We start from the raw sequence: 45,263 nt of genomic DNA, 5'->3' as shown, positions 1-45,263 counted from the left end.
ACCGGCGCGACTGGTGCAACTGGCGACACCGGGGCAACTGGAGCCACGGGTGATACCGGTGCCACAGGTGCGACTGGCGATACCGGGGCAACTGGAGCCACGGGTGATACCGGGGCCACCGGAGCAACTGGTGATACCGGTGCGACGGGTGCGACTGGTGATACCGGAGCAACGGGCGCTACTGGCGATACCGGAGCCACGGGTGCGACCGGCGATACCGGCGCGACTGGTGCGACAGGCGATACCGGAGCGACCGGAGCGACGGGCGATACCGGAGCGACCGGAGCCACGGGCGATACCGGAGCGACCGGAGCGACGGGCGATACCGGAGCGACGGGCGATACCGGAGCGACCGGAGCCACGGGCGATACCGGAGCGACCGGAGCCACGGGCGATACCGGAGCGACAGGCTCTACCGGAGCGACAGGTTCGACCGGCGCTACTGGTTCGACAGGTGCCACCGGCGCCACGGGCTCGGCTGGTGCTACAGGTGCGACCGGAGCGACCGGCCCGGGCGGTGAGACTGGTGATCACCACCATGGCAATAACGGCTTTGGCAATGGAGATCAGGATGCACCTGGTAATTCCGGGAACAATAACAATGCCGAAAACGGCCCTGGTCACAACCACGCCAAGGTCACATCCGACTCGCTCGGGCTGAAGGACTCTACGCAATTCCTGCAGTCCGGCTCGACTGACGGCAACGGCGGTTCCGGCGGCAATACCTCGTTCGGCCACCTGATCAGCCTGGCGGCGACTTCGGTGACGACGGACCTGCTGAATGTCCTCAAGACGATCAGCGGATTCGGCAACAACCAGAACAAGCCGTCCGGGGCGAGCACGGATCTCACCTCGGATCAGACCAAGCCTGGCGCCGGCTACGCCAGCAACGACCACACGGTCAAGACGTCCCTGAAGGATCTCTTGAAGCCGCATGAGTGAGTAGGCAATGGAGCTGGACAGGGACTGGTCCAGATTGAGAACAGGCGCGCGGGCTTCGCTGGAAAGCGGGGCCCGCGCGCTGATTATTCTAAAAAGCATCATCCCGCAGCGCTTGGCTTACCAACCATGGTCAGCCACCATGACCAGAGACCATCGATGAAACGTACGCGCGGACTTCGCGGGAGAGCGGAATTCTCACGTTCACTACCTCCAGACACGGATCGGCATGAGAGTCGCGCGGCGGATCGGTTCGGAGTACAGTGCTGCGTTACCGGAAACCTCGGCGGAAACGCCTCGGCCCGGGCGTTTTCGAATCCTCGCCCTGCGTACCGGATGAGAAGTCCATGGTAAACGTGCCCGTAAACGCCGAAAACCAGCCGGTCTCGATCCGTGCAAGCTCCGAAATCGACGATGCAGCGCGCCAGGCCGGCGTGCACAACGCTGCTCAGCGGCCTCCCGGCGGTCCCGCCGAGCGCAACCAGATCGCGCCACGCCTCAAGGCAGTACTGCAGGCCGCCCGTTATCATGGCATCGAACTAGACCCCAACGAATTCAGGACAGCGAATTCGGTTCCGGCCGCTACCGATCTCTCCGAATGGGCGCAGAACGCCGGCATGTGGGCGCGTGCCCTGCGCATCCGGTGGTCGCACCTCTTGCGCTTCCAGGACACCGGACCAGTCGTGCTCTTGTTCAGCGATGGCGGCGCGGCCCTCCTGACCGGAGCGAGTGCGGAGCGCAATGTCGTCTTCCTCAAAAGTGCCGACGCGCCAGACGACGGTGAGGCCACCGCCATCGATGAGCTTCGGTTGTCGCGGGTGTGGACGGGCGAGGCGGTGCTGCTGCGCGCGACACGGTCGCACGTGGCGGCGGATGCGCCTTTCACCCTTCACTGGCTCACCCAACTGGTGCGGCTAGAAAGCCAGCCCCTGCGCGACATAGCCATTGCCTCGTTCACGCTGAGCATCCTGACCATCCTGCCGCCACTCATCGTGATGACGTTGGTCAACAAGGTGCTGCAGTTCAACAGCATCTCGACTTTGCTGCTCTTGTCTGCGGTGATCGCCGTGGTGTTCGCCTATGAGACACTTCTCGGCCATGCGCGGCGACTGATCATCAACGTCGTCGGCGCCCGCCTGGACACCAAGCTGCAGTTGCACGTCTTTAGCCGGCTCTTGCGCCTGCCGCTCGATTATTTCGAGCGGCATCCGGCCGGCGAGACGATGTATCATCTGGCCCAGGTCTATCGTATTCGAGAGTTCCTGACCGGAAAACTCCTCAGCACGTTCCTGGATCTAATCACACTGTGCGTGCTGGTACCGGTCATGTTCTACATCAACACCACGCTCGCCTGGGTCGTAATGGCTTGCGCGGCCGTGATCATGCTGATCATCCTTGCCTTTCTCAAACCGCTGCGCCGCAGATACCAGCGAGTGGTCGAAGCCGAGACCTGGAAGTCGGCAGCGCTTGGCGAGACTGTCGTCGGCATCAAGACAGTGAAGGCGCTCGGCCTCGAGCCGCAGCGCAAGGCGCTCTGGGACGAGCGGGTGGCGGAAGCCGGAAAGGCTCGCCTCGCCTTCGGGCAGCTCGCAAGCTGGCCGCAGACGTTGGTCACGCCGATCGAACGCGTCATGGTGCTCGGCACCATGCTGGTCGGCGCCTATCTCGCGTTGAACGACCGTTCGGGCTACCTGGTTGGCAGCCTGTTCGCCTTCATGATGATCTCCCAGCGCGTAGCGCAGCCGCTGGTCGGCCTGGCACGACTGGTTGAAGACTACGAGGAGGTCGGTGCAGCTATCGGCGAGGCGGCCTCGGTTCTCAACCGGCCGCTGGAGAGCAGTTCGAATTCTACCGGCCTGAGACCCAGGCTCGTGGGCGAGGTCACTTTCAGCGACCTGACCTTCAGCTACATCGCTACGAAGACACCGGCGCTTGACCGGGTCAGCTTCCACATTCCCGCCGGCAGCATGTTTGGCATTGTGGGGCGCAGCGGGTCGGGAAAATCAACGATCGCGCGCCTCCTGCAGGGAATCAACCGCGACTACAGCGGTTTCCTCAAGCTCGATGGCGTAGACCTCAAGGAGATCAACCTACGCCATCTCCGCCAAGGGCTCGGCGTGGTCCTGCAGGACAACTTTCTCTTTCGCGGGTCAATCCGCGATAACATCATCGCCGGGCGGCCAGGCCTGACGCTTTCCGATGCCATGCGTGCCGCACACCTTGCCGGCGCCCAGGAATTCATCGAGCGTATGCCCAATGGCTATGACACCTATATCGAGGAAGGTTCGCCCAATTTGTCAGGTGGTCAAAAGCAGCGGCTGGCGATCGCACGCGCTCTCATCCACGATCCGACCATTCTCATCCTCGACGAAGCGACCAGCGCGCTCGACCCGGAGAGCGAGGCAGTGGTAAGCGCCAATCTCATGCGCATCGCCAGCGGGCGCACGATGATCATCGTTTCGCACCGGCTGTCCTCACTGACAGAATGCGACAACATCCTGGTTATGGATCAGGGTAAGGTCCTTGACGTCGCGCCGCATGCGACACTGCTCGAGCGATGCGCGCTTTATCGCCAGCTGTGGTCGCAGCAAAACCGGCACCTCGACGGCCGTCATGGCCGCCCGGTCGCCATCCCACCGCGGTTGGTTTGACGATGCCACAATTCATACGCCGCTTCAGGTCCGGTAACCCATGAGTAGCACCTCTCTCATCGCCCTCCCGGCTCGGCGGCATCGGATGGAAACGAGGGATCCGACAACGCCGGCCATGCTCGAGTTCCAGTGGCCGTCGACGGCTGTCGCCAATGCTCCTATCCCGCGGGCGGCGCGCGGCATCGTCTGGATCATCGCGAGCCTGGTCATCGCGCTGATCGCTGTGGCCGGACTGATACCGGTCGATCAGGTTGTAACGGCCAGAGGGCTCGTGGTGTCAAAATCGCCCAACATGGTCGTGCAGCCGCTGGAGACGGCGATCGTGCGCTCGATCGACGTGCGTGAAGGACAGCACGTGCAGGCCGGTCAAGTGCTTGCTCGCCTCGATGCGACCTTTGCTTCTGCCGATCTGGCGACGCTCGCCATGCAGGTTTCGACGCTTGAAGCTGAAGTCGCGCGGTTGAAGGCGGAAGCGGATGGCCGGGCCTTCGATTATGACGGTCTCGACCCAAGCTGGACCCTGCAGGCATCGATTTTTGAGCGCCGCAAGGCAGTCTATGATGCCAAGGTTGAGAATTTCGACCGCCAGCGCGACGAACTCAGTTCCGTAATCTCGCGTTCGCTATCGGATGCAGATGGCTACCGCCAGCGGCTCGCGGTCGCCGGCTCGATTGAACAGATGCGCAAGCAACTCGAAGCAAGGCAGGTAGGCAGCCGCCTCAATACGCTGCTTGCCGAGGACAATCGCGCTGAAATGTCCCGGGCGCTCGGCAATGCCGAGCAGACCGCGCAAGCCGCAAAGCTCCAGCAGGCAGCGGTGGCCGCCGAGCGCGACGGCTATATTCAGGGTTGGCGAGCGGATGTTTCACAGAGCCTGTCCGAGGCCAGTTCGCGCATGTCCGACGCGCGCGAACTTCTCAACAAGGCAAAGCTGCGTAAGCAATTGGTCGAGCTGAAGAGCGAAGCAGACGCCATCGTTCAGTCGGTGGCCAAGGTCTCGGTCGGTTCGGTCCTGCAGTCCGGCGAGCGATTGATTACGCTGGTGCCGGCCAACGCGCCGCTTGAGATCGAGACAAACATCGTCGGACGGAGCAGCGGCTTTGTGCATGTCGGCGACCCAGTGGTTATCAAGTTCGACACCTTCCCTTATTCGCAATACGGCCTTGCTCATGGCACCGTGCGGGCGCTTAGCCCCGATTCCTTCTCTGCGCAGGAGCAAGCACGCGATCCGAACAGCTCCCTGGCTATGCTGCCGCCCGACGCCGAGCCGTTCTATCGCACGCGCATTTCCATCGACCAGGTCGCCCTCCACGGCGTGCCTGCCGGTTTCACCGTGAGCCCCGGCATGCCGGTGACCGCCGACGTAAAGGTCGGCCGTCGCACAGTGCTCAAATACATTCTCGGTGTGATGCTTCCGATCGGCCAGGAGGCAATGCGGGAGCCGTAGCGCACGGGGGTATCGGAGACTCGGATCGATGACAATCCTGGATCGGCTTACTGTTCTGGCCTCCCCGGCGGCAGCGTTGCGCCGGGCGATCCAGCTCGCTGACAGCGGCAAGCCCGCAGAGGCCTTTCCGCTGATGGCGAGCGCGGCGCGGGCGGGGATCGTCGACGCCGAGTACCGGGTCGCGCGTTGCTATCTCGAAGGTTCGGGCGTGCCGCCGAGCCGTATGGAAGGCGCGCGATGGCTGATGCGGGCAGCCAATCACGGGAGCGCCGATGCGCAAGCGCTCCTCGCCGCTCTCTATTTGACGGGGCTGGTGGCTAAGGAAGCTGACGGCAACGGCGCCGAATCCAATCAATTGTTTGAACCAGATACCTCGGGCAAACCAGACTTCACGGCCGCGTTCGACTTTGCCACCAGGGCGGCCGAGGCGGGTTCGGCCGTGGGACAGGCGATCCTCGGCTATATACTCACCAGCGGCCCCAAACCGATGCGCGATGCAGATGCAGCGCACCGATGGTACGAGAAGTCGGCTTCCGCCGGCTGCGCCGAGGGCTGTCTCGGCTTTGCCCTGTCGCTGGCCCGCAGCGGCAAACGTGAAAACAGGGTCAGGGTCGCAAAAGAGGTAAGACGCGCCGCCGACGCCGGTCTGCCGACCGCAATCTACCTTCTCGCGGTCCTTACCGAGCACGGGCTGGGCGTCGCACGCGACATGGCTGCAGCCGTTCGACTGTATCAGGCTGCTGCGGAGAAAGGCCTTCCCTCCGCCCAGTTCCGGTTGGGATTAGCAATGATTGATGGTGCATTTGTCGACCAGGATATTGCTGCTGGAGAGGCGTGGATGCGGCGTGCTGCGTTGGCAGGCAATATCGAGGCCGCCTATCTCCTCGGCGAGCGCTATGTGAAGACGCAGCGGCCGGATTTTGCAGAATCCGCAAACTGGTACCGGCGGGCGGCCGAAGCGGGCCATCAGGCCGCCGCCCGCGCGTTGGCCTCGCTCTATTTGACGGGGAACGGCGTGGCTCAGGATCTTGAAGAGGGGGCACGCTGGCTGCGCGCCGCTGCAAATGGCGGCAATCAGGAAGCACAGGTCGATCTCGCCAATCTTGTTCTCGAAGGAGCCGGCGAGCCCGATGATCATGCAAGCGTTGCCGGATGGTTCGAAGCGGCCGCATCATCGGGGGACCTGCTAGCGGCTTTCAATCTTGGGCTCTGCTTCGCCAACGGAGTCGGCGTCCGCCAGGACGAGGGGCAAGCGGCGCAATGGCTAAGGCGCGCGGCTGAAGGTGTCGCCGAGGCGCAATATATGTACGCCCGCCTCTTGCAAGATGGACGCGGCGTGGCGCCCGACCCATCGCAGGCCCGCCTCTGGTTTGCTCGGGCAGCCAATGCCGGCATGCTCGACGCGCAGGTGGCGCTTGCCGAGATGCTGCTCAACGGGCGCGGGGGCACACGTGAGCCAAAGGTTGCGGTGCAGCTGTTCGAGCGCGCCGCTCTCGACGGTCACGCCGGAGCGATGTTTGCACTTGGCGCGCTGTATGGTGCTGGCCAGGGCGTGCCGGTCAGCCAAACGGCAGCGCAGAAATGGTACGCAGCCGCTGCTGGACGTGGGCATGGCCAAGCCCAACTCATGCTGGGGCGTTATTTCTCAAGGGGTATCGCTGGGGAGCGCGACCCGGTAGCCGGTCGCCTGTGGCTCGAGCGCGCGGCAGCCTACGGTATCAGTGAAGCGGCCGACGAACTTGCCGAACTCGCCTCGGGTTGAGGCTCGCATAGTGCCAGCACGCCAAACGCATGTCTGCCACGAACGAGGATCCGAAGAATTCTAGGTTTGGTGCGGAAGCCACTGGCCGCCCTATGACTACATCGAAACCGCCAAGCTGCAGGCCGATACCGTCAGAGCGCTGATCCGACGCCCAATTTACGATGTGGCGCAGATAGTCAACAAGAACGCAGATAACCTCATGCTTTTCCACGCTAAAATAGCCGTTTCGTCGAATTTTGCAGGTCTTTGCCCTACTCCCACTCGATTGTTAACACAGCATAACGCCGTATGCTCTTCACGCCGATTTCATGCTCGACCGAAAATGGGCGTGACGACTTCCTTCACCATCGATCGTCTTCGTTCTCAATTAGCTTCGTAAGGGTGAGGTGCTGCGCATTCGGCCGCCAGCCCAAGTGTGATCCGCCTGCTGCGAAATGTGACCATCGTGTTTGCCGAATTCACGCGGATCCTGCCACATCGATGACGGCCTTGATCAGACCGGACTTCTGCCGCGCCCAGATCGCGATGTCGCGGGGGCTGTTGCGCAGGGTCGTGCGGTGGGTGACGAGTTGGTCAATTGGTATTTTGCCAGCGCGGATCGAGGCAATGACGTGCTGGAAATCACTGTGCGTCGCATTGCGGCTACCGATCAGCATCATTTCCCGCTTGTGGAACTCTGGATCGGAGAAGGTTATGTCGTCCGGCACGACGCTGACCATCACCATGACGCCGCCATGGGCGACATAGGTAAAGGCCGACTGCATCGAACGGCTGTTACCCGTGGCGTCGAAGACGACATCGAAGCCTGCTTTGACGGTTCGCTCCGCTATCGTCTCATTGATCGATCCCTTCGATCCGTCGATCACCAGGAAACCCAATTGCGCGGCAAAGGCCAACCGCCCGGCGTCGACGTCCATAATGGTCACGCTTTGTTGCGCGATGCGGGCAAAAAGAGCGGTGCCGAGTCCGATCGGCCCGGCGCCGATGACCAGGTTGCGATTGCCTGGCCCAGCCATCGATCTGCGCACCGCGTGCGCACCGATGGCCAGAAACTCGACCGTGGCCGCCTCGACCAATGACAGGCCGGTCGCTGGAATCAAGTTCTGTGCCGGCACGAGAAGCTGCTCGCTCATGGCCCCGTCACGATGCACGCCAAGCACCTCGATTGCCACGCAGCAGTTCGGCTTGCCCTGGCGGCAGGCCGCGCATTTCCCGCAGGCAAGATAGGGATTGATGAGAACTTGATCTCCGACGACGATGTCCCCTGGCGCGTTGATTGCCACGATCGTTCCCGAAACCTCATGGCCCATGACGCGTGGATAAGCGAGGTAGGGATGCTTGCCCTGGAAGATGTGGTAGTCGGTTCCACAGATGCCGACATGGGCTACGTTGACCAGCGCCCAGCCTTCCGGCGGACTGCCTGGCGCAGGCCGCTCCTCGAACACCAGTCTGCCGGGTTCGACGCATCGGACGATCTTGATGGCAGGGTCCATGACCGTAATTTCATCCCTTCGCTAGCGGCGCTCTTCATCCAAGTGTCGACAAAAGGAAGTGGTCCGGCGGAGCAATCCGCCGGACCATTGCTGGATCACTCGAAGTCTTTGACGTTCTGCAGCGTCACGAGGCCGGCGCCGGTATCCACATTGGCCTCGACGGCTTCCCCCCGGATCGCCTTGACGACGGTGTCGATGCCAAGCTCGCCCATTTTTGCCGGAAATTGTGCAACGCTGGCGTCTTCCGCGCCCGACTTGATCGCTTCGATCTCACCACAGCAGGCGTCGAACCCGACCAGTATGATCTTGTCGTTGGCAATGCCCGCATTGCTGATCGATTTGACAGCACCCGGGATTGGCGGGCCGCAGGCGGCGTAGATCGCCTTGAGATCGGGATTGGCGGTCAGGATGTCTTCGGTCACCGACGTGCCAAGTTCGAGCGTGCAATTGGTTGCACCTTTGCCGACGACCTCGACCTTGACGTCGCCGAGACCCTCCATCATGCCGGTGACCCGGTCGTCCAGCGCCGGCACCCCGGGCACCCCTTGCAGGATGCCGATCTTGTCGCCGCTCTTGAGCACGGTCTTCAGGTACTCTCCGGCGATCTTGCCGCCATTGAGATTGTTGGTCGAAACCAGTGCCGTCTGGCCTTTCCAGTCAGGTATGCTGTTGTCGACGAGAACCACCTTGATGCCGGCAGCGACCGCCTTGTCGAGCGCCGGCGCTACGGTCGGATCGACCGGAGTGATCGCCAGACCCTTGACGCCTTGCGTGATCATGGATTCGATCAGCGCGATCTGACCCTCGATGTCGGTGGCCGCCTGGCCTTGACCGGTGACCAGCTCGATCTCGGGATGAGCGGCCGCGTACTTCTTGGCGGCATCCTCCATGGTCGAGTAGAACGGCACCGGGAATTTCGTAATCAGGCCGACCTTGATCTTGTCGGCGGCCGAAGCCGGCATCGCAAACGCAATAGCGATCGCCAGCCCAGCGAACAGTTTTTGGTTCATTGGCATTCCATTCCTCCCTTGGAATTGAGGCGTCTTCCGGTGGAAGTCGCTTCAGGCATTTGCGGACCGGAACGGTCCCCAAATCTCGAACGGATCAGGCTCCAACGATCATGGAAACCAGCTCCTGTTTGTTGTCCTTGGTCGGCATGAGTTCACCAACCTTGCGGCCCTGGCGAAGCACCACGGCGCGATCGGCAAGCTCGACGACATGTTCCATATTGTGGGTGATCAGGATGACGGCGTTGCCCTGATCGCGCAGCGCAGCGACCAGGTTGAGCACCTGCCGTGATTCACGCAGGCCAAGTGCTGCGGTCGGCTCATCCAGGATCACGACCTTGCGGGCAAATACGGTCGACCGGGCCACCGCAATGGCTTGCCTTTGTCCACCCGACATCATGGCGACGACGGCGTCCAGCCGCGGCAGCGTAACCTTGAGGTTTGTCAATAAAACGCGGGTCTCGGCGTCCATTTTGCGCTGTTGAAGAAATCGCAGGCCGCGTGGAAGCCATTGCGGCCAGGCTAGTTCGCGACCGGCAAAGAAGTTCTGTCCCGGCGTCAGATTGTCGAACAGCGCCAGATCCTGGTAGACGGTCTCGATGCCTGCAAAGCGCGCATCCGCAGGGGAGCGTATCTGGGTTGGCGCACCGTCCAGAAGGATCGCGCCGGCATCGAGTTGGTGCACCCCACTGATGCATTTGGTCAGTGTCGATTTGCCCGCGCCATTGTCGCCGAGAAGCCCGAGGATCTCGCCGCGTCGGACCTCGATGCTGACATCGTCCAGCGCCACAACCGAGCCGAAACGCTTGGTCGCGCCGCGCACCGCCAGCACAGGATCATCCGTTGCGGCTGCATGATCGATGCTGGTCGCAACGGCGCTCATGGCTGCCTCCCGGCCTGCATGACACGCATGCGCCCTTCGAGATAGTTGCGCAGCACGTCGGACTCGACCGCTATGACGATGACCACGCCGATGACGATGAGCTGGAAGAAGACGTTGACGTTGAGCAGGTTGAGCGCGTTGCGGATGACGCCGATCATGATTGCGCCGATCAAGGCGTGGCCGAGATGGCCGCGGCCGCCGAGAAAACTGGCGCCGCCGATGATCACCGCCGCGATCGTATCCAGCTCCAGCAGATTGCCGAACAAGGGCGAACCGGCGTCGGTGCGGCCGGCAAGGATAACTGCACCGATGCCGGCGCACAGCCCTGAGATCACATAGACCGAAACCAGGACCCATGACACGGGAATGCCCATGCGCACGGCAGCATCGGGCCGACCGCCGACGGCATAGATCCAGCGCCCCCAGACCATCGTCTTGGCCACGACGAAAAGAACCGCGGCAACGCCCGCAACCACAAAAACCGACCCCGGCAGACCCCACACCGCCTCGCGGCCAAGCGCATCAATGGCCTCCGGCATCCCAGGGATGGCGCGCCCATCGGCCAATTGCAGCGCCAATCCCTTGGCGATGCTCAATGTCGCCAGCGTGATGATGAAAGGGTGTGGCAGTCGGCCGAAGACGTAGAAGAGCCCGTTGATGGCGCCGACCGCCGCGCCGCAGCCAACCATCACCGCAATCACCACGATGGCGGGAGCGCCAGCATGAAAGCTGAGCGCGCCGACGACGGAGGCCAGTGCGACGTTCGAGCCGACTGAGAGGTCGATCCCGCGTGTCAGAATGACCAGATGCTGGCCCATCGCCACAACCGAGATGACGGCGGTCTGGGCGAGGATGTTGCTGAGGTTGCGCCCTGTGAGGAAATAGGGTGACAGAAAGCTGAGAACGACGATCAGCAGCACCAGGATGACGACCGGACCGGCGCTCACCAGGGCCAGGCCAAGCGCAAGGCCGGGAACAGCTTCCTGCTTCCTGGAAGCTGGCAACGCGGCCTCGCCGGCAGTGGTGCCGGTGTTTCCCGTTTCAGGCAAAATTCCCCTCCCCGCCGAAGCTCGTGCGAGCCGCGTCGTCAAAAACTCAAATCGTGCTTAGGTCCTCTTCTTATCGATAAAAAACAACTGACTTGATTGGGTCAAGTTGTTTTTTATGGATAAAGTTCATGCTAAAAAGGACAAGGTATTGTTTGGAGGAAGGTGCGATGCGAACCGACACCGTCTACAAGAAGGCCTTCAATCGAACTGCAACTATGCTGCGCGATGGACAACTGGTCGGGGGGCTTCCCTCCGAAAATGAGCTGAGGCGGCTCATTGGCGTCAGTCGCACCACCGTCCGAAAGGTTCTGCAAGAACTTGTTCGCCGCGAACTTGTCACTGTACACAACGGCATCAGGACAGTGGGACGAGGGGTCGATGAGAATGACTGCTATCCCGACGCCGAAACAACGCCACGCGCCAAGCATGTCGAACAACAATTCATGGAGTGGATGCTGCGGGGTGACACCAGGCCCGGAACAAGTATCAACGAGCTGGAGCTCGCACGACAGTTCGGTGTGGCGACCAACGGAATTCGCGAGTTCCTGATACGCTTCAGCCGCTTTGGGCTGATCGAGAAAAGACCTAATACAGGCTGGCTTTTCAAGGGCTTTACGGAAGATTTCGCACTCGAGCTGTTCGAGATTCGGGTGATGTTTGAACTGCGTTCCGCGCAACTGTTTTCGCGGCAGCCAGACAGTTCTCCCCTTTGGTCAAAGCTCGCCGCGCTGAAGATGGCGCATGCCGATTTGTTGCAGCAGATTGAAAGCCGCTTTCACGACTTCTCCGGCCTCGACAACCGCTTCCACAGGCTCATAAACGAGGCGTCACCGAACCGCTTCATCGATGATTTCTACGACATCATCACCTTCATTTTTCACTACCACTATCAATGGAACAAGCAGGACGAAAAGCAGCGCAACCTTGCCGCGCTGCATGAACACATCGCCTATATCGATGCGCTTGAGAGCCGTGACTCCGCCCGGATCGAGGCGGCCTGCCGCGCGCATCTGGCTTCAGCCAGGGAAACGCTCATGCGTTCGCTGATTGGGTTCGATGAATGATGGATTAGAGGCGCCACTCCCATTGAAGAGAACCGACGCCCCTCGGGAATGCGTCGGCTCCAAGAGTTTACGCGTGGCGGATTTCCGTTCCCAGCACCTTCAAACATTCGCGGATGAACGCGGCAAGCGCCGTCCAACCCTTTGCCGAAACCATCGTCCCATCGACATAAGCATCGGTGGGAGAGAGGTCGATGTAGGTGCCGCCAGCAAGCGTCACCTCCGGCTCGCAAGCCGCGAGCGCCGCCACCTTCTTGCCACGGACGACGCCGTCGACCGCGATCAGAATCTGGACACCATGGCAGATCGTGAAGATCGGCTTTTTGGCTTCGTGAAAATGACGCACCATCGCCTGCACGCGCTTGTCGGTGCGGATGTATTCAGGGCCACGGCCACCGGCGCAATAGACAGCGTCATACTGGCTCAGCTGCTTCTCGGCGTCGGCAAAGGTCTTGTTGATCAGCGCGTTGTGACCGGGCTTTTCGGTGTAGGTCTGGTCGCCTTCGAAATCGTGCAGCGACGTCTTGATCGTGTCTCCGGCGCTTTTGTCGGGGCACACGACATGAACGGTGTGCCCCACCGCTTCCATCGCCTGCTGATAGACGAAGATTTCATATTCCTCGGTGAATTCGCCGGTCAACATCAGGATCTTCTTGCTTGGCATGGCTCTTCCTCTCGGCTTGTTTCAAGGCGAGGTGCACGTCGCCCCTCGCCAGTTGGGTATCGAATCGATCAGAACGGGGCGGCGGGGGAACATTCCTTGGCGTTAGCCTGGGTGGTCAGCGGTGCGCCGAGCTTGAAGGTCTGCCGGAGAGCCGACATCACAACTGCTACTCGAACGCAGGCAGGAGCCGGTCCCGCGAGTTCTCGATGTGCGTACGCATGGCGCTTTCGGCAGCGTCCGGATCGCCCGCGGAGAAGGCGGCGAGAATGGCCTCGTGCTCGTCGAGCGCCTCTTCGGTCACCCTGGAGTGATACATCAGGCGGAAGATATGGAAGTGGGTATGCTGGTGATTCAGCGTCTCGCGAATGAGCTCGTTCTGGGCGAACTCGACGATCTTGTCGTGGAAGATCGCATCCTGACGGGCGAAGTTCGAATAACGTAGGCGTTCATCTTTCCCCACCCGCCGGGCCATGACGCCAGCCGCCTCCCGCAGCACGGCAAGGCGCTCGCCGTCCAGCCTGGCGGTGGCCTTCGCCGCTGCAGCAGGCTCAAGCAGAAGGCGCAGTTCGTAAAGCTCGTCAAAGCGCCGGCGCGTGATCTGCGGGGCGGCGCGATAGCCGATCAGGTGGGTCTTCAACACCAGGCCCTCACCCTCCAACCGGCCAAGCGCTTCCCGAATGGGAGTATGCGAGACGCTGAACTCCTTGACGAGGTTGTCGACGGTGATGCGCGATCCCGGCGCAATTCTCAAAGACATGAGTTGCGCGAAGATTGCCTCGTAGACGTCGCCGGCAAGGCTGTTGGCGCGCTGGATGCGGCCGCTCGCGCGGGCTTCATTGTCAACCGTCAGGTCCGTGTTCTGCATCGTTTTGCCTCTTGACAGAAGCACCCACTAACATGATGCTCCGCTCAATTCAATCCTATATCCTATACGATCTTATAGAGGATACTGCATGAGCATGACCCGGAGCGTCAAGGCCGGTCTCCGGAACGAAGCCAATTCACTTGGCTCCCCATCCGCCTTCGAAGGATCCTGTGCATGACCTTGTTTGCAGCGGCGCGCCTGCCGCGCGAGATCCTGTTCGGCAAAGGCCAGCGCCATGTGCTGCCTGCCGTTGCCGCCAAATATGGGCGGCGCGCGTTCGTCTGTACCGACGAGCGTTTTGCCGCGACATCGCAGTTCGCCGAAATTCTTGCTGGCTTGCACAACGCGGCGATAGACACGCTGGTCTACGACCGAACGCTGCCGGATGTGCCCCGCGACAGCGTCGCCGCCTGCATTGCGGAAGCGAAGGATTTCGAGCCGGACATGGTGATCGGAATCGGCGGCGGCAGTTGCCTCGACATGGCCAAGTGCGCAGCACTTCTGCTCAGCCATGGCGGCAGGCTCGAGGATTACTATGGCGAGTTCAAGGTACCAGGTCCTACCCTTCCCGTGATCGCCGTGCCGACCACGGCCGGGACCGGCTCAGAGGTGACACCCGTCGCCGTGATCTCCGATCCGGATCGGACGCTGAAAGTAGGTATCTCGAGTCCCCACCTCATCGCCGCTGTGGCGCTTTGCGACCCGGACCTGACGGCGTCATGTCCACCCTCACTGACGGCGATCGCCGGCGCCGACGCGCTGACGCACGCAATCGAGGCTTTCACCGCCGCCAAACGCGGCGCTGATCCTCATTTGCCGCAGCAGCATGTCTTCGTCGGCAAGAGCGCTCTGACCGATCATTTCGCACTTCTGGCCATCAGGCTGCTTGGCCGCAGTCTCGAAAAGGCATATCGCGACGGATCGGACGAGGATGCGCGCGCCGATGTCATGATGGGAGCGCTGGCCGCCGGTTGCGCCTTCGGCACGGCGGGAACGGCAGCCGCCCATGCGGTGCAATATCCTGTCGGCGCGCTTACCCATACTGCGCATGGTCTGGGCGTCGCCACCATGCTGCCCTATGTGATGACCTACAACCTGGCCGCCGCGGCCGCAGAGATTGCCGAAGTCGGCGCTGCCCTCGGCCTTCCCCCTAAGAGCGGCGACGGTGCCGATGCATGGGCGCACGCCACCATCCGGGAGGTGAGCCGGCTGTTTGGCGCCATCGGCATCCCACCGACCCTGGCCGAACTTGGCCTTGCCGAGGACAAGATCGATTGGACGGCCGAGCAGGCGCTCGGCATAGGCCGGTTGATCAAGAACAATCCCCGTCCCTTCGACCTCGCCGCGATGCGACGGCTGGTCAGGGCTGCTTATGACGGCGACATGTCCGCCACCATGATGTGATCGACCAGGAGCTCATCTAATGAACATTGCCGCAGGCATATCCGACGAGGATCAAGACATGTTCGACTACGCCACGGTCTCGCACGGTCTCTACATTGGCGGACGCTGGCGGCCCTCATCGGAGGGCCGCGTGATCGAAGTGGTCGATCCATCGACCGAAGCCGTGATCGCGGCGGTTCCCGATGCCACGCCCACTGACGCCGCCTCTGCCGTCGATGCGGCCGCGAAGGCAGCGGCCGGCTGGCGCGAGACCTCGCCACGCAAGCGTTCGGAAATCCTGCGGCGCTGCTTCGAACTGATGATCGAACGCGCGGAGACGTTGTCTGCGCTGATCTCGCTGGAGAACGGCAAGGCGCTGCGCGATGCGCGCGGAGAAGTCGCCTACGCCGCGGAGTTTTTTCGTTGGAACGCCGAGGAGGCGGTCCGCATCAGCGGCGAGTTCGGGCTCGCGCCCTCAGGCGCGAACCGGATCATTGTCGACTACCAGCCCATCGGCATCTGCGTGCTCATCACGCCATGGAATTTCCCGGCCGCCATGGCGACACGCAAGATCGCTCCGGCGCTCGCGGCCGGCTGCACGGTGATCCTGAAGCCCGCCAGCGAGACGCCGCTGACGGCCTATGCGCTTGCTGCACTCTACGAGGAAGCCGGTGTGCCGCCCGGCGTCGTCAACGTCCTGACGACCTCGACCCCCGGGCCGGTGACGGCGGCCATGCTGGCCGATCCACGCGTGCGAAAACTGTCCTTCACCGGCTCGACAGGCGTCGGCCGCGTGCTCCTCGCCGAGGCCGCAAAGCACGTCGTCTCCTGTTCCATGGAGCTTGGCGGCAACGCACCGTTCATCGTCTTCGACGACGCCGACCTGGAAGCGGCGCTCGACGGGGCGATGGTTGCCAAGATGCGCAACGCCGGAGAAGCCTGCACCGCCGCCAACCGCCTTTACGTGCAGGCCGGGATCCACGATGCCTTCACCGATGGGTTGAGCAAACGCATGGCCGCGCTCACAATAGGCCCTGGCATAGATTCGGAAACCGAGTGTGGTCCGATGATCACAAGGAAGGCCGTGGACAAGATCGACCGGCTCGTCCAGGACGCGGTTGCCCGTGGCGCCAAGGTTCTGTGCGGTGGAGCGATCACCGAGGGCAAAGGTTACTTTTACCCACCGACGGTGCTTCGCGACGTGTCCGTCGACGCGGCAATGGTACATGAGGAGATATTCGGTCCGGTGGCGCCGATCCTGCGCTTCGGTAGCGAGGCGGATGCCATCGCAAAGGCCAATGACACTGAATACGGTCTGGCGGCCTACATCTACACGCGTGACTTGGCCCGGGGGATGCGTGTGGCGTCGAAGATCGAGTCGGGCATGATCGCCCTGAACCGCGGACTGATGTCGGATCCGGCGGCTCCGTTCGGCGGGGTCAAGCAGAGCGGGCTGGGCCGCGAAGGTGGTCAAAAGCACGGCGTTGCCGAGTTCATGGAGGCGAAGTACATCGCCGTGACCCTGTGAGCGGACACGTCGAAGATCCGTTTCGCATTCGCGACCATGTGGTCGATTTCGACGACATCGTCGCCGACATCGTGCGCAGAAGCGAGGCTACCAGGGCGAACGTTCCAATGGTCGTCGATGTCGCCTACGGACCCGACGCCGCCGAGACAGTGGATCTGTTCTTTCCCTTGGGCAAACGGGACCGCCTGCCGGTGCACATGTTCATCCACGGCGGCTACTGGCGCATGTTCTCCAAACGGGATTATTCCTACGTCGCCGACACGGTGACTCGCGCAGGTGCGATCGCGGTCATTGTCGATTACGCGCTGATGCCTGCGGTGCGGATGGCCGCGATCGTCGATCAGGTGCGCCGCGCCAAGCGATGGGTACTCGAGCACATCGCCGACCATGGGGGCGATCCCGGCCGGCTGACTGTCAGCGGCCACTCCGCCGGTGCTCAGCTCGCCACCATGCTGTTCAATGATCCGAGCCTATCGTCAGACATCAGAGGCGCGCTGCTCCTTGGTGGGTTGTATGAGTTGAAGCCTCTGCAGACCTCGTTCCTTGCCACCGAGATCGCTATAACGGATGAGGAGGCCACCAATTTGTCGCCTCTGACACATGACTTCGATACGTCAGTAGAGGTTACGATCGCGATCGGCAGCGAGGAAACGCCGCCGTTTCTTAGCCAGGCCGAGGCATTCGCCAGGCATCTGAGAAAGCAGGGGCTACATGTCTCTCAAACCATCATCGCCGGTGCCGATCACATGAGCAGCGTTCGCGACCTCGGTATGGATGGAACCCGCGCTGCGGATTGTTTGGCCAAGCTTATCCAGCGCGATGGAACTCCTGCACACAATGCAGCGACCAGGTCAGTGCTATAAAAACGGGGAGCGATGGTCGGAGCGGTCAGCAACATGGAGGGTGAAAATGTGGATTCCCCTGCGGACCAACAGTCAGGTGTTCTGGGCGCTCGCTGTTGCGTCTCAGCCAAGTGTTGCCAACTACTCGGCGCTAACCCACGGAAATGTCAGAGCTATTCTGAGACGGTCGAAAAACCCTAAAATCGGGTGGACTGAATGGTGGGCCCGGAGGGCGTATTAAAATCGTTGATTTTATTGAGTTTTTGGTGGGCAAAAATCGGAAATCTTCCGTATCGTTCCACATGGTCCCGTAACGCCATACCGATTGCTCAACATCTTCGCCGACTTCGAAACCGCCCTGTACTTTTCCACCATCACTTTCTCGACGGTTGGCCACGGCGACATCGTGCCCGCCCATGCGCGGCGTATCCAGACGGCGCTCGAGGGCGTGAGCGGGTTCCCTGCTCATCGGCTGGTCGACAGCCTATCTGATCGCATCAGGCACCCGCACGAGCCGTTCAAGGCCGGCGAACATTTTCGACAGCAGCAGATGCTCCGATTTGCTCCCGATCAATGAACGCCCGGCAATCTGTCGGTAGGCTCTTTCTCGATGGGCAACCTTGAATTGCTCAAAGACAGGCGACAGGAAGACATCTGCTTTCTGCTTCTTTCGACGAATTGACTATGTGCTACGGGAACCGCAGACCGGCAGATCAGGAGGAAAGACACAGGGTTGGGAGGACTAAGCATGGGCGAAGATCTATACGGCCATCATGCCGACCGCATCCAGGCCGCGATTACCTCGGACGCTGCAGCGAAGTCCGCGCTGGTTGCCTCCTGGCGACGGTCTTCCAATTTGCATCGGCTCGATCCAGCTGACTGCAGCCCCCCACGTTACCTGACGGAGGCCGAACTGGGACAAGCCCGACAGCGCATCGAACCGCTCGTCCGAGCTGCCCAATCGAATCTCGACCGTCTCTATCTTGCAATTGGCGGCGTTGGATGCTGTGTCCTGCTCGCCGATGGTGACGGCGTGCCGGTCGAACGGCGCGGAGCAGCCGTTGATGACGAGACGTTTCGTTCCTGGGGTTTGTGGACTGGCTCCATCTGGAATGAGGAAAGCCAAGGCACCAACGGCATCGGCACCTGTCTGGTCGAGCGGCGCACGCTGACAATCCACCGTGACCAACATTTCCACACGCGCAACACGTTGCTCAGCTGTACCACCGCACCGATTTACGATCACCGGGGAGATCTTGTGGCCGCACTTGACGTGTCGTCCTGCCGGGCTGATTTGACCGAAGCCTTTGCCAATCTCATTTCGGTGGCCGTGGTCGACGCGGCGCGCCGGATCGAGGCGGAGAACTTCAAGATGGCATTCCCGAAGGCGCGTATCCTGCTGGCGCCGGTGAGCGACAAAGGTTCCGGCGCGCTGATCGCCGTCGACGCCGACGACCTCGTGGTCGGCGCGACCCGTTCGGCCCGCCTGCCGCTTGGCATTACGCAACAGTGTCTCGACAAGCCGATGCCCGCGACCGATCTGCTCGGCTGGGGCGAGAGCGGCCCCGAAGTCCTGGCCGAGGCGGAGCGCGGAGTTCTGCAGCGGGCGCTGGCGCGGGCGGACGGAAATGTCTCGGCGGCGGCTCAGGCGCTTGGCATCAGCCGCGCAACGCTTCACCGCAAGCTCAACCGCCTGGACGTTCACCGGTCTCACTGACCTTTTTCGTATCCTCGTCTGACTGTCGCAATTCTGCGACACATCCCGCCCTCCCGCTGTCCCCGGTGCGGTGACAACTACGGGCGGAAATCGCAAGTCTCTTCCGAAGCGTCGCATCCCGCGACGTCAGCTTCGGGAGGAAGACACATGAACAAGGTTGAATTTTCACGCTCGGTCAAGGCGCCCTTCGACAAGCGCTATGGCAATTTCATTGGCGGCAAATGGGCCGAGCCGCGCTCCGGCCGCTACTTCGAGAACCACTCGCCGGTAAACGGTCAACTGCTGTGCGAGGTGGCACGCTCGGACGCTCAGGATATCGAGGCGGCCCTCGATGCAGCACATGCCGCCAAGGATGCCTGGGGACGCACCAGCGTGGCAGAGCGGTCGCTTATCCTCAACCTAATCGCCGACCGCATGGAGGAGAACCTCGATCTCCTCGCCTGTGCCGAAACCTGGGATAACGGCAAGCCGATCCGGGAAACGACAGCGGCCGACCTGCCTCTGGCTATCGACCATTTCCGCTATTTCGCCGGTGCTGTGCGCGGCCAGGAAGGCAGCCTTTCGCAGATCGACGACGATACCGTCGCCTATCATTTCCACGAGCCACTCGGCGTGGTCGGCCAGATCATTCCCTGGAACTTCCCGCTGCTGATGGCATGCTGGAAGCTTGCTCCCGCGCTTGCGGCCGGCAACTGCGTCGTGCTGAAGCCCGCCGAGCAGACACCGGCCGCCATCCTTCTCTGGGCCGATCTTATCGGCGATCTGCTGCCGCCGGGCGTGCTCAACATCGTCAACGGCTTCGGCCTCGAGGCCGGCAAGCCGCTCGCATCATCGCCGCGCATCGCCAAGATCGCCTTTACGGGCGAGACCACGACCGGCCGGCTGATCATGCAATATGCCAGCCAGAACCTGATCCCCGTGACGCTCGAGCTTGGCGGCAAGTCACCCAACATCTTCTTCAAGGATGTCGTCGCCGAAGACGACGATTTCTTCGACAAGGCGATCGAAGGCTTTGTCATGTTCGCGCTGAACCAGGGCGAGGTCTGCACCTGCCCGAGCCGCGCGCTCATCCATGAATCGATCTACGACAGGTTCATGGAACGCGCCCTCAAGCGCGTCGAGGCGATCGTGCAGGGCGATCCGCTCGATCCCGCGACGATGATTGGCGCCCAGGCCTCGTCCGAGCAGTTGGAGAAGATCCTGTCCTACATCGACATCGGCCGCCAGGAAGGCGCGGAGGTGCTGACCGGGGGAGCACGCAATGTTCTGCCTGGTGATCTGGCCGGCGGCTATTACGTCAAGCCGACGGTGTTCAAGGGACACAACAAGATGCGCATCTTCCAAGAGGAGATCTTCGGGCCGGTGGTTTCGGTCACGACCTTCAAGGACGACGACGAAGCGCTCAGCATTGCCAACGACACGCTCTACGGCCTCGGCGCCGGCGTCTGGACGCGCGACGGCAACCGTGCCTATCGCTTCGGCCGCGCGATCCAGGCCGGCCGGGTTTGGACCAACTGCTACCACGCCTATCCCGCGCATGCGGCTTTCGGCGGCTACAAGCAGTCCGGTATCGGCCGTGAGACACACAAGATGATGCTCGACCATTATCAGCAGACCAAGAACATGTTGGTCAGCTATAGCCCCAAGAAGCTCGGCTTCTTCTGATCACCTCTTTGTCTGACAGGCGCGGCTCCGCGAGGGGCCGCGCCCCAGACTGAAATGGGAAAAACCATGCATGCGAAGGTCACGGCAACGCCGGCCGCCCTTGAACTCATCGCGGAGATCGTCGCCGAGCATGGGCCGGTTCTGTTCCACCAATCCGGCGGCTGCTGTGACGGCTCTTCGCCCATGTGCTATCCGCGTGCCGGTTTCATCGTCGGCGACCACGATGTGCTGCTCGGCCACATCGGCGCCGCGCCGTTCTACATCGGGGCCTCGCAATTCGAGGCCTGGAAACATACCGATCTCATCATCGATGTGGTGCCTGGCCGAGGCGGCATGTTCTCGCTCGATAACGGAAGGGAGAAGCGGTTCCTGACGCGATCGACGATCTGCGCCATTCATAGGTAATGAGGGTGCGTCGGGCTGCGTCTTCTTTGTCGCAGCGCAACGAGCATCCCGGAAATCCGATGCAACATGCCGGCTTCCAAGGGTGGGCAAGCGGCATGAAACGCAAATTCAGCGACGATGCGACAATGGACGAAATCATGCACGGGTCGCCGGCGGCCATCCGGGTCGTGCTCCAGCACGGCATGCTTTGCGTGGGCTGCCCGATTGCTTCGTTCCACACCGTTTCCGACGCGGCAAGAGAACACGATCTGAACGGAGAACAACTCAGCTGCGACCTGCATGCAGCGATCGAGAGTTCCGAACCCGACTAGCTTTTCTCAGCGCGGCCTTCCGCAATCAGAAGGAGCCGGTGAGGTTCGACCACCGTCACCTTCTGGCGCTCGCTTTTGACCAATCCTTGGTCTTCCCATGCCGACAGCAGCCGACTGACTGTGTGCAGTGTCGTGCCCGTCATCTCGGCAATGTCCTGGCGTGAGATCGGGAAGTCGATCAGGATTCCTTCCTCTGTCTTCTTGCCAGCCTGCTTGACCAGCTTGAGCAGCGCATGGGCGACGCGCTGTTGCACCTGCTCTCGCGACCAGCCTGAAGCTGGCGATGTTCTTTCGCCTCGCGCCTGCTGCAGCAGGCAGAGGCCAATAGGTGGCTTCGGCGAAAGTCGACCGGTTGCTTCGAGGCTCGAAATGCCCGCGCCAGGTTTGATTTTACGCAAGGAAAGCGCCCCTCAAGGTTCCTAGTTTCATCGCATGGCTCTCAACCTAGTCGTCGGCACAGTCGTCATAAGCCTGACTGTCCTCATTCACACTTTTGGCCTCATCGCAGTCACCCATGCGATGAAACATCTGGCGGCGCGCTTTCGCATGCACGGGCGACGAAGCCGGGTGGTCGCAATGATCAGCGTCGTAATGGGCCTTTTTGCCGTGATGACAGCGGAGGTGTGGTTGTGGGCCGGCGTCTATCTTAAGCTCGGCGTGTTGCCGGACTTCGAGACCGCGCTGTATTTTTCCACCATCACCTTTTCAACGGTCGGTTATGGCGACGTGGTTCCCGCCCATGACTGGCGCGTCCTGGCGGCGCTCGAGGGCGTGAACGGGTTTCTACTGATCGGCTGGTCGACCGCCTACTTGATCGCTGCGGGAACGCGCGTCGGTCCATTCAGGGTTGGCGAACACTTTTGATCGGCTGCGCGGAGCCGTTGGTCAAACCGCAACCGAATGCCTGCTGGTTCCATTGCCGAGATAGCTGTCGAATTTTGCCGCTACCGTCCTGACAAGCGCGCGGCTGTCCTCCGGCACAACGAAATTTTCGCCATCGAGCTTGAGAAGCAGGCCGCCGCTGCTGATGGCAAGGCGGCTTGCCGTAGCCAGGAGTTTCTGCCCGACCTCGCCGAAGCGCTCGACAAGCTCGACCGCCGAAAAGGCAAACTGGCACATCAGGCGCTCGATGATCCAGCCCCTGGCCAGATCGTTGACGCTGAGCTCGATGCCACGTGCCGTCGCCAACTGTCCCGAATCTACAATTTTCTCGTACTCGCCGGTCGCAACGATGTTCTGGGCGTAGCCTTGTCGGAACCGGCTGATCGAGGAGGGACCAAGACCGATGAGCGTTTCGCACTGGTCCTCGGTATAGCCCTGGAAATTGCGGCGGATCTTGCCGACGCGAGCCGAGATCGCGAGCGTATCGTCCGGTTTGGCAAAATGATCGAGCCCTAGGGCCTCGTATCCGGCATCCACGATCAGCCGCGCGGCGAGTTGCGATTGCGCCAGGCGCGCCGCGGTATCGGGCAGCCAGGTTTCATCGATCATCGTCTGGTGCTTCTTGAACCATGGCACATGCGCGTAGCCGAACAGGGCCAGCCTGTCGGGCGACAGCGTCAGCGCCTGGGCGACGGTCGCCGCAACACTGTCGCAGGTCTGATGCGGCAGCCCATAGAGCAGGTCCAGATTGACAGACGTAACTCCCCGCGCTCGGACCGCATCGACGATGCTTTTGGTGAGGGCAAAACTCTGTTCGCGATTGATCGCCTTCTGCACTTTTGGATCGAAGTCCTGTACGCCGAGGCTCGCTCTCGTCATGCCGATCGCAGCGAAGGCATCCAGCCGCCCCTCGTCCATGTCGTTTGGGTCGATCTCGACGCTGAGACTTGCATCATCGAGAAAGTCGAACCGATCCCGCAGCGCTCTTCCGAGCACCAGAATGTCGTCGGGCCTTAGCATCGTCGGGGAGCCGCCCCCGAAATGGACGGCGCGAACTTTGCCCCTGTCGGTCACAAGACGACTGACAGTTTCGATTTCCCTGTGCAGCGAACCCAAAAAAGTGGCCACGGGCGCATAGTGGCGTGTCTGCTTGGTATGGCAGGCGCAGAACCAGCACAACCTGTCGCAATAGGGGATATGCAGATACAGCGAAATCTCGTCATCGCCTTCGAGCGCGTCCATCCATCCGCGAACTGTCACGGCATCGACGCCGACATGGAAATGAGGGGCGGTCGGGTAGCTGGTGTATCGAGGAACGGTTTCGCTCGCCGCACTGACCAGATTTCCATGAATGTTCTTGACCGTGGTGATTTGCATGGACGCCAATCTAGGAACGCAGCGGCGCCGAAACCTTGATTTCCGTCAAGTCTGCTGACCACTAGGGACAAACTGACGCAACAATTTGAAAGCCTGTGATGATATCGTGTCGCAGAATTTGATCTGGGTAGGCCATGACCGTCAGACAGGACATTCACAGCGCTGGCATTCCCGCGCTGTGCCAATCTTGTGAAGCGCGGCACCGCGGGGTTTGCGGCGCGCTGGATGCCGATCAGTTGGTCGATCTGGCCAAAACCTCTTCACGGCGTTCAATTCCGTCGGGCGCTGAACTGGTTGGCGACGCCGAGGTGGTAGATAGCTATTCGAACGTGCTTTCCGGCGTCGTGAAGCTGACCAAGAGCCTTTCGGACGGGCGCCAGCAGATCGTCGGCCTTCAATTCGCTCCCGATTTTCTCGGAAGGCCATTCAAAGTCGAAAGCGCAATCAATGCCGAAGCGGCCACGGAAGTATCGCTGTGCTCGTTTCCAAGGACAATCATCGAGCGGATGATGAAGGAATCGCCTGCGCTGGAGCATCGCCTGCTCAAACAGACCTTGACCGAACTCGACGAGGCGCGTGACTGGATGGTGACGTTGGGCCGCAAGACCGCGTCCGAGAAAGTGGCAAGCTTCCTGGTGATGATTGCCAGGAACATCGACCCGACGGTCGACCCGACGGCCAAGTCAGCGACTTTCGATCTTCCGCTGACACGCGCCGATATCGCCGATTTCCTTGGTCTGACGATCGAGACGGTGAGCCGCCAATTGACTAGGCTGCGAACCGACCGAGTGATCCGGATCGATAACAACAGGCATGTAACGGTGGACAGCCTCAGTCGACTGGAGCAGCGTTCCGGCGCCTAGGCCCAGCAGCCGGGGCCTGGTGCGCGTCTAGCCAGAATCTGGGACCCCGATCCTCGGCAATACATGCTCACGCTCAAAGGCGATATGCCGGCGCAGGCTTTCGAAGAAGCCGCGCAGCATGAAGCCGATAGCCTCGGCGTTTTTAACTCTCTCGCCGTGGCCGATCCGCAGCAGAATTTCAGTCACCTCGCCGGCAAAACACTCGTCTTCGACGTGCTCCGCACGCAATCGCCGCGTTGAGGCAAGATTGGCATCGCCGCCGGTGGAGGCAGCCTCGTAGGCGGGAAAGATCATCGTCTCTTCGTATCGGTGAATATCCCGCAACAGCGGAACGATCGCGTTTGCCACAGTCAAGCATGCCAGGCAATCGACCCTGGGCAAGGTGTCTGCGATCCTTTCCAAGGCATCGCAGAGCCGCAGCTTTTCCAGATGCGCGCGTTTCATCACCGCCGCTGGAACCGGCTCGCTGCCATATTGAACTGCCATTGTCGAACTTTCGCGGCTTGTTGCGAACGGCGACGATCCCAGCTCACGCTCCGGTTTAACGACCGCCTCCTTGATCGACGCTGCCCATTTCGAAAGCTGCTGACTTTGACATGGATCAAGGCGGCCCCTGAACACTTGCTGGATTGGTGTCCGGGCGGATTGACGTCTGCGCATCCGAAGTCGGGGACATGTCATGAAATTCGGCACACCAATCTTCGCTCTGGCTCTTTTTGCGTTTGCGGCTCTGGTGGCTGCTGGCTTCGGCGTGGACGAACCGTTCCGGCAGCACATGTGGGTGCTGTTTCTTGTGCTGCTGGGCTTTGTCGCCATCCTCCTGCGCAACACCAATTTCCAAGTGGCTCCGCCGATCGACCCATCGGCCTACATGGATGGTCCAATCCGCTACGGCGCCATCGCCACCATGTTCTGGGGTGTCATTGGCATGCTGGTCGGCGTGGTCATTGCGCTGCAGCTCGCCTACCCCGATCTCAACATCCAGCCCTGGTTCAATTTCGGCCGCCTGCGGCCGCTGCACACATCCGGCGTTGTCTTTGCTTTCGGCGGCAACGCGCTGCTGTGCACGTCCATGTACGTCGTGCAGCGCACCTGTCGTGCCCGGCTCTTTGGCGGCGACCTCGCCTGGTTTGTGTTCTGGGGCTATCAGCTCTTCATCGTCATGGCCGCGACCGGCTACCTGCTCGGCATCACCGAAAGCCGCGAATACGCCGAACCCGAATGGTATGTGGATATTTGGCTGACCATTGTCTGGGTCGCCTATCTCATCCTGTTCCTGGGCACGATCCTGAAGCGCAAGGAACCGCACATCTACGTCGCCAACTGGTTCTACCTGTCCTTCATCGTCACCATCGCGATGCTGCACGTGGTCAACAACCTGTCCATGCCGGCCTCGTTCCTAGGCTCGAAGAGCTACTCGGCTTTCTCGGGCGTCCAGGATGCCCTGACGCAGTGGTGGTATGGTCACAACGCCGTCGGCTTCTTCCTCACCGCCGGCTTCCTCGGCATGATGTACTATTTCGTGCCCAAGCAGGCGAACCGGCCGGTCTATTCCTACCGGCTGTCGATCATCCACTTCTGGGCGATCATCTTCCTCTACATCTGGGCCGGGCCACATCATCTGCACTACACCGCCCTGCCCGACTGGGCGCAGACGCTCGGCATGGTGTTCTCGATCATGCTCTGGATGCCCTCGTGGGGCGGCATGATCAATGGCCTGATGACGCTGTCCGGCGCCTGGGACAAGATCCGCACCGATCCGATCATCCGTATGATGGTGATGGCCATAGCCTTCTACGGCATGTCGACCTTCGAAGGCCCTGTGATGTCGATCAAGGCGGTCAACTCGCTGTCGCACTACACGGACTGGACCATCGGCCATGTCCACTCGGGCGCCCTTGGCTGGGTCGGCATGATCTCGTTCGGCGCGATCTACTACATGGTGCCAAAGCTTTGGAACCGCGAACGGCTCTATTCGCTGCGCCTCGTCACTTGGCACTTCTGGCTCGCGACGCTCGGCATCGTCGTCTACGCCGCGGTCATGTGGGTTTCCGGCGTCATGCAGGGCTTGATGTGGCGCGAATATGACGAGCAGGGTTTCCTGGTCTACTCCTTCGCCGAAACCGTCGCCGCCATGCATCCATACTATGTGATGCGCGCGGCGGGCGGCGCCCTGTATCTCTCCGGCGCGCTGCTCATGGCCTGGAACATCACCATGACCATCCTCGGCTATCAGCGCGAGGAGCAACCGTTGCCAGGTTCCGAGCCCGCCCTCCAGCCTGCCGAATAAGGAGCCAGATCATGGGCTTGATGGATAAACACGCGATCATCGAGAAGAACGCTACGCTGCTTCTCGTCGGATCCCTGCTGGTGGTCACCGTCGGCGGCATCGTTGAGATCGCGCCACTCTTCTACCTCGACAACACGATCGAGAAGGTCGAAGGCATGCGGCCCTATTCGCCGCTCGAGCTCGAGGGGCGCAACATCTATGTCCGCGAGGGCTGTTATCTCTGCCATAGCCAGATGATCAGGCCATTCCGTGACGAGGTCGAGCGCTACGGCCATTACAGTCTGGCCGCCGAGTCGATGTACGATCACCCGTTCCAGTGGGGCTCCAAACGCACCGGCCCCGACCTCGCCCGGGTCGGTGACCGTTACTCGAACGATTGGCACGTTCAGCATCTCACCGACCCGCGTTCGGTCGTGCCGGAATCGATCATGCCGAAATATGCGTTCCTGAAAGACACGCAGATCAAGGTGAAGGACTTCTCGACGCATCTGGTCGCGAACGCGCGCGTCGGTGTTCCCTACTCCGATGACATGATCGCCAACGCCAACGCGGATCTGATGGCACAGGCCGATCCCAGCGCCGACACGTCCGGCCTGGAGAAACGCTATCCAAAGGCGAAGGTTGGTGACTTCGACGGCAATCCACAACAGGTCACCGAGATGGATGCGCTAGTCGCCTATCTCCAGATGCTCGGCACGCTGGTCGATTTCAAGAACTACGACGAAGCCGCCGGCTACCGCTGAGGAGGACATGCCGTGGATTACAATCTGATGCGAGAATTCGCCGACAGTTGGGGCCTGCTCGCCATGGCGCTCTTTTTTGTTGGATGCATTGGCTTCGCGCTTCGACCTGGCGGCCGCAGCCAGGCCGAGGAAGCCGCCCGCATTCCCCTCAAGGATGACTGATCATGAGCTCAGAACATATCGACGACGTGTCGGGTGTCCCGACCACCGGCCATGAGTGGGACGGCATCAAGGAACTCAACAACCCCCTTCCCCGCTGGTGGGTGATAACCTTCTATATCACCGTCTTATGGGCCATCGGCTATACCATCGCCTATCCGGCGTGGCCGATGTTGTCTTCCGCTACGAGGGGCGTGCTAGGCTATTCCAGTCGCAACGATGTCAAGAACGAGTTGGCGGCCGCCGAAGTCGCCAAAGGCCAATATATCGCCGCCATCCAGGCGAAGACCGTCTCCGAAATAGCCGCTGATGACGCGCTGCGGGAATTCGCGGTCGCGGCCGGTGGTGCCGCGTTCAAGGTCAATTGCGTGCAATGCCACGGCTCGGGCGCCCAAGGCTCCGCCGGCTTTCCCAACCTCAATGACGACGACTGGTTGTGGGGCGGCAAGGCTGAACAGCTCGAGCAGACGATCACGCACGGCGTCCGCTTCGCCTCGGATCCCGAGACGCGCCAGTCCGAGATGCCTGCCTTTGGCGAGATCATCACGGCCGACCAGATCAACCAAGTCAGCGCCTATGTCGCCAGCCTTTCCGGCCCGGTTCAGGACAAAAGCCTGACAGAGCCCGGCGCCAAGGTCTTCGCCGAGAACTGCGTTGCCTGTCATGGCGACAAGGCCAAGGGAAACAGGGAGTTCGGCGCGCCCGACCTGACCGATGCGATCTGGCTCTACGGATCGGGCGAGACCGCCATCGCCGCGCAGGTCCGCGCTCCGAAGCACGGCGTCATGCCGGCCTGGATTGGGCGCCTTGGCGAAACCAAGGTCAAGGAACTCGCGGTTTACGTCCATTCGCTTGGCGGGGGAGAATAGGAGACGGGGCCTATTCTCGACTCTCGACCGCTCAAGCGACGAGGCCCGGCCAGAGCCGGGCCTCGATTCATTTCCACATCCGAAGATTGACCTGCATCAACGCGACGGGGTCCGCCCAGCGGCAATGTCGTTCAGCGCGAGCAAGAATCATGGGTGCGCGCGAGTGGAGATGACAGTGTTGGATCAGACGCAGGTAGAACGGCTGGAAGCTGAGGCGGTCAACTCCGCCAAGATCCGCCAGCCGCTCTACGCGGCGCGAAAGAAGATCTTCCCGAAGCGCGCCTCGGGCAGCTTCCGCCGCTTCAAATGGCTGGTGATGGCGATCACGCTCGGCATCTACTACCTGACGCCGTGGCTGCGGTGGGATCGCGGCGCGTTCGCGCCCGACCAGGTAGTGCTGCTCGATCTTGCCAACCGTCGCTTCTATTTCTTCTTCATCGAAATCTGGCCACAGGAGTTCTACTACGTCGCCGGACTCCTGATGATGGCCGGCATCGGCCTGTTCCTGATCACGTCCACGGTTGGCCGTGCCTGGTGCGGCTACACCTGCCCGCAAACCGTCTGGGTCGACTTGTTCCTGGTGGTGGAGCGCGCGGTCGAAGGCGACCGCAACGCCCGCATCAAGCTCGACGCCGGTCCATGGACGGCACGCAAGCTGGTGCTGCGCGTATCCAAACATGCCATCTGGCTGGTCATAGCGGCAGCCACCGGCGGCGCCTGGATCTTCTATTTCGCCGATGCGCCGACGCTGATCGGCAACGTCTTCGATGGCAGCGCCGCGCCGGTCGCCTATGTGACCATCGCCGTGTTGACAGCGACCACCTACACGTTCGGCGGGCTGATGCGGGAACAGGTCTGCACCTACATGTGCCCGTGGCCGCGCATTCAGGCCGCCATGCTGGACGAGAACTCGCTCACCGTCACCTACAATGACTGGCGCGGCGAACCCCGCTCGCGCCACGCCAAGAAGGCCCTGGCCGCGGGCCAGTCGGTCGGCGACTGCGTCGACTGCAATGCCTGTGTCGCGGTCTGTCCTATGGGGATCGACATCCGCGACGGCCAGCAGCTTGAATGCATCACCTGCGCGCTGTGTATCGATGCCTGCGACGGCGTCATGGACAAGCTGGGCAGGGAGCGCGGGCTGATCTCCTACGCGACATTGTCCGACTACAACGCCAACATGGCTGTGGCGACCGCGGGCGGTTCCTCCCCGGTGACCCCCTCCCTTGTCAGGACGGATGACGGCAAGTTCACCGACAGGTTGGCGCATTTCCATATTAGCAAGATCTTCCGGCCGCGTACCTTCATCTATCTGGGCGCCTGGTCGGCGGTCGGGCTCGCGCTGCTCTTTTCGCTGCTGACCCGCGAGCGGCTGGAACTCAATGTCCTGCACGATCGCAACCCCCAATTCGTGACGCTCTCCGACGGTTCGATCCGCAACGGCTATACCGTCAAGCTGCTTAACATGATCCCCGAGCCGAGGATGATCGTCGTCACCTTGCAGGACCTGCCAGGCGCCGAGATGAGCGCGGTCGGTGTCGATCTTCCTCCCGCGCTGTCCTTTACCACGCTTGTCGAGCCCGACCGCCTGAAGACAATGAAGGTTTTCGTGCGCCAACCGGCGAGTGCGATCAAGGCACCAACACGGGGCTTCAGGTTCCGCATCGAAGACAAGGCTGGCCTCGAATCCGCCGAATATACGGCCACCTTCAATGCACCGGAGACCGCCAGATGAACGTCCGTTCGCAAAAGTCCCGCGAATTCACCGGCCGGCATATGCTGTTGATCATTCTCGGCTTCTTCGGCGTGGTCATTGGCGTCAACGTGACCATGGCAACCCTCGCCAGCAAGAGCTGGACAGGGCTCGTCGTCGAGAACACCTATGTCGCCAGCCAGCAGTTCAATGAGAAGGCCAGGGAAGGCCGGAAACAAGCGGCACTTGGCTGGACGGGCACGCTGACGATCGCATCCGGCGAGGTTCGCTACAGGCTGGTCGATGCCGTCGGTACACCCGTACCCTTGCGGGGCGTCAAAGTGCTGTTTCGTCATCCTGCCTATGAGGCCGAGGACAAAGCCATCACTCTCGCTCTGGCATCCGGCAGCCCTGCCGCCGATCAGCAATTTGCCGCGCGGCACACCCCAAAGGACGGTGTCTGGATTGTCGAGATCGATGCCGATGCCGGCTTGGCCGAACCGTATCGCGACGTCCGCCGCGTCACGATTTCCAAGGGAGCGCTACAATGACCTGCTGTGCGCCCGGCGCCGAAATGGCCCTGGATATCTCCAACGCCGCTTCCGTCCTGCCATCGAGCGCTGAGATCAAACTAGCGAGCCGCTCGATAGGGGGAGGCTCTCACCAGACCGATCTGTCCGTCCCGTCTGTACACTGCGCAGCCTGTATTCAGACGATCGAGACAGCGTTGACGCACCTGGAGTGCATCGACGCAGCTCGCGTCAACCTCTCCACAAAACGCGTGTCGGTGCGCTGGCACGGTGATGAGGTTCCGCCATTCTTCGCAACGCTCGGGCGGCTGGGTTACCAGGCACATCTGTTCGATCCCGAGACCGGAGAGAAGGACAAGACGCTTTCGGAACTGATCCGGGCTGTCGCGGTCGCCGGTTTTGCCGCGGGCAACATCATGCTGCTGTCGGTTTCGGTCTGGTCGGGAGCCGAAGGAGCCACCCGCGATCTCTTTCACTGGGTCTCGGCGCTGATCGCCATCCCGGCGCTCGCCTTCGCCGGCGGCATCTTCTTTCACTCGGCCTGGAACGCCTTGCGGCACGGCCGGATGAACATGGACGTGCCGATCGCGGTCGGTGTGTCGCTCGCTTACGCCATGAGCCTCTATGAGACGATCAACCATGGCGACCACGCCTATTTCGACGCCTCCGTGTCGTTGCTGTTCTTCCTGCTGATCGGCCGCACGTTGGATCACGTGATGCGGGAACGTGCCCGCACCGCAGTGAAAGGCCTATCACAGCTGGCTGCGCGTGGCGCAATGGTGCTGCGCGACGATGGCGCGCGCGACTATCTGCCGGTCGGCGAGATCGAACCTGGAATGCAGCTGCTGATCGCGGCCGGTGAAAGGATCCCCGTCGACGGCAAGATCATACAGGGAGCGTCGGATCTCGACTGCTCGCTGGCCTCAGGCGAAAGCACGCCGAAAAGCGCGGCGCCGGGCGAAGCCGTGCAAGCGGGCGTGCTCAACCTTACCGGTCCGCTGACAATCGAGGCGACGGCGGCCGCGAAGGATTCGTTCCTGGCGGAAATGGTTCGGCTGATGGAGGCCGCCGAAGGTGGTCGCGCCCGCTATCGCCGTATCGCCGACCGCGTGTCGGCACTCTACGCGCCCGTGGTTCATCTCACCGCGTTGGCAACATTCCTGGGCTGGATGGCGGCGACCGGCGACTGGCATAGGGCGATGACGATCGCCATCGCTGTTCTCATCATCACGTGCCCCTGCGCGCTCGGCCTCGCCGTGCCGATCGTGCAGGTGGTCGCCGCGCGACGCCTGTTCGAGAACGGCATCATGGTCAAGGATGGCTCGGCCATGGAGCGCCTGGCGACAATCGACACGGCGGTGTTCGACAAGACCGGCACGCTCACGCTCGGCCAGCCTCGGCTCGTCAACGCATCGTCGATCGATCCCGCCATGCTGGCCATCGCTGCCGACCTGGCCGCGCATTCGCGTCATCCCTTTTCAAAAGCCATTGCCGGCTTTGCCGTCAGCAGCAGCCAGCACAAGTTCGATAAAGTGACCGAGCACCCAGGTTTCGGGATCGAAGCCACCGGCGCCGGAAGCATCTGGCGGCTGGGTCGACGCGGATGGGCTGGGTGGAAGGCTCGAACCGGCGGTGAAGGCAAACATGGCTACGGCGGAACAGTCCTGACGAAAAACGGGATGATTGTCGCATCCTTCGTTTTCGAGGATGCGCTGCGTGTCGACACCAGAACAGCCATCGATCAACTGCACAGCGCTGGTATTTGCGTGGAAATGCTGTCGGGCGATACCGCGAAAGCCTGCACCGAGGTTGCGGACATGCTGGGTGTCGATGACTTCGTTCCCTGTCTGCTGCCGTCCGGCAAGGTCGAACGCATCGAGCGTCTGGCGAGAGACGGGCACAAGGTTCTGATGGTTGGCGACGGGCTCAACGACACGCCGGCGCTGGGCGCTGCGCATGTCTCGATCGCGCCCGCCACGGCCGCCGACATTGGCCGCAATGCAGCCGACTTCGTTTTTCTGCGCGAAAGCCTCCTGGCCGTCCCGCTGGCGCTGGCCGTGTCGCGCAAGGCGGGAAGCCTGATCCAACAGAACATAACAATTGCGATCGTTTACAATGCCGTGGCCGTGCCGATCGCCATTCTGGGCCATGTTACTCCTCTTATCGCCGCGGTCGCGATGTCTGCCTCGTCATTGCTTGTGATTGGAAATGCCATGCGCCTGCAAGGGTTCGCAATGGGCGCGTCGTCCGAAACCGCGCGGCAAGACAGGCCCGGGCGGGCCGGCGCGTTGGCCGAATCCTCATGACGACGCTCGTCTACCTCATCCCGGTAGCACTTTTCCTCGGCGCACTCGGCCTGGCCGGCTTCCTGTGGGCGTTGAGAAGCGGCCAGTACGAGGATCTCGATGGCGCGGCGGAGCGCATTCTGATCGACCGTGACGACGGCGCACAGAATGTCCCTCGTTCGAAGTGACTCAGATCAAAGCTCCGCGGGTCGCGATATCCCATCATCGTCTTACAAAATCAGGAGGGTGAGGATGCAAGCCGAAGCCATAATGACGAAGCCAGTCATCACGACGAATCCGAACGCGACGATCGCCGAAGCGGTCGAGCTCATGCTTTCAAACAAAGTCAGCTGCCTGCCGGTAACGGACAGCGACGGTGCCCTGGTTGGCATTGTAAGCAAAAGCGACTTCTTGCGCCGAGAGGAACTTGGGACTCAGCGGGTGCGTCCTCGCTGGCTGGAGTTTGATCTTGGTCCGGGCACAACCGCCCATGACTATGTGCGGTCAAACGGACGGATCATCCATGAGGTGATGACCACAGCCGTCATTTCGGCGCCTCCAGGCGCCTCGATTCCTGATATTGTAAACTTGATGATGCAACACCGCATCAACAATGTGCCGATTGTCGATCGGGAAAGGATCGTCGGCATCATCACGCGAACTGATTTGCTGCTTCTCCTGATCCGCACCATGCCGAAACGGGGCGCCACGCCACCCGCTGACGACCTGATCCGCAAGGCTGTACTTGCCGAGCTGCAGCCACAAACCTGGAGCGGTGGTGACTTGATTGATGTGACGGTGAGCGACGGCGTTGTCGAACTGAAGGGGGAAATTGTCGACGAGCGTCAACGGAAGGCAGCGATCGTTGCGGCGGAGAAAGTCGCCGGCGTCGGGCAGGTCAAGGACGGCCTCTTCCTCCGTACAGATCCGTTCTCGGTGAAGATGGTTTCATAGCTGCGAAAATGCGGGGGCGCAAAGCAGAGTCCCATCGTTCTGCTCGCCTCCCGCATCCCTTGGACACGAGGCGGTCGGCGACTTCCTTCCATATTGCGCTCGTCATGCTTGACGCCGTCGTTGGCAAAATGATTCAGATCAAAGCGCTTCGTGCGTGGGACATCTAAGAAGCCGGAGGTTGGGAACAACTCCGGAAAGCGGACATGCAAGCCGAAGCCATAATGAGCAAGCCGGTCGTCGGCATAGACCCGTCTGCATCGATCACCGAGGCGGCAGGGCTGATGCTGTCCAAAAAGATCAGCGGCTTCCCCGTCATTCGCGGCGACGGCTTGCTGGTGGGGATCATCAGCGAGGGTGATTTCCTGCGACGAGGAGAACTGGGCACCGAGCACAAGCGCTCGCGCTGGCTGGAGTTTCTAGTCGGCCCTGGAAAGGCCGCCCATGAGTATGTCCGCGCCAATGGTCGACGGGTTGAGGAGGTGATGTCGGCCGATGTCATCACGGCATCTCCCGCCGCGTCACTCGCCGAGGTCGTCGAACTCATGACGCGTCACCACGTCAAACGCATTCCGGTCGTCGACGATGGGAAGGTCGTCGGCATCATCACCCGCTCTGATCTGACGCGGGCATTGCTCAGCGTCCTTCCGGATGCTGGCCCTGCAGTCGTCGATGATGAACGGATTCGGCAGACCATCATTATCGACCTTGCGAAGCAGAAATGGGCCGGCAATGACTTGATCAACGTGACGGTGAACAAAGGCGTGGTGAAACTGAGCGGCGCCATCTTCGACGAACGTGAGCACCAGGCAGCCATTGTCGCCGCCGAAAACGTCGCCGGCGTCAAAGCCGTCAAGGATGATCTCTTCTGCGCCGACCCGCTGTCCGTCGTCCTGGTTTCCTAGTTTTGGTCTGGGGGTGACACTCATGAACGCGGTGCGTCTGGAGGGAGCTGGGCCGGGGCCGGACGACCTTTTGGCAAGGTGGTTTGAGCCAAGCTACGCATCTCTGGTTAAGGCGATGAAAGCCGAATGTCAAAATGGATCCTCTACGTAAAATGGAGGACGCGAACTCTGTCAGGCATATGTATATTAGCAATTGCGCGGAAGCGAGCCGCGCCGGAATATAACCGGCGCACGGTTGGTGGGGGAACTATGGACCGAGAAGACGAGCCTGGGGAGGTAGCGGCAAAGACATCGAACGCCCAGGCCGTGGCTATGATGCGTAGTGGAACAGTGGCTTCTTGCGCACTGCCCTGGCGTTGGTGGCAAGCTTGGCGATGACACCGAGTCTTCACGCCGCGGAAGGTGGAGCGAGCTTCTATCTGCTGGGGTCGCGCGGTCCTATGGCGGGCTTCACCCCGCCGCCAGGAGTCTTCTTCCAAAACGATTTTTATGAGCGACGTCAGCATGTTAGACGCGCCGTGGTTGAACGACATGATTTGGCTTAGCAGAGCAGGGGCACAACATGAGCAACGATCAAGACTTCCCGGCTGAAGCGGGTATAACCAACAAAATAACGCGGCGTGACGCATTGATGGCGGGCACGGCGGCTGTCGTCTCGCGACTAGCTACGCCGGTCGGCCTCTCAGGGGCGCTCGCCGGCCTTGCTGGGGTTCAGCCTGCGGTCGCACAGTCGGCTCCCCCCAACATCGTCTACGTCGTCGCAGACGACATGGGCTGGGGGGATGCCGGCTTCAACGGTTCCGATATCAAGACGCCGAACCTCGACAAGCTCGCCGAGGGCGGCGCCCGCTTCGACCAGTTCTACGCCCTGCCCATGTGCACACCGACGCGCGCGGCGCTGATGACCGGCCGCTATCCTTTGCGCTACGGACTGCAGACGGGCGTCATTCCGGCAGCGGGCACCTACGGGCTCCCGGTCGACGAGTACCTCCTGCCGCAGGTCCTGAAGGACGCCGGCTACAAGACGGCCATGGTCGGCAAATGGCATCTCGGCCATGCCAGGCCGGAGTTCTGGCCGCGGCAGCGCGGGTTCGACTATTTCTACGGCGCGCTGGTCGGAGAGATCGACCACTTCAAGCATTCGTCCCACGGCGTGAAGGACTGGTATCGCAACAACAAGCCGCTCAACGAAACCGGCTTCGACAACACGCTGTTCGGCAACGAGGCCGTGCGGGTTGTCGAGCGCCACGAGGGCAAGAGCCCGCTGTTCCTCTATTTGGCCTTCACCGCACCTCATACGCCCTTCCAGGCGCCGCAGGAATACCTCGACCGCTTCAAGGGCATCGCGGACGAGAACCGGCGCAAATATGCGGCGATGATCTCCGTGATGGACGACGGCGTTGGCAAGGTGGTTGCGGCGCTCGAAAAGAAGGGCATGCGCGACAACACCATCATCGTCTTCCACAGCGATAACGGCGGCGTGAAGAACTCGCTGTTTGCCGGCGACTCGAAGGTCGGCGGCGAGCTTCCCGCCAGCAACGCGCCTTATCGTGACGGCAAGGGCACACTCTATGAGGGCGGCACCAGGGTCGCCGCGCTTGCCAACTGGCCGGGCAAGATCCAGCCGGGCGTGATCGACAGTATGGTCCACGTTGTCGACATGTATCCCACGGTGGCCGCCCTTGCCGGCGCAAAGCTGGAGAAGAACAAGCCGCTGGATGGCATGAATGTCTGGGACGCCCTGAGCGAAGGCAAGCCGTCTCCCCGCAGCGAACTGGTCTACAACGTCGATCCTCTGGCCGGTGCCGTTCGCAAAGGCGACTGGAAGCTCGTGTGGAAGGCCTCCCTGCCGCCGAAGGTGGAGCTTTTCAATCTAGCCGACGACAAATCCGAAGCTCACGACCTCGCGGCGGCGAACCCCGATAAGGTGAAGGAGCTGCAAGGGCGCATTATCGAGCTGGCAAGCGAGATGGCCCCGCCGCAACTGCTCATGGAAGCAGTACGGCTGACCTTCTTCGCGCCACCGGTGACGGCCGATCCGTCGACGCTACTCAGCCTGGGGGACTGACGGCGGGATGGGCAGGCCGATCGAGGCGCTGGCGCGCGAGGACATGGTGTGGATCCCTGGCGGCGAGTTCCTGATGGGCTCGGACCACCAATATCCGGAAGAGGCGCCGGCACACCGCGTTGTCGTCAGCGGCTTCTGGATGGATCGAACCACTGTCACGAATGGTGAGTTCAGGCGCTTTGTGGAAGCCAGCGGTTATGTCACCCTGGCCGAGCGTCCGGCAAATGCCGCGGACTATCCTGGAGCCGACGCCGATTCATTGGCGCCGGCTTCAGCCTTGTTCGTCAGGCCTGCGCGCGGCATCGATCGCAGCAATCACTACAACTGGTGGGCCTACGTGCGCGGCGCGAATTGGCGGCATCCGCGCGGGCCCGCCAGCACGCTCAAGGGCCTCGAAACCCATCCCGTCGTGCACATCGCCTTCGAGGACGCGCAAGCCTACGCGAACTGGGCGGGAAAGGCGCTGCCGACCGAGGCCGAATGGGAGTTTGCCGCTCGCGGCGGGCTGGATGGCGCCGAGTTTGTATGGGGCGACGAACTAACCCCCGGCGGCCAGCATATGGCCAACACGTACCAGGGCGAGTTCCCATTCCGCAACGATTGCGAGGATGGCTACGAATGGACCGCTCCGGTCTGCTCTTTTCCAGCAAACGGCTATGGGCTCTACGACATGGCCGGCAATGTCTGGCAGTGGACGACTGACTGGTACCAGGAGCACCGCCGGATCGAGAGCCCTTGTTGCACGATGGCCAACCCGCGCGGCGGCGAACGCGAGGCGAGCTACGATCCGCTGACACCCGACATCAGGATCCCGCGCAAGGTCACCAAGGGTGGATCTTTCCTGTGCGCTCCCAGCTACTGCAGGCGTTACCGACCGGCCGCGCGCATGGCACAGCCTGTGGACACGTCCACCTGCCACCTCGGATTCCGATGCGTAGTGCGCTCAGAATGATGGCAGATTGCGGTTAGTTTAGTGTGTTGACGATCAAAATGACCAACTGCCTAGCCCAACGTATTCGCGCCATACAGGACGAGCCGTGAGGCGGCCTCGACCCCTACCAGCCCCGACGTGGCGGATGTCGCCAAGCTTCGCACGAGCTCATCGCTGGTGATCGACCAATAGCGACCTGTGGCCGCCGCGACGGATTGCTGGTTCACGCCAGGGGGCACGACATTCGATGCCATCAATACGACAGGAAGCGGTTGATGCGGCTCTCTTCGATGAGCGTGCGGGTGACGCCGCCAAACGCCCATTCCCGCAAGCGGCTATGGCCATAGGCGCCCGAGACGATCAAATCCGTGTGGATCGAGCGCGCGAATGTCAGTAGCCGGTCGCCGTCAGCCTCGCCGGTGATCAGTTCGGTTCGCGCTCTGATTCCATGGTGTTCAAGAAACACGGCGACATCGTCGAGGCTGTCACGAGTATTTTCATCGCGGTTGGTGTCTATCGTGGCGACGACAACTTCGTTGGCCTTGGCCAAAAATGGCAGCGCATCGGCCACCGCCCGCCTCGCCTCCCTGGTGTCCTTCCAGGCAACCAGTACAGTTTTCGCAAGGATGTGTTCGACATTGCCTCCGGTAACCAGGACTGGCCGCCCAGCACCGAGCGCGAGGCTGCCGATATCCACGGCGCGAAAGACGTTGTCTCCATCCACGCCGCCGGTGACAATGAGGTCGGCCCCTCTGGCCGAAGTGCTGAGGAAGCGGGTCGGACTGCAGACTGCTTGCACCCATTCGCTGGTAATTGAAGCTGGCACCAGCCTCTCGAAAGCTTCACGCAATTCCGCAAGCCGCTTTTCGATTTCCGTTCGCTGGATCTGCATGATCTCGCCTTCGTAGACCATGCCGTCGCCTGTGGCGACGAGAGGCGGGACATCCGCTGCTGCCAAGCCGATGAGATGCGCTCCAAATCGCTCGGCAAGTTCGATCCCCACCTGAACAATGGGCGCGGGAGTCGCATCGATCGCGAGGTTCACGATAATGGACTTGTACGACATTGCGGACGCCTTTCGCTGAAACTGTGCAATGCGTGACGGATCGCATGCGCCAGCACCCGATGCCTTGACGCGCGTCAAAGACCCGTCAATTGCGCCCGTCAATTGAATTTGTTGCGAAAATGTCGTCTCGATCTGTTTTGCCTGTGCGGCGAGAAGTGATAGTTAGCCCCGATAGCTCCGGCTCGAACCCAGGACTTTTAGGTGATCAAAGACGAAGCGCCCAGTTTATCGCCCGGTGGGACGACACTGAAATCACTGTTGTCGCGAATGTTCGATCAGGCTCCAGGCTTTATCGCGCTCATGCGTGAGCCAGGGCACGTTTTCGAATTGACCAATGCCGCTTACCAGGAATTGATCGGCAACAGGCAAGTGATTGGAAAGTCAGTCGGCGACGCCTTTCCCGAACTCCAAGGACATGAGTTTCTCGCACATCTGGACCATGTCTACGCAACCGGCGAGCCCTATAGGGGCGACGGGGTGAAAGTCGGCCTTCGCAATCAAGCCGACGGGCCGGTCGAAGAGCGCATCCTGGATTTCGTCTATCAGCCGATCAAAGCCGACGATGGCCGCATCACCGCGATCTTCATTGAAGGCACGGATGTCAGCGAACTCTCCTTTGCAAACGCAGCACTTCGGCTGCGTGAGGACCATTTGCGATCGATCCTTGCAACTGTGCCGGATGCAATGGTCGTTATTGACGAACAGGGGAGAATCCAGTCGTTTAGCACCGCTGCCGAAACGCTGTTCGGCTATCAGTCAAGCGAGGTTATTGGCAAAAACGTCAATATGCTGATGCCTTCGCCCTATCGCGACGAGCATGATGCCTATCTGCTACGCTATCTGACGACCGGAGAGCGCCGAATCATCGGGCTCGGACGCACCGTCACCGGCGCGCGCAAGGATGGGACGACTTTCCCTATGGAGCTTTCCGTCGGCGAGATGCACCCGGGAACCGGACGCTTCTTTACCGGCTTCTGCCGAGACCTTACCGAGCGCCACCGGGCAGAGGCAAGGATCCAGGAGCAGCAGCAGGAGCTTCTCCACATGGCGCGGTTTACAGCACTTGGCGAAATGGCCTCGACGCTTGCTCATGAGATCAACCAGCCACTGACGGCCATCACGAACTATCTCAAAGGCAGTCGTCGGCTGCTTGAGAAGAGTCAGGACGAGCATGCGCCTATGCTTCGGGATGCCGTGGAAAAGGCGGCTGAGCAGGCCTTGCGGGCAGGCGATGTGATCCGTCATCTAAGGGATTTTGTTGCCAGGGGCGAAAGCGAGCGTCAGGTCGAACGACTGCCGTTGCTGATCGAGGAAGCCGCATCCCTGGCCCTGGTCGGCGCTAGGGAGATAAATCTCCTCGTCAGCTACAAGCTTGACCCTGCCGCCGAACTGGTCTTGACCGACCGCATCCAGATTCAGCAGGTTCTGCTCAACCTGATGCGCAACGCGGTTGAGGCCATGCAGGATGCATCACGACGCGAATTGCAAGTCACGACTATTGCCCGGGATGATGGGATGGCCGAGGTAAGTGTGATCGATACCGGCCCAGGCCTCGCGCCGGAGGTCTCAGCCCAGCTCTTCCAGCCCTTTGTCACCACCAAGAAGCAGGGCATGGGGGTTGGGCTCTCGATTTGCCGCACCATCATTGAATCGCACGGTGGTCACATATGGGCCGAGGCTATGCCGGCTGGAGGTACCGCTTTCCGGTTTACCTTGCGCATCGTGGGGAAGGAAGAGGTCTCAAATGGCCGATAGTGATCTGGTACATGTGGTCGACGACGACGTCGACGTCCGCAAGTCGCTCGGCTTTCTTCTGGCGACGGCAGATTTTGCGGTGCGCCTGTACGAATCGGCCACAGCCTTTCTCTCAACGGCAACTGGCCATCTCGACGGCTGCATTGTCACCGACGTAAGAATGCCGGGCATAGACGGCATCGAGTTCCTGCGCCAACTCAGAGCGAGCGGGCATACAATTCCGGTGATCGTCATGACGGGCCATGCCGATGTGGCGCTCGCCGTTCAGGCCATGAAAGAAGGCGCTGCCGATTTCATCGAAAAGCCATTTGACGACGAGATGCTGATCGAGGCGATCCGCTCCGCGTTGGCCAACCGAAACCAGGCGAACGCGGCGCATCCCCAGTCTGCGGATATCCGCGCACGTCTGTCGACTTTGTCGGACCGAGAGCGCCAGGTGCTGGATGGACTTGTTTCCGGTCTGCCCAACAAGACGATCGCCTACGATCTGGGAATCAGCCCGCGTACAGTCGAGATCCATCGCGCCAATGTTATGAGCAAGATGGGCGCGGCCAGCCTGTCACATCTTGTGCGCATGGCGTTGATCGTGGAATCGAGATCCTAGGGAGAACCCTCAAGGGGGTTGCCAGCTCTAGCCTGAACCTTCTCCGATCCCCACTCGCGCCAGTGGGTTGGCCGGATATCGACACGAGCGCCAGTGGTGGCATTTTTCCAACCTTCCCGGCTCTTTATGCAGGGAAATACCAGCGCATGCGCCCCTTCCTCGTCGAAGACGGCGAGTTCGAGCCCGCGACCATAAGGTGCGCTTAGGATTGGGTTCCACATCGCATCAAAATCTTCGCAAACGGTGCGTTGCGCATTGATCTGCATCATTTTCTGGAATCGCCGAACCGGCACGCGCGTCGCCGGGCGTCGAGCTGATGTGGCCAACAGTCCCTACGGCCAACGCCATATCGTTATCGGTGGCAATCCACGGCGCGGGCAGCGAGTCGATTGCAAACGCAGCACTGATATCTGATCGGGCGCTCATCGCGACGGCTGCCTTTTCCTGAAATGCTTCATGACCTCACTCCGTCGACTTAGGGCAGCCGCCGCATCGGAAATTGATCGACGTCAAACGCGGCACGATTGCAGCACCCTGCGTCGGGCGCCGATTGATCGTGATCAAGGCCCCTCCTGGCGAAGCCTTTATCATTCGACCGCAAAGGAGGATTGCGATGCAGTACATCAAGGTCGACGAAGCGCTTTGGGCGTCCAGCATGTTGCCCGAGGGCATTGTGGAGCGTTGGTTCATTGCCAACGGCGATATAATCAAGGCCGGTGAGCGGATAGCCGAAGTTCGCGTCGAAGACGCATTGCATGAGATTGTGGCGCCGGCAGATGGCCGCGCGACGATTGTGGCCACTGCGAATGCGGTCGTTGAACCCGGCTCAATCCTGGCAACGCTGGAGTCCCAGTCCGCATGAGGATGCCCTCTCACGGGTTGATTGCGCTCATTCCTCAACTATAGCCTCAAGGATGTATCAATATGCGGACCCAACACGCCGTCGTCTGGCTGGACCATTGCGAAGCCAAGGTGTTTTTCTTCAATCGTGAGACAGCTGAGAGCCTGAGGCTTGCAACCACGCTTGCGCATCATCAAACCCACAACAAGGCAGGCACCGTCCACGGCAAGCGTGCACCGGAAAACCAGTCCTTCTACCACGACATCGTCGCGGCCCTGCAGCCGGCGGAGGAATGGCTGATCGTGGGGCCGGGATCGGCAAAAGACGAGTTGGCAAAGCATATCCGCGACCATCATCCCCAATTGAAGGATCGCATCGTCGGCGTCGAACCGGCCGATCATCCTACGGAGGCCCAGATCGTGGCGCATGCTCGGTCGTTCTTCCACGCCGCTGACAGGATGTTGCCCTAGCTTGGTCCACGCCGGTTTGCTGGCGCCGCTAACAGCCACGAGATCGATTGCCTCCATTGTGCAATGGAGGTGTCAGGTTCGGTCGGCAGCCCAGATCACGGTTGCTGCAAGCTGCTGATATAGGCGATTATTGCCTCGATCTGGTCGGGGCTGGCGATCCACTCAGGCATGTCCGGGTGGCCGGTCGAAATCCCCTCTGCGAGGGCCTCTTCGAGTATCAGTGATCGGATAGCGCTTTGACAAGCTGCGAAATGGCGGAGCGTCGGGATGGCTGCTCTTGTCCGTTTTTCCGACGGCGTGGCAGCGGGCGCAATTGACTTCCACCAACGCCTTTCCGTGGTCCGTTAAGCTATCGGCCAGAGATGGATGCACAGGTCCGAGCAGGATCAGTGCAACTACGGAGGCCGGCAGACGACGACGCCTGTAGAAGGTGTGCATGTTTGACGACGTCCGCATTGCCGATCTACGCGACTGTCTTCGCCGCTGCGTCCTCGATCGCGGTTCTGGCTTCCTCGCGAACCAGCTTGGCCGTTTCCGAAGCAAGCCTGGAGGTCAGTGTTGCGACCTTGCCGGCTTCGCTGACGTATTGCGATGTCGCATTCTGCAGGAAAGCAGAAAAGATGTCGAAAGCGTCATTGAACTCCGCACCGGTGATAAGATCGTCGGCCAGCTTAACGTCCTGTTCGCAACGATGCTTCAGAAACGCCAGTGTTTCGACGTTGTAGCGCATCATCGCCTTGAAGGCGTGCACCTGAAGAGACGTGGCGGCGACGAAGAACTTCCGGCCATTTTCCGCTATCGGCAACAAGTGCGTGCCGAATGAAGATGGTTCGGGCTGAGTCTGCATTGTCGACTACTCCGTTCTGAGGTGGTGCAAACAAAATCTCCACAGCACGACTTTGACGCCATTCGTCGTCATGTCCTTGATCAGGATCAACTCTATGGCCTTGCCGATTGCGCGAACGTCCCGGCGCCAACCGGGCCTCGTTGCGGCGTTTGACACGCATCAAGGCGCTTCCCTCGTTTTGATGGCCAAGTCGCCTCAACCACTGATGGATTGAGGCGATGGTTTTCAAGACGATCATGGTTCAACTGGAAGTGGACGCCATCGCGGCGCCACGCATCTCGATGGCATGGGATCTTGCTCAACGGCTTGAGGCCGATCTGATCGGGTTCTGTGCGGCCGAGCCGCATTTTGTCATGTCAACAGGCAATGACGACCAGGCCGTGAGCAAGGCGGTATGGTGCCAGGTGGAGGAGATAGAAAGCCGTCTCGACTGTTTGAGAGAGGAATTTCTGAGCACAGTCAACGGCAGCAATCGTGCCTCCTGGCGCGGCGAAATAGGAAATCCCACGCGCCAACTCGCACTCAACGCGCGTGCCGCCGACCTGATCCTAACTGGCTCGCCGGCGGTTGATCTGATCGTCGACCACCATCGTATGCTGGATCCGGCAGATCTCATCCTCGCAGCCGGCCGCCCAATACTCGTGGCGTCGGAAACCCTTGCGCCGATCAGGGCTGAAAGCATCCTGATAGGATGGAACGACACGCGGGAAGCGCGCCGCGCTGTCGTCGACGCTATGCCCCTCTTGGTCGAGGCCAGGAATGTTGTGGTCGTCTCCGTGGACCGGGGAAACCCCGCGCCTCAGGACGATGTTGCGGACGTCGAGCTCTTCCTGGCACGGCACGGAGTGAAGGCGCGATCGGAAGTTTTGGATGCGCGCCGTTCCGAGACCGCGGACCTACTCCTTCAGATTGGTCGGGAGAGTGCGGCCGATCTGATTGTCCTGGGTGGCTATGGTCATAGCCGCGTCCGGGAAATGGCCTTTGGCGGCGTAACGCGCTCTATCCTGGGCAGCGGATCACTTCATCGGTTTATATCGAACTGAACACAAGACATGTCGGGCTTGCTGATATTGACATGAATCAAGGTCGGCCTTCCCCGCAAACAGCTAAGGCTAACCTTGCCAAGTTGAGCGTGGCCGATGACGTGAGGGCACTAGACACCGCGGGCAAACGCGGGCGCGCAGAGCGATCGTCATGGACACGGGAAGACTTGGTAAGGGCCGCCGCATCGTCTTTACGCCAATGGATAAAAAATCCAAGCAGCGGGGACGGTGCGGCGGCACCAACGAGTGCTCAACAGCCATGGGAATTGCCGACATGAACTATCAGCGGTTCTTCGAGGAAGCGATCGACCAGCTCCATGCCGAGCGGCGCTACCGCGTCTTCGCCGATCTCGAGCGCATCGTCGGCAAGTTTCCGCGCGCCATCTGGCGTTCTAATGGCCGCGCCGAGGAAATCACCG

The 45,263-nt window shown here is 61.2% G+C and carries 43 protein-coding genes and 5 pseudogenes; 34 read left to right on the top strand and 14 right to left on the bottom strand.

Annotation, left to right across the window (positions count from 1 at the left end; all coding sequences use genetic code 11):
* The 4 genes and pseudogenes from AC04SH_RS31340 to AC04SH_RS31325 all read left to right on the top strand — a co-directional run.
* Positions 1–942, top strand: a pseudogene (locus AC04SH_RS31340) (hypothetical protein); the annotation flags it as partial.
* A 344-nt stretch (positions 943–1,286) separates the two neighbouring features.
* The gene (locus AC04SH_RS31335) at positions 1,287–3,590 is read left to right on the top strand and encodes a peptidase domain-containing ABC transporter (protein WP_488577758.1); all 2,304 of its coding nucleotides are present in this window, start codon (positions 1,287–1,289) and stop codon (positions 3,588–3,590) included.
* A gap of 85 nt (positions 3,591–3,675) precedes the next feature.
* Positions 3,676–5,037, top strand: a complete 1,362-nt coding sequence (locus tag AC04SH_RS31330; protein WP_488577757.1) for an HlyD family type I secretion periplasmic adaptor subunit — start codon at positions 3,676–3,678, stop codon at positions 5,035–5,037.
* A gap of 28 nt (positions 5,038–5,065) precedes the next feature.
* Positions 5,066–6,799, top strand: a complete 1,734-nt coding sequence (locus tag AC04SH_RS31325) for a tetratricopeptide repeat protein (RefSeq protein WP_488577756.1) — start codon at positions 5,066–5,068, stop codon at positions 6,797–6,799.
* 458 nt (positions 6,800–7,257) lie between these two features.
* Here AC04SH_RS31325 and AC04SH_RS31320 read toward each other — a convergent pair whose 3' ends face one another.
* The 4 genes from AC04SH_RS31320 to AC04SH_RS31305 all read right to left on the bottom strand — a co-directional run bounded on the left by AC04SH_RS31320 (position 7,258) and on the right by AC04SH_RS31305 (position 11,129).
* Positions 7,258–8,280 carry a zinc-binding alcohol dehydrogenase family protein gene (locus AC04SH_RS31320; RefSeq protein ID WP_488577761.1) on the bottom strand — a complete coding sequence of 341 codons (1,023 nt, stop codon included), beginning with the start codon at positions 8,278–8,280 and terminating at the stop codon, positions 7,258–7,260.
* Between the two features lie 107 nt (positions 8,281–8,387).
* A complete protein-coding gene (locus AC04SH_RS31315; protein WP_488577755.1) occupies positions 8,388–9,302 on the bottom strand; it encodes a sugar ABC transporter substrate-binding protein in 915 nt (304 codons plus the stop codon).
* Between the two features lie 94 nt (positions 9,303–9,396).
* On the bottom strand, positions 9,397–10,182 hold the full coding sequence (locus AC04SH_RS31310) for an ATP-binding cassette domain-containing protein (protein WP_488577754.1): 786 nt from the start codon (positions 10,180–10,182) through the stop codon (positions 9,397–9,399).
* Positions 10,179–11,129, bottom strand: a complete 951-nt coding sequence (locus AC04SH_RS31305) for an ABC transporter permease (protein ID WP_488577760.1) — start codon at positions 11,127–11,129, stop codon at positions 10,179–10,181. The genes AC04SH_RS31310 and AC04SH_RS31305 overlap by 4 nt, the downstream gene beginning before the upstream one ends.
* Positions 11,130–11,398: 269 nt before the next feature.
* On the opposite strand from AC04SH_RS31305, the gene AC04SH_RS31300 reads away from it, so the two are divergent.
* A complete protein-coding gene (locus tag AC04SH_RS31300) occupies positions 11,399–12,295 on the top strand; it encodes a GntR family transcriptional regulator (RefSeq protein WP_488577753.1) in 897 nt (298 codons plus the stop codon).
* Between the two features lie 67 nt (positions 12,296–12,362).
* On the opposite strand, the gene AC04SH_RS31295 is transcribed toward AC04SH_RS31300, so the two are convergent.
* Positions 12,363–12,956, bottom strand: a complete 594-nt coding sequence (locus AC04SH_RS31295; RefSeq protein WP_112562535.1) for a DJ-1/PfpI family protein — start codon at positions 12,954–12,956, stop codon at positions 12,363–12,365.
* A 166-nt stretch (positions 12,957–13,122) separates the two neighbouring features.
* Positions 13,123–13,821, bottom strand: coding sequence for a GntR family transcriptional regulator (locus tag AC04SH_RS31290; RefSeq protein ID WP_488577752.1), 699 nt, complete (start codon positions 13,819–13,821; stop codon positions 13,123–13,125).
* A 174-nt stretch (positions 13,822–13,995) separates the two neighbouring features.
* On the opposite strand from AC04SH_RS31290, the gene AC04SH_RS31285 reads away from it, so the two are divergent.
* The 8 genes from AC04SH_RS31285 (at position 13,996) to AC04SH_RS31250 (ending at position 21,672) form a co-directional block, all read left to right on the top strand.
* Positions 13,996–15,225, top strand: a complete 1,230-nt coding sequence (locus tag AC04SH_RS31285; RefSeq protein ID WP_488577751.1) for an iron-containing alcohol dehydrogenase — start codon at positions 13,996–13,998, stop codon at positions 15,223–15,225.
* 58 nt (positions 15,226–15,283) lie between these two features.
* On the top strand, positions 15,284–16,732 hold the full coding sequence (locus tag AC04SH_RS31280) for an NAD-dependent succinate-semialdehyde dehydrogenase (RefSeq protein WP_488577759.1): 1,449 nt from the start codon (positions 15,284–15,286) through the stop codon (positions 16,730–16,732).
* Positions 16,729–17,595 (top strand): alpha/beta hydrolase, encoded by an 867-nt coding sequence (locus tag AC04SH_RS31275; RefSeq protein WP_488577750.1) that lies wholly within the window; start codon positions 16,729–16,731, stop codon positions 17,593–17,595. The genes AC04SH_RS31280 and AC04SH_RS31275 overlap by 4 nt, the downstream gene beginning before the upstream one ends.
* A gap of 304 nt (positions 17,596–17,899) precedes the next feature.
* Complete coding sequence (locus AC04SH_RS31270; RefSeq protein ID WP_488577749.1) at positions 17,900–18,151, top strand: potassium channel family protein; 252 nt, start codon at positions 17,900–17,902, stop codon at positions 18,149–18,151.
* Between the two features lie 171 nt (positions 18,152–18,322).
* Positions 18,323–19,291 carry a helix-turn-helix domain-containing protein gene (locus AC04SH_RS31265; RefSeq protein WP_488577748.1) on the top strand — a complete coding sequence of 323 codons (969 nt, stop codon included), beginning with the start codon at positions 18,323–18,325 and terminating at the stop codon, positions 19,289–19,291.
* Between the two features lie 147 nt (positions 19,292–19,438).
* Positions 19,439–20,956, top strand: coding sequence for an aldehyde dehydrogenase (adh, locus tag AC04SH_RS31260; protein WP_488577747.1), 1,518 nt, complete (start codon positions 19,439–19,441; stop codon positions 20,954–20,956).
* A gap of 66 nt (positions 20,957–21,022) precedes the next feature.
* Positions 21,023–21,361: a DUF779 domain-containing protein gene (locus AC04SH_RS31255; protein ID WP_488577746.1), complete on the top strand. Its 339-nt coding sequence runs from the start codon at positions 21,023–21,025 to the stop codon at positions 21,359–21,361.
* 95 nt (positions 21,362–21,456) lie between these two features.
* Positions 21,457–21,672: a DUF1858 domain-containing protein gene (locus AC04SH_RS31250; RefSeq protein WP_477239001.1), complete on the top strand. Its 216-nt coding sequence runs from the start codon at positions 21,457–21,459 to the stop codon at positions 21,670–21,672.
* On the opposite strand, the pseudogene AC04SH_RS31245 reads toward AC04SH_RS31250, so the two are convergent.
* Positions 21,669–21,938: pseudogene (locus AC04SH_RS31245) on the bottom strand (helix-turn-helix domain-containing protein); the annotation flags it as partial. The gene AC04SH_RS31250 and the pseudogene AC04SH_RS31245 sit on opposite strands and share 4 nt — an antisense overlap.
* Positions 21,939–22,104: 166 nt before the next feature.
* Between AC04SH_RS31245 and AC04SH_RS31240 the strand changes: the two are divergent.
* Positions 22,105–22,536 carry a potassium channel family protein gene (locus tag AC04SH_RS31240; RefSeq protein ID WP_488577745.1) on the top strand — a complete coding sequence of 144 codons (432 nt, stop codon included), beginning with the start codon at positions 22,105–22,107 and terminating at the stop codon, positions 22,534–22,536.
* A gap of 21 nt (positions 22,537–22,557) precedes the next feature.
* Here the strand turns inward: AC04SH_RS31240 and hemN are convergent, their stop codons facing one another.
* Positions 22,558–23,931, bottom strand: a complete 1,374-nt coding sequence (hemN, locus tag AC04SH_RS31235) for an oxygen-independent coproporphyrinogen III oxidase (protein WP_488577744.1) — start codon at positions 23,929–23,931, stop codon at positions 22,558–22,560.
* Positions 23,932–24,065: 134 nt separating this feature from the next.
* Here hemN and AC04SH_RS31230 point away from each other — a divergent pair, with 134 nt between their 5' ends.
* Positions 24,066–24,794: a Crp/Fnr family transcriptional regulator gene (locus tag AC04SH_RS31230; RefSeq protein ID WP_488577743.1), complete on the top strand. Its 729-nt coding sequence runs from the start codon at positions 24,066–24,068 to the stop codon at positions 24,792–24,794.
* Positions 24,795–24,821: 27 nt separating this feature from the next.
* On the opposite strand, the gene AC04SH_RS31225 is transcribed toward AC04SH_RS31230, so the two are convergent.
* Positions 24,822–25,280 carry a hemerythrin domain-containing protein gene (locus AC04SH_RS31225; protein ID WP_488577742.1) on the bottom strand — a complete coding sequence of 153 codons (459 nt, stop codon included), beginning with the start codon at positions 25,278–25,280 and terminating at the stop codon, positions 24,822–24,824.
* 193 nt (positions 25,281–25,473) lie between these two features.
* Between AC04SH_RS31225 and ccoN the strand changes: the two genes are divergently transcribed.
* The 13 genes and pseudogenes from ccoN to AC04SH_RS31160 all read left to right on the top strand — a co-directional run bounded on the left by ccoN (position 25,474) and on the right by AC04SH_RS31160 (position 38,239).
* The gene (gene ccoN, locus AC04SH_RS31220; protein ID WP_477238991.1) at positions 25,474–27,084 is read left to right on the top strand and encodes a cytochrome-c oxidase, cbb3-type subunit I; all 1,611 of its coding nucleotides are present in this window, start codon (positions 25,474–25,476) and stop codon (positions 27,082–27,084) included.
* Positions 27,085–27,095: 11 nt separating this feature from the next.
* The gene (gene ccoO, locus AC04SH_RS31215) at positions 27,096–27,827 is read left to right on the top strand and encodes a cytochrome-c oxidase, cbb3-type subunit II (RefSeq protein ID WP_488577741.1); all 732 of its coding nucleotides are present in this window, start codon (positions 27,096–27,098) and stop codon (positions 27,825–27,827) included.
* Between the two features lie 12 nt (positions 27,828–27,839).
* Entirely contained in the window at positions 27,840–27,989 is a 150-nt protein-coding gene (locus tag AC04SH_RS31210; protein ID WP_477238987.1) for a cbb3-type cytochrome c oxidase subunit 3, read from the top strand.
* A 2-nt stretch (positions 27,990–27,991) separates the two neighbouring features.
* The gene (ccoP, locus tag AC04SH_RS31205) at positions 27,992–28,855 is read left to right on the top strand and encodes a cytochrome-c oxidase, cbb3-type subunit III (RefSeq protein WP_488577740.1); all 864 of its coding nucleotides are present in this window, start codon (positions 27,992–27,994) and stop codon (positions 28,853–28,855) included.
* Positions 28,856–29,024: 169 nt separating this feature from the next.
* Complete coding sequence (gene ccoG, locus AC04SH_RS31200; protein ID WP_488577739.1) at positions 29,025–30,590, top strand: cytochrome c oxidase accessory protein CcoG; 1,566 nt, start codon at positions 29,025–29,027, stop codon at positions 30,588–30,590.
* Positions 30,587–31,099, top strand: a complete 513-nt coding sequence (locus tag AC04SH_RS31195) for a FixH family protein (RefSeq protein WP_488577738.1) — start codon at positions 30,587–30,589, stop codon at positions 31,097–31,099. Before ccoG ends, AC04SH_RS31195 begins: the two co-directional genes overlap by 4 nt.
* Positions 31,096–33,384, top strand: a complete 2,289-nt coding sequence (locus AC04SH_RS31190; RefSeq protein WP_488577737.1) for a cation-translocating P-type ATPase — start codon at positions 31,096–31,098, stop codon at positions 33,382–33,384. Before AC04SH_RS31195 ends, AC04SH_RS31190 begins: the two co-directional genes overlap by 4 nt.
* Positions 33,381–33,551, top strand: a complete 171-nt coding sequence (gene ccoS, locus AC04SH_RS31185) for a cbb3-type cytochrome oxidase assembly protein CcoS (protein ID WP_477238977.1) — start codon at positions 33,381–33,383, stop codon at positions 33,549–33,551. Before AC04SH_RS31190 ends, ccoS begins: the two co-directional genes overlap by 4 nt.
* Positions 33,552–33,615: 64 nt before the next feature.
* Positions 33,616–34,317 carry a CBS domain-containing protein gene (locus AC04SH_RS31180; protein WP_488577736.1) on the top strand — a complete coding sequence of 234 codons (702 nt, stop codon included), beginning with the start codon at positions 33,616–33,618 and terminating at the stop codon, positions 34,315–34,317.
* Positions 34,318–34,520: 203 nt separating this feature from the next.
* The gene (locus AC04SH_RS31175) at positions 34,521–35,219 is read left to right on the top strand and encodes a CBS domain-containing protein (protein WP_488577735.1); all 699 of its coding nucleotides are present in this window, start codon (positions 34,521–34,523) and stop codon (positions 35,217–35,219) included.
* A gap of 374 nt (positions 35,220–35,593) precedes the next feature.
* A pseudogene (locus AC04SH_RS31170) lies at positions 35,594–35,710 on the top strand (transporter); the annotation flags it as partial.
* 71 nt (positions 35,711–35,781) lie between these two features.
* Entirely contained in the window at positions 35,782–37,287 is a 1,506-nt protein-coding gene (locus tag AC04SH_RS31165; RefSeq protein WP_488577734.1) for an arylsulfatase B, read from the top strand.
* A gap of 7 nt (positions 37,288–37,294) precedes the next feature.
* Positions 37,295–38,239, top strand: coding sequence for a formylglycine-generating enzyme family protein (locus AC04SH_RS31160; RefSeq protein ID WP_488577733.1), 945 nt, complete (start codon positions 37,295–37,297; stop codon positions 38,237–38,239).
* Between the two features lie 50 nt (positions 38,240–38,289).
* Here the strand turns inward: AC04SH_RS31160 and AC04SH_RS31155 are convergent, their stop codons facing one another.
* Complete coding sequence (locus AC04SH_RS31155) at positions 38,290–38,472, bottom strand: cation-transporting P-type ATPase (RefSeq protein WP_477238967.1); 183 nt, start codon at positions 38,470–38,472, stop codon at positions 38,290–38,292.
* Positions 38,472–39,284, bottom strand: coding sequence for a universal stress protein (locus AC04SH_RS31150; protein WP_477238965.1), 813 nt, complete (start codon positions 39,282–39,284; stop codon positions 38,472–38,474). The genes AC04SH_RS31155 and AC04SH_RS31150 overlap by 1 nt, the downstream gene beginning before the upstream one ends.
* Before the next feature lie 267 nt (positions 39,285–39,551).
* Here AC04SH_RS31150 and AC04SH_RS31145 point away from each other — a divergent pair, with 267 nt between their 5' ends.
* A complete protein-coding gene (locus AC04SH_RS31145) occupies positions 39,552–41,039 on the top strand; it encodes a PAS domain S-box protein (RefSeq protein WP_477239056.1) in 1,488 nt (495 codons plus the stop codon).
* Entirely contained in the window at positions 41,029–41,643 is a 615-nt protein-coding gene (gene fixJ, locus AC04SH_RS31140; RefSeq protein WP_477238963.1) for a response regulator FixJ, read from the top strand. Before AC04SH_RS31145 ends, fixJ begins: the two co-directional genes overlap by 11 nt.
* Here fixJ and AC04SH_RS31135 read toward each other — a convergent pair.
* Positions 41,640–41,912: a hypothetical protein gene (locus AC04SH_RS31135; protein WP_477238961.1), complete on the bottom strand. Its 273-nt coding sequence runs from the start codon at positions 41,910–41,912 to the stop codon at positions 41,640–41,642. The genes fixJ and AC04SH_RS31135 overlap by 4 nt on opposite strands.
* Before the next feature lie 230 nt (positions 41,913–42,142).
* Between AC04SH_RS31135 and AC04SH_RS31130 the strand changes: the two genes are divergently transcribed.
* Positions 42,143–42,505 carry a lipoyl domain-containing protein gene (locus AC04SH_RS31130; protein ID WP_488577732.1) on the top strand — a complete coding sequence of 121 codons (363 nt, stop codon included), beginning with the start codon at positions 42,143–42,145 and terminating at the stop codon, positions 42,503–42,505.
* 62 nt (positions 42,506–42,567) lie between these two features.
* Positions 42,568–42,954, top strand: coding sequence for a translational machinery protein (locus tag AC04SH_RS31125; RefSeq protein ID WP_488577731.1), 387 nt, complete (start codon positions 42,568–42,570; stop codon positions 42,952–42,954).
* Positions 42,955–43,049: 95 nt separating this feature from the next.
* Here the strand turns inward: AC04SH_RS31125 and AC04SH_RS31120 are convergent.
* Together AC04SH_RS31120 and AC04SH_RS31115 are read right to left on the bottom strand one after the other, a co-directional pair.
* Positions 43,050–43,392 (bottom strand): annotated as a pseudogene (locus tag AC04SH_RS31120) (c-type cytochrome).
* A gap of 25 nt (positions 43,393–43,417) precedes the next feature.
* Positions 43,418–43,801, bottom strand: coding sequence for a phasin family protein (locus tag AC04SH_RS31115; RefSeq protein ID WP_488577730.1), 384 nt, complete (start codon positions 43,799–43,801; stop codon positions 43,418–43,420).
* A 218-nt stretch (positions 43,802–44,019) separates the two neighbouring features.
* Between AC04SH_RS31115 and AC04SH_RS31110 the strand changes: the two genes are divergently transcribed.
* Together AC04SH_RS31110 and AC04SH_RS31105 are read left to right on the top strand one after the other, a co-directional pair.
* On the top strand, positions 44,020–44,844 hold the full coding sequence (locus AC04SH_RS31110) for a universal stress protein (RefSeq protein ID WP_488577729.1): 825 nt from the start codon (positions 44,020–44,022) through the stop codon (positions 44,842–44,844).
* Between the two features lie 274 nt (positions 44,845–45,118).
* Positions 45,119–45,263, top strand: a pseudogene (locus AC04SH_RS31105) (5-aminolevulinate synthase); the annotation flags it as partial.

This window comes from Mesorhizobium sp. CNPSo 4688 (genome assembly GCF_057784295.1).
The sequence above is the reverse complement of the archived record's forward strand: the minus strand, read 5'-3'. Positions and strand labels throughout refer to the sequence as shown.

What these genes read in the sequence shown, in the direction of transcription:
- AC04SH_RS31335 (WP_488577758.1), top strand. Translation starts at nt 1,287, where the DNA reads ATGGTAAACGTGCCCGTAAACGCCGAAAACCAGCCGGTCTCGATCCGT.
- AC04SH_RS31330 (WP_488577757.1), top strand. Translation starts at nt 3,676, where the DNA reads ATGGAAACGAGGGATCCGACAACGCCGGCCATGCTCGAGTTCCAGTGG.
- AC04SH_RS31325 (WP_488577756.1), top strand. Translation starts at nt 5,066, where the DNA reads ATGACAATCCTGGATCGGCTTACTGTTCTGGCCTCCCCGGCGGCAGCG.
- AC04SH_RS31315 (WP_488577755.1), bottom strand. Translation starts at nt 9,302, where the DNA reads ATGAACCAAAAACTGTTCGCTGGGCTGGCGATCGCTATTGCGTTTGCG.
- AC04SH_RS31310 (WP_488577754.1), bottom strand. Translation starts at nt 10,182, where the DNA reads ATGAGCGCCGTTGCGACCAGCATCGATCATGCAGCCGCAACGGATGAT.
- AC04SH_RS31300 (WP_488577753.1), top strand. Translation starts at nt 11,399, where the DNA reads ATGCGAACCGACACCGTCTACAAGAAGGCCTTCAATCGAACTGCAACT.
- AC04SH_RS31295 (WP_112562535.1), bottom strand. Translation starts at nt 12,956, where the DNA reads ATGCCAAGCAAGAAGATCCTGATGTTGACCGGCGAATTCACCGAGGAA.
- AC04SH_RS31290 (WP_488577752.1), bottom strand. Translation starts at nt 13,821, where the DNA reads ATGCAGAACACGGACCTGACGGTTGACAATGAAGCCCGCGCGAGCGGC.
- AC04SH_RS31285 (WP_488577751.1), top strand. Translation starts at nt 13,996, where the DNA reads ATGACCTTGTTTGCAGCGGCGCGCCTGCCGCGCGAGATCCTGTTCGGC.
- AC04SH_RS31280 (WP_488577759.1), top strand. Translation starts at nt 15,284, where the DNA reads ATGTTCGACTACGCCACGGTCTCGCACGGTCTCTACATTGGCGGACGC.
- AC04SH_RS31265 (WP_488577748.1), top strand. Translation starts at nt 18,323, where the DNA reads ATGGGCGAAGATCTATACGGCCATCATGCCGACCGCATCCAGGCCGCG.
- adh (WP_488577747.1), top strand. Translation starts at nt 19,439, where the DNA reads ATGAACAAGGTTGAATTTTCACGCTCGGTCAAGGCGCCCTTCGACAAG.
- AC04SH_RS31255 (WP_488577746.1), top strand. Translation starts at nt 21,023, where the DNA reads ATGCATGCGAAGGTCACGGCAACGCCGGCCGCCCTTGAACTCATCGCG.
- AC04SH_RS31250 (WP_477239001.1), top strand. Translation starts at nt 21,457, where the DNA reads ATGAAACGCAAATTCAGCGACGATGCGACAATGGACGAAATCATGCAC.
- AC04SH_RS31240 (WP_488577745.1), top strand. Translation starts at nt 22,105, where the DNA reads ATGGCTCTCAACCTAGTCGTCGGCACAGTCGTCATAAGCCTGACTGTC.
- hemN (WP_488577744.1), bottom strand. Translation starts at nt 23,931, where the DNA reads ATGCAAATCACCACGGTCAAGAACATTCATGGAAATCTGGTCAGTGCG.
- AC04SH_RS31230 (WP_488577743.1), top strand. Translation starts at nt 24,066, where the DNA reads ATGACCGTCAGACAGGACATTCACAGCGCTGGCATTCCCGCGCTGTGC.
- AC04SH_RS31225 (WP_488577742.1), bottom strand. Translation starts at nt 25,280, where the DNA reads ATGGCAGTTCAATATGGCAGCGAGCCGGTTCCAGCGGCGGTGATGAAA.
- ccoN (WP_477238991.1), top strand. Translation starts at nt 25,474, where the DNA reads ATGAAATTCGGCACACCAATCTTCGCTCTGGCTCTTTTTGCGTTTGCG.
- ccoO (WP_488577741.1), top strand. Translation starts at nt 27,096, where the DNA reads ATGGGCTTGATGGATAAACACGCGATCATCGAGAAGAACGCTACGCTG.
- ccoP (WP_488577740.1), top strand. Translation starts at nt 27,992, where the DNA reads ATGAGCTCAGAACATATCGACGACGTGTCGGGTGTCCCGACCACCGGC.
- ccoG (WP_488577739.1), top strand. Translation starts at nt 29,025, where the DNA reads ATGACAGTGTTGGATCAGACGCAGGTAGAACGGCTGGAAGCTGAGGCG.
- AC04SH_RS31195 (WP_488577738.1), top strand. Translation starts at nt 30,587, where the DNA reads ATGAACGTCCGTTCGCAAAAGTCCCGCGAATTCACCGGCCGGCATATG.
- AC04SH_RS31190 (WP_488577737.1), top strand. Translation starts at nt 31,096, where the DNA reads ATGACCTGCTGTGCGCCCGGCGCCGAAATGGCCCTGGATATCTCCAAC.
- ccoS (WP_477238977.1), top strand. Translation starts at nt 33,381, where the DNA reads ATGACGACGCTCGTCTACCTCATCCCGGTAGCACTTTTCCTCGGCGCA.
- AC04SH_RS31180 (WP_488577736.1), top strand. Translation starts at nt 33,616, where the DNA reads ATGCAAGCCGAAGCCATAATGACGAAGCCAGTCATCACGACGAATCCG.
- AC04SH_RS31175 (WP_488577735.1), top strand. Translation starts at nt 34,521, where the DNA reads ATGCAAGCCGAAGCCATAATGAGCAAGCCGGTCGTCGGCATAGACCCG.
- AC04SH_RS31165 (WP_488577734.1), top strand. Translation starts at nt 35,782, where the DNA reads ATGAGCAACGATCAAGACTTCCCGGCTGAAGCGGGTATAACCAACAAA.
- AC04SH_RS31160 (WP_488577733.1), top strand. Translation starts at nt 37,295, where the DNA reads ATGGGCAGGCCGATCGAGGCGCTGGCGCGCGAGGACATGGTGTGGATC.
- AC04SH_RS31155 (WP_477238967.1), bottom strand. Translation starts at nt 38,472, where the DNA reads ATGGCATCGAATGTCGTGCCCCCTGGCGTGAACCAGCAATCCGTCGCG.
- AC04SH_RS31150 (WP_477238965.1), bottom strand. Translation starts at nt 39,284, where the DNA reads ATGTCGTACAAGTCCATTATCGTGAACCTCGCGATCGATGCGACTCCC.
- AC04SH_RS31145 (WP_477239056.1), top strand. Translation starts at nt 39,552, where the DNA reads ATGTTCGATCAGGCTCCAGGCTTTATCGCGCTCATGCGTGAGCCAGGG.
- fixJ (WP_477238963.1), top strand. Translation starts at nt 41,029, where the DNA reads ATGGCCGATAGTGATCTGGTACATGTGGTCGACGACGACGTCGACGTC.
- AC04SH_RS31135 (WP_477238961.1), bottom strand. Translation starts at nt 41,912, where the DNA reads ATGATGCAGATCAATGCGCAACGCACCGTTTGCGAAGATTTTGATGCG.
- AC04SH_RS31125 (WP_488577731.1), top strand. Translation starts at nt 42,568, where the DNA reads ATGCGGACCCAACACGCCGTCGTCTGGCTGGACCATTGCGAAGCCAAG.
- AC04SH_RS31115 (WP_488577730.1), bottom strand. Translation starts at nt 43,801, where the DNA reads ATGCAGACTCAGCCCGAACCATCTTCATTCGGCACGCACTTGTTGCCG.
- AC04SH_RS31110 (WP_488577729.1), top strand. Translation starts at nt 44,020, where the DNA reads ATGGTTTTCAAGACGATCATGGTTCAACTGGAAGTGGACGCCATCGCG.